The sequence below is a fragment of the Streptomyces sp. NPDC043176 genome (genome assembly GCF_056436715.1).
Map to the genome: position 1 here is coordinate 143,647 of NZ_JBWKCA010000013.1, position 56,820 is coordinate 200,466.

Here is a 56,820-nt window from a genome sequence, read left to right on the forward strand (position 1 = left end):
CGGTGAGCGCCTTCCCGGTGGACCGGCTCGTCACGGTGCTGGTGGGCGACGCGGCGGAGATCGCGGATGCGGTGCGGGAGCTCGGCATCGGCGAAGTGACCGTCGTGACGGGCTGATTCCGGCTCCGGCGTGACAACGAGAGGGCCCTGGCGGCATGTTCGCCGGGGTCCTCCCGTTTGTCCGTATTGGGATCAAGACTGATCATTTGCCCTGTGGCATGTCTTACAAAAAGCGTGTCTGGTTGGTGAATGAAAGACGATCCGCATAGCGTCGGGGCGGCTGTTCGTCAGTTGCACGTGCCGCAGCCGCGGCATCGGACAGTCATCGCCGAGTCCCCGTCAGGCGCGAGCCTGGGGAGCCGGGGACCCACATGAGTCCCTGGGGTGAATCGGACGCCTTCGTCCCGTACGGAGGGGCCCGTAGGAGACCTTCCTGCTCCGAACCCGTCAGCTAACCCGGTAGGCGAGAAGGAAGGAAAGGATCAGCCCCTACATGGCGTTCACCCGTGCCACCGGGAAGCATCGTGGTCCGAGCCGGATGGCGCGCCGCGGCGTGGGCATCGCCGGCGTCGCGACCCTCGCCACCACCGGCGTCATCGGAACCCTCGCCTCCCCGGCGCTCGCCGCCGACACGGACAACCGCTCCGCCGAGGACACCGGCCTCACCAAGGTGATCACCGAGAACTCCCTCGTGGACCGGATCGACGCCCAGGCCGCCGCCCAGGAGCAGGAGGCCGTCGAGGCCGTCGCCCAGGCGAAGGCCAAGGCCGAGGCGAAGCGCAAGGCCGAGGCCCGCGCCAAGGAGATCCGGCAGGAGCGCGAGCGCGCCGCCCGCGAGGCCGAGCGCCGCCGCCTGAACTCCTTCCAGCTTCCCGTCGCCGGCTCGTACGTCTCCACCGGCTACAAGACCGGCGGCTCCCTCTGGTCCTCCGGCAGCCACTCCGGCGTCGACTTCCACGCCGCCTACGGCAGCCGGGTCGTCTCCGTCGGCTCCGGCACCGTCGTCGAGGCCGGCTGGGGCGGCGCGTACGGCAACAACATCGTGATCCGGATGAACGACGGCACGTACACCCAGTACGGGCACCTCTCCTCCATCGGCGTCTACGTCGGCCAGACCGTCGAGCCCGGCCAGCAGATAGGCGTCTCCGGCTCGACCGGCAACTCCACCGGCCCGCACCTCCACTTCGAGGCGCGCACGAGCCCCGACTACGGCTCCGACATCAACCCGGTCGCCTACCTCCGCGCCCGCGGCGTCGAGGTCTGACCCTCCGGCCCGTTCCGCACCGCGTCGCAAAAGCCCCGGCTCGTACTGAGCCGGGGCTTTTCGCTGCCCGGAAGACGGCCGCATAAGGCGATGAATTCCGCCGGGGCTTCGGAAATCCCGGTGCGCTGCCATAGAGTCGATGGTCGGGCGCAGAACAGGCGCCGCTCGAATTGTCTCGCGCGGACCAAAGCGGAGGTCGGACATGCGCATTCCCGCGCATTCGGTATGCACGGCGATCCGGGACGACATCGTCTCCGGCGTCCACGAGCGGGGCGGCCGGCTGACCGAGGAACAACTCGCCCGCCGGTACGGGGTCTCCCGCGTCCCGGTCCGCGAGGCCCTGCGCACCCTGGAGTCCGAGGGGTTCGTCGTCACCCGCCGGCACGCGGGGGCACACGTCGCCGAGCCCACCGACCAGGAGGCGGCCGACCTCCTCGACATGCGGTCGCTGCTCGAACCGCTGGGCGCCGCGCGCGCCGCGCAGCGCCGCACCGACGCCCACCTCAAGGTCTTGCGCGGCCTGGTCAGGCTGGGGCAGGAGCGCGCCAGGCGCGGCCAGGGCGAGGACCTGCGCTCGCTCGGCGGCTGGTTCCACGAGACGCTCGCCCAGGCCTCGGGCAGCCCGGCCCTGACGGCGCTGCTCACCCAGCTGCGGCACAAGATCGCCTGGATGTACGCGGTGGACCTGCCCACGCATCCGGTGGAGGCCTGGGCCGAGCACGGTGCCATCGTGGACGCGGTGGCGCGCGGGGACGCCGAGCGGGCCAGGGCGCTCACCGTGCTGCACGCGGAACGCTCGCTGTCGCTGCACCGGCTGAAAAAGCCGGCCGGTGGCCCTGTGAGGGTTTCGCAACATGCAGTCAACACGGCGAGTGCCCGGAATTAACGAGCGCGCCGTATACAAAGAGCAGGCATTCCGCCGGTTATTCGTGCTGCCTGAAAAGGCGCTGAGAATACCGCCCGAAAGGCACCGCGAAAGGCGAATGGCCGTGTCGCCGGAATTCGGCGACACGACCATTCGTCGTGCGGGGGACCGGCTCAGACGGTCTCGGGGAGTTCGTCCAGACCCTCGGCGACCAGCTTCGCGAGACGGTCCAGCGCGACCTCGGCGCCGTCGGCGTCCGAAGCGAGGACGATCTCCTCGCCGCCCTGCGCGCCCAGGCCGAGCACCGCGAGCATGGACGCGGCGTTCACCGGGGTGCCGTCGGACTTGGCGATCGTCACCGGCACGCCGGAAGCCGTGGCGGCACGGACGAAGATGGACGCGGGGCGGGCGTGCAGGCCCTCGGCCCAGCCGACGTTGACGCGGCGCTCAGCCATGGTGTTGCCCTTCAAGTCTCAAGCGGGTTGTCTAGACCAGTCTCTCATGTGCTGCGTGGTGCTCGCGCCGACCTTCGACCCGGACGGGACCGCCCTTCGGCCCTCCCTACCTTGCACGGCGCGCACCCGCCGCGCGAGCGGTGCCACGTGCGTGTCGCGGCCTTAGGCTGACCCCATGCAGAGCGCGTCGGAGCAGTCGGAAGCGGCGGAACGACCGGCCCCGCCGGCACCCCCGGAGCACGCCTACCCCGACCACTGGGAAGCGGACGTGGTGCTCCGCGACGGCGGCACCGCGCGCATCAGGCCCATCACCGCCGACGACGCGGACCGGCTGGTCAGCTTCTACGAGCAGGTCTCCGACGAGTCGAAGTACTACCGCTTCTTCGCGCCCTACCCGCGCCTCTCCGCCAAGGACGTCCACCGCTTCACCCACCACGACTTCGTGGACCGGGTGGGACTCGCCGCGACCGTGGGCGGCGAGTTCATCGCCACCGTGCGCTACGACCGCATCAACGCGCAGGGGATGCCCGCCTCCGCCCCGGCGGACGAGGCCGAGGTCGCCTTCCTCGTCCAGGACGCCCACCAGGGCCGCGGCGTCGCCTCCGCCCTCCTCGAACACATCGCGGCCGTGGCGCGCGAGCGGGACATCCGGCGCTTCGCCGCCGAGGTGCTCCCCGCCAACAACAAGATGATCAAGGTCTTCACGGACGCCGGCTACACCCAGAAGCGCAGCTTCGAGGACGGCTCCGTCCGGCTCCACCTCGACCTCGAACCCACCGACCGCTCCCTCGCCGTCCAGCGCGCCCGGGAGCAGCGGGCCGAGGCGCGCTCCGTGCAGCGGCTCCTCAACCCCCGGTCCGTCGCCGTCGTCGGCACCGGACGCGCGCCGGGCGGCGTCGGCCGCACCGTCCTGCGCAACCTGATCGGGGCCGGCTTCACCGGACGCGTGTACGCGGTGAACGCCTCGCTCACCGACGGGCCCGCGGAGCTCGACGGCGTCCCCGCCCACTCCTCCGTCGGCGCCATCGGGGAGCCGGTGGACCTGGCGGTCGTCGCCGTCCCCGCCGAGCGGGTGCCGGAGGCCGTCGCGGACTGCGGCGAGCACGGAGTACGCGGCCTCGTCGTGCTCTCCGCCGGATACGCCGAGAGCGGGCCGGCCGGCCGCGACCGCCAGCGCGAGCTCGTACGGCAGGCCCGCTCGTACGGCATGCGGATCATCGGGCCCAACGCGTTCGGGATCATCAACACCGCCGACGACGTGCGGCTCAACGCCTCGCTCGCCCCGCAGATGCCGGCCGCCGGGCGCATCGGGCTCTTCGCCCAGTCCGGCGCGATCGGGATCGCCCTCCTCGCCGGGCTCCACCGGCACGGCGCGGGCCTCTCCTCCTTCATCTCGGCCGGCAACCGCGCCGACGTCTCCGGGAACGACTTCCTCCAGCACTGGTACGACGACCCCGGCACCGACGTCGTCCTCCTCTACCTGGAGTCGATCGGCAACCCCCGCAAGTTCACCCGGCTCGCCCGCCGCACCGCCGCCGTCAAACCGGTCGTCGTCGTCAAGGGCGCCCGGCACAGCGGCAGCGCCCCGCCCGGCCACCGGGTGCCGGTCACCCGCATCCCGCACGCCACGGTCTCCGCGCTGCTCCGCCAGGCCGGCGTGATCCGCGTCGACACCGTCACCGAACTCGTCGACGCCGGACTCCTCCTCGCCGCCCAGCCGCTGCCCGCCGGACCCCGGGTGGCGATCCTCGGCAACTCCGAGTCGCTCGGCCTCCTCACGTACGACGCGTGTCTGACGGAGGGGCTGCGCCCGCTGCGGCCGCTCGACCTGACGACGGCGGCGGAGCCGGCGGACTTCAGGGACGCGCTGGCGGCGGCCCTCGCGGACGAGACCTCCGACGCGGTCGTCGTGACCGCGATCCCGTGGGTCGGCGAGAACGGTGCCACCGAGTTCGGCGACGGCGAGGTCCTCGCCGCCGCCCTCCGCGAGGCCGTCGCCTCCGCACCCGCGCCCAAGCCGGTCGTCGTCGTCCACGTGGAGATGGGCGGCCTCGCGGAGGCCCTCGCCGTCGCGACCAGCACGCGGCCGACCCCGGCGGGCCGCGCCGCCGCGCCCGGCGCCCGCCCCGCCACCCGCCGTACGGACCAGGCCGCGACACCCCCCGACCCCCACGCGGTCACCCCCGGCCCGCTCGCCCCCGACGCCCGGAACCCGGGTGCCCTCGCGCCCGGCTCCCCGGCGTCCGCGGGCCCCGGGACCGCCGCGTCCACCCCACAGACCACCCCCGCCCCTCCCGCCGCACCCGCGACCATCCCCGCCTACCCCGCCGCCGAGCGGGCCGTGCGGGCACTGGCCGAGGCCGTGCGGTACGGGCAGTGGCGGCGTCAGGCGGCCGACCCCGGGCGGGTGCCCGAGTACGAGGACATCGACGAGGCCGGGGCCGCCGCGCTCATCGAGCACGCGCTCGGCGGCAGGGACGGCGACGGCACGGACGCCCGCGGTGTGACCCTCGACACCGACCAGGCCGGCGAGCTGCTCTCCCGCTACGGGATCGACGTGCTGCCGACGCTGCCCGCGCCGACCCCCGACGAGGCGGTCTCGGCCGCCGCCCGGCTCGGCTACCCCGTCGCCCTGAAGACGACCGCCCCGCACCTGCGCCACCGCCCCGACCTCGGCGGCGTCCGCCTGGACCTCGCCTCCGAGGAGCAGCTCCGCACGGCGTACGCCGAGCTGACCGAGGTCCTCGGCAAGCCGGAGGAGCTCCTGCCGGTGGTCCAGGCGATGGTGCCCCGGGGCGTCGACACCGTCGTCCGCTCCGCCATCGACCCGGCCGTCGGCGCCGTCCTCTCCTTCGGCCTGTCCGGCGCCGCCTCCGAACTGCTCGGCGACACGGCCCACCGCCTGGTGCCGGCCACCGACCGGGACGTCGCCGAACTCGTCCGCTCCCTGCGCACCGCACCGCTGCTGTTCGGCTGGCGCGGCTCCGCGCCCGTCGACACCCCGGCCCTCGAGGAGCTGCTGCTCCGCGTCTCGCGGCTCGTCGACGACCACCCCGAGGTGGTCGCCGTCTCCCTGGAGCCGGTCGTCGTGGCACCGCGCGGCCTCTCCGTCCTCGGCGCCACCGTCCGCCTCGCCCCGCCCCCGCCCCGCACCGACCTCGGTCCCCGCAGCCTGCCGAGTTACTGACGGGGCCGGAGGGGGCCCGAGGCCCCGTAGGATGGAGTCCATGGCAAAGAGCGGTACGACGACCCAGGGGCTGCGCGCGGCGATCGAGCGCAGCGGCTACTACCCGGCACTCGTGGCCGAGGCGGTGGAGGCCGCCGTCGGCGGTGAGGCCGTCGCGTCGTACGTGGTCCACCAGGAGACCACCTTCGACGCGAACGAGGTCCGCCGCCACGTGACCGTCCTCGTCCTGACGCCGCACCGCTTCATCGTCAGCCACACCGACGAGCAGGCCGCCGACACGAGCTCGCCGACCCCGTACGCCACGACGTCCACCGAGTCCGTGAAGCTCGACCGGATCTCCTCGGTCGTCGTCAGCCGCGTCGTCGCCAACCCCGAGTCGTACACGCCGGGCACGCTGCCCCGCGAGGTCGTCCTCACCATCGGCTGGGGCGCGGTCTCCCGCATCGACCTGGAGCCGGCCGCCTGCGGCGACTCCAACTGCGACGCCGACCACGGCTACACGGGCAACGCCACCGCCGACGACCTCAGCCTGCGGGTGAGCGAGGCCGGCGACGGCCCGGACACCGTCCGGCAGACCCTGGCGTTCGCGCAGGCGCTCTCCGAAGCCATCGCGGCGACCGCCGCGCCCACCCGCTGATGGCGCAGCCCGCCGCGATGACCCACGGCTGGCCCGACGACCCGGTCCCGCTCGCGCCGGAGAGCGCGCCGGTGCCCGAGTACGCCTCCGGTTCGCTGGGCGACCTGCTGCCGACGCTGGTGGCGGGCCAGGGCGTGCCCGGCTTCGCACCGCGGATCGCGGAGCTGGCGCCGGCCGACCGGAACTGCGTCTTCCTGATCGACGGGCTCGGCTGGGAGCAGATCAAGGCCCACCCGGACGAGGCCCCCTATCTGACCTCGCTCCTCGGCTCCTCGCGCGGCGGCACGGGCCGCCCGGTCACCGCCGGGTTCCCCGCCACCACCGCGACCTCGCTGGCCTCCGTCGGCACGGGGCGCTACCCCGGCACGCACGGACTGCCCGGCTACACGGTGCGCAACCCGGAGACCGGCGAGCTGATGAACCAGCTGCGCTGGAAGCCGTGGACCGCGCCGCACGTCTGGCAGCCGTACCCGACCGTCTTCCAGCTCGCGCACGAGGCCGGGATCCACACCGCCCAGGTGTCCTCGCCGATCTTCGAGCAGACCCCGCTCACGAAGGTCGCGCTCAGCGGCGGAACGTTTCACGGCCGGCTCTCCGGCGAGGAGCGGATGGACTTCGCCGCCGAGCAGCTCGCCGCCGGCGACCGCTCGCTGGTGTACACGTACTACAGCGAACTCGACGGCGCCGGACACCGCTTCGGCATCGACTCGGACGCCTGGCGCGGCCAGCTGATGTTCGTCGACCGGCTCGTCCAGCGGCTCGCCGAGCAGCTGCCGTCCCGCTCGGCCCTGTACGTCACCGCCGACCACGGCATGGTCGACATCCCCTTCGACGAAGAGCACCGCATCGACTTCGACGAGGACTGGGAGCTGCGCGCCGGCGTCGCCCTCCTCGGCGGCGAGGGCCGTGCCCGGCACGTCTACGCGGTACCCGGCGCGCAGGCCGACGTCCTCACCTGCTGGCGGGAGGTCGTCGGCGAGCAGTTCTGGGTCGCGAGCCGCGACGAGGCGATCTCGCTCGGCTGGTTCGGCGACGAGATCGACGAGCGCGTGTACGGCCGGATCGGCGACGTCGTCGTCGCGGCCGAGGGCGACTTCGCGATCACCGCCTCCGTCAACGAACCCCACGAGTCCGCGATGGCCGGCATGCACGGTTCGATGACCCCGGCGGAGCAGTTCGTCCCGCTGCTCGAAGTCCGTTCCTGACCCGCCCGTCCCTCCTCCTTTCCCCCGACCTGAAAGGTCTCCGACCCGTCATGCCCGAGCTGGTCTTCTTCTCCGGAACCATGGACTGCGGGAAGAGCACCCTGGCCCTCCAGATCGGGCACAACCGGTCGGCCCGCGGGCTCCAGGGCGTGATCTTCACCCGTGACGACCGGGCGGGCGAGGGCAAGCTCTCGTCCCGGCTCGGCCTGGTGACGGAGGCCGTGGAGGCGGGGGAGGGCATGGACCTGTACGCCTATCTGGTGGGCCAGCTCTCCCAGGGCGGCAAGGCGGACTACGTGATCGTGGACGAGGCCCAGTTCCTCGCTCCCGACCAGATCGACCAGCTCGCCCGCATCGTCGACGACCTCGGCATGGACGTCTTCGCCTTCGGCATCACGACGGACTTCCGGACGAAGCTCTTCCCCGGCTCGCAGCGGCTGATCGAGCTGGCGGACCGGATCGAGCAGCTCCAGGTCGAGGCGCTGTGCTGGTGCGGCGCGCGGGCCACGCACAACGCCCGCACGGTGGGCGGGGTGATGGTCGTCGAGGGCGAGCAGGTCGTCGTCGGTGACGTGAACCGGCCGTCGGAGGAGATCGGTTACGAGGTCCTCTGCCGCCGGCACCACCGCCGCCACATGACCTCGGCCTCGGTCCGCGCCGGCGCCCTGTCCCCGGACGTCCTCCCGGTCAACCACGCCTGACGCCCGGGGAATCCCGACCGCGCGGCCCCCCGGAAGTCTCCGGGCGGGCCGCTTCGTCGTCCGAGGGTCGTTCTACGGCTCCGAGGGCGGCGCGTCCGGTGCCCGGAGCGCGTCGGTCAGGCGGTCGAGGGCCGCGCCGCCGACGGGGGCGCTGCCCGTGAGGGTGCCGACGAGTGCCTGGGCGAGGACGGTCGCGGGGCCGATCCGGGTGTCCTCCCGTTCGTCGCCGGTGACCTTGCCGATCACGGCGTCGCGGACCGATTCCGAGACGGCGGGGTCCCCGAACAGCTCGGGGAAGGACAGGGCCATCATGCACACGCCCACGTTGGCGGTGAGGATCGTCCGGCCGGCCAGCTCGGGGCTCGTGCGCAGGCGCCCGGCGTCGCGACAGCGCTCCACGGCCTTCAGGAGGATGGCCCCGGCCTCGTGGATCGCCTGGGGCTTGGCGTCGCCCGTGGGCGTGAACATCAGGCGGTAGAGGTGCGGGTTGCGCAGCGCGAAGCCGACGTGGCCGTCCCAGGCGGTACGCAGGTCGGCCACCGGATCGTCGGTGGGCGGGTTGCGCCTCTTGTCGGCGAGGAAACGCTCGAAGCCGATGTCGGCCGCGGCCGTGAGCAGCCCCTGCTTGTCGCCGAACTGACGGTAGATCTCGGGCATGCCGACCTTGGCCCGGTCGCAGATGGCCCGGGTCGAGATGGACAGCGCGTCCTTGGTGGCGAGCAGTTCCCCGGTGGCTTCCAGGATGCGCTCTCGGGCCGTCGACATGGCTCCCACGATAACAGCGCTAACAGTGCGGACCTGGGGGTTCTCCGGGCCCCGGTACGCCGGTGCGGAGTCTTGTTATCAACGATTACGAACTGTGTTAGCGTGTGAAACAGCCCGGGCTTCCGTACGCCCCGAACCGAGAGGAACCGCCATGACCGCCTCCGCCACCCTGCGCGATGTGATCGGCCTGCCCCAGGACCTGCCGCACCTGGGCGAGCCCGCCCTGATCATGATCGACTTCCAGAACACCTACCGCGCCGGCGTCATGGCACTCGACGGGGCCGAGCGGGCCGTCGCCGCCGGCGCCCGGCTGCTCGCCGCCGCCCGCGCGGCCGGGGCGCCCGTCGTGCACGTCGTCAACGACGGCGGCGAGGGCACCCCCTACGACATCCGGGCGGAGGTCGGCGCCATCAGCGACGAAGTCGCCCCGACCGAGGGGGAGAAGGTGGTCGTCAAGCGGTTCCCCGACGCCTTCCACGCCACGGACCTCCAGGAGACCCTCCAGGACCTCGGCGTCAGCGGCGACCTCGTCATCGCCGGCTTCATGACGCACATGTGCGTCCTCTTCACCGCCCAGGGCGCCTTCCACCACGGCTACCGCCCCACCGTGGTCGCCGAGGCCACCGCCACCCGCCCCCTGGCGGCCCCGGACGGCACCGTCCTGTCCTCGGACGCACTCCAGACCGCCGCCCTGACCACCGTCTCCGACCTCTTCGGCACCGTGGCCCGCACCGTCGACGACGTCACCTCCCTGACACCGGCCCGCTGACGACGGGCCGCCACCCGCCCCGGCCCCACGTACGGGAGCCCGCCCCGGCCCCACAAGCCGTACGAAAAGCCGCCCCGGTCCCCCACCGAACGGGAGCCCCCCCGGCCTCGCCCCGCACCGGAGCGCGCCTCGGACCCGCCCCGCACCGGGTGTTCACCCGGGGTGCGCCGGAACCCCGCCTGGTGATCGGCCACGGGTCGCCCGTCTCGGCGGTAATGGCGGTCGGCCCGCGACGACTCCACCCTCCGGGCACCCGCCCCGTGCGCCCCGCCCCCTGGAGGACGTGTGCCCCCCGCCGCCCAGACCGTGCTCGACGAGGACAAGGCCGAGGACAAGGCCGGGGACGCGGCGGGCGGGCGGCCCGGCGGCGGGCGAAGGCGGCTCGGGGCCCCGACCACCGCGGGCCCCCTCGCCGCCGCCGTGCTCACCGCCGTACTCCTCTGCCTCGCCGGCCGGCTCTCCCGCAGCCACCCCTTCGGGCCGGTGACCAGGAACATCGTCGACCTGGGACAGCAGTACCTGCCGTACCACGCCTACTGGCGCGCCCTCCTCCTCGGCGAGACGCACGGGGACGCCTTCCTCAACTGGAACTCCGGCTTCGGCGCGAACTTCCTCGGCGACATCGGCACCTATCTGAGCAGCCCCTTCGACCTGCTCGTCGTGGCCTTCCCGGCCGACCGGATCGAACTCGCCCTCTACGTCGTCACGGCCGCCAAGATCACCGCCGCGGGAGCCGCGATGACGCTGCTGCTCCTGCGGCTGCGCCCCGGCCCCTGGCCGGCCGCCGCCGTGCTCGGCACCGCCTACGCGCTCTGCGGCTGGACGTTCAACTACGGCGCCACCGTGCCGATGTGGCTCGACGGGCTCGTCGCCTTCCCGCTGCTCTGCCTGGTCGGCGAGTGGGCCCGCACCGGCCGCCGCCCCGTCCTGGGCCCCCTGGTCGTCGCCCTCGCCTGGATCGCGAACTTCTACACGGCGTACATGGCGACCCTCGGCGCGGCCGTCGTCCTCACGGTCCGGCTCCTCACCGCCCAGGAGACCGCCACCGCCCGGCAGCGGGTCGCCGGGGCGCTGCGCGCCACCCGGAGCGTGCTCATCGGGACCGGACTCGCCGCCCCGCTCGTGGTGGTCGTCTTCGTCGCCACGAAGGTCGCCGCCCCCACCCCGGAGACCACCTTCGCGCCCGCCGCCTGGACGGAGGCCCTCGCCCGCTTCCTGCCCGCGACGGCGAGCGTGGCCAGCCCCGCCCTGTTCATCGGCACGCCCGCCCTCGCGCTGGCCCTGACGCTGCCCTTCCACCGGGCCGTCGCGCCGCGCGTCCGGGCGGGATGGGCGACCGCGATCGTCCTGGTGGCGCTCTCGCTCCAGTGGGAGCCCACCCACCTGCTGTGGCACGCCGGAGCCTCGCCCAACGGCATCCCCTACCGTCAGAGCTTCGTCCTGTGCGGCCTGTTGATCGTCGCGGCCTGGTTCGCGGTCGCCCACGGCCTGCCCCGGCCGGTCGCGCTGCTCGCCGGCGGCACGCTCCTCGGAGCCCTGGCGTGGGCGGCCCGGGGGAGCGCCGACATCGACCGGTGGACCTTCCCCGCCTTCGGCGCGGCCGCGGTCCTGGCGCTCGGCGCGGTGCTGCTCGCCCGGGTGAGCGCCCGCCGTGCCCACGCGCGCGTACTGCCCGTTCTCGCCGTGCTGCTGCTCGTCGCCGCCCAGGCGGGCGAGGCGGCGGTCACCGGGAAGCGGATCGAGGAGCAGCAGCGGAGCGAGGTCTCCTGGTCGCCGCGGACCGGCCCGTGGCACGAGGACGTGGCCCGTGAGGCGGCGCGCGCGGACGCCTGGCCCCGCCACCGCACGGACCCGGGAGAGGTCCCCGGCGGGAACGACCCCCTGCTCGTCGGCGGGCAGGGCGCCGACTACTACAGCAGCCTGACCGCCGAGACGACCTCCCGCACCCTCGACTCCCTGGGCTTCGGCCACTACGCCAAGGGCCGGCACCCGGTCAGCCTCGACAACCCCGTGACGGACGCCCTGTTCTCCGTCGGCACGCGGATCCGCTCCCGTCCCACGGAGCCGGTCCGGCAGGACGCGCCGCCCCGGGCCGCCGTGACCGCCACCACCACCCCCGTACCGCCGCTGGTCACCGTCCGGCCGCCGGGCCGGCCGGCCACGCACCCCGGGGACTCCGCCTTCGCCCGGCAGGAACGCCTCCTCGGCACCACCGTGTACGAGCTGCCGCCCGCACCGCGCCGTACCGGACACACGCTCGCCGCCCGCTGCCCGGCGGGCTCCCAGGTCTGGTTCTGGGCCCCCGAGTACCGGGGAACCGCCGCCCTCGCCGGCGCGGCGCCGGTGGAGTTCGAGGGCAAGCCCCCGTCCGTACGCGCCCCCATGAGGCCCCTCGGCACCGTTCCGGCCTCCGGCGAGGTCCGGATCGACCTGGGTCCCGAGGCGCGCCTCCGGCTGCCCCGCCAACCCGTCGGCTGCCTGCTCCGCGCCCGGCTCGACTCCGCCGTACGGGAGCTCACCGCGACCGGCGCCACGCGCGTGCGTACCACCGGACACACCGTCACCGCCGAACTGCCGCCGGGCAGCACGGGCGTCGCCGTCCTGGCAGCCCCCCGCGTCCCCGGCTGGAACTGCGCCGCGGGAGACGCGGACCCGCGCCCCGCGCGCGCGTACGAGGGCCTCGTCGCCGTCCCCCTCGACGGGCGGGCCACCACGGTCCACTGCTCCTTCCGGCCCCCGGGGCTCCGGCTCGGCGGCGCCGTCGGCGCGCTCGCGCTGCTCGCCCTCGCCGCGACGGGTATCCGCGGGAGACGGCAAGAGTTCACCCGCCGTGCACGCACGGATCGTTCGTCCGGGAAAACGGACGGCTAGCCTGCCGGCCGTAGCGACGTCCAACTGTTCGAATCAGTGTGGGGATTCCGAGTGCCGAAACTGTCCGTCGTCGTACCGTTCCACAACGTCGGCGCCTATGCGCCCGACACCCTGCGCAGCCTCGCGAACAACGCGGATCCGGAATTCGAGTTCCTGCTCGTCGACGACTGCTCGACGGACGACACCCCGGAAATCCTCGACCGCTGGCGCGACCGGCTCCCGAACGCCACCGTCATCCGGCACGAGACCAACCAGGGCGTCGCCCAGGCCCGCAACACCGGCATCGACGCGGCACGCGGCGACTACCTCACCTTCCTCGACGGCGACGACTGGTACGCGCCCGGCCACCTGCGCGCCGCCGTGACCGGAATCTCCCGGCTGGGCTGCGATTTCGCCCGCACCGACCACGTCCTCTCGGAAGGCCGGAAACGCCGGATCCGCTATGCGCCCGCCAAGCGCCGCGACACCGTGATGGACCCGAGGGACGGAATCTCGCCGGCCTCCATGGTGACGATGGTGGATTATCCGTTCGTCCCGTTCGGCATTTACAGCGGACGTCTCTTCGAGAACGGCGCCGCGCGTTTCGAGACCTCCCTCAGAACCGCCGAGGACCGCCTCTGGATCTGGCGGCTCCACCTCAAGGCCCGCACCTTCGCCGCCCTCTCCCTGCACGGCGTCTTCTACCGCCGGGGCGTCACCACCTCGCTCACCCAGATCACCGACAACCGGCAGCTCGACTTCATCCCCTCGTACGACCTCCTGCTCGACGACGTCTCCCGGGACCCCGAGGCGGAGCGGTTCCTGCCGAAGGCGGTCCGCACGTACTGCGCCATGATCGCCTTCCACATCGGCAAGGAGGCCGCCTACGGACCGGACGTCGCCGCGCGGCTGCGCGCCGACGTCCGCGACGCCCTGCACCGGATGCCACAGCACGTCCTCGACGAGACCCTGGCCACCATGGACACCCCGCGCAGCACCCTCCTCCGGAGCCTGCGCGACACCGGAAGGACCGCCTGAACCATGGCCCCCCACACGGCCTCCGCGAACCCCGCCGGAACCGCGCACGACCCGGCCGCCGACGGCCGCCGGGTCCAGCTCTTCCAGGTGTCCACCCTCTACGGCGCCGCCACGCTCGCCGCCGCCCTGGACGCCGGACGCTTCGGCCCCCGCGAGGACGCCCGCAGGCTCCTGCTGCTCGCGCACAACGCCGAGATCCCCGAGACCGCGCGGCGCCTGGAGACCATGACCGGCTACGGCCGGATCGCCGCCCGCTTCGACGGAACCCTCGACTGGAACGAGGCCGTCCACCCGTACCACCCCGCCGGCTGGGCCCCCCGCCCCGAGGAGGCCCCGCTCTGGCAGCGCGTGTTCCGCACCGCCTGGGACCTCGGCACCGGCCCGGTCGAGCTGATCGTCGAGTCCATCCAGGTCAACCCCGCCAAGGCGCTCGCCGGCGCGTTCCCCGAGAGCGAGCTGCACGTCTACGCCGACGGCCTCATGAGCTACGGCCCCACCCGCTCCGACCTCGCGCAGTCCCTCGCCTGCCGCGTCCGGAGGGTCCTCCACCTCGACCTCGTCCCGGGTCTCAGGCCGCTGCTCCTGAGCGAGTACGGCGTGGAGCCCGAGCTCGTCCCCGACAGCGCCTTCCGCGCCGTCCTCGCCGAGATCGCCGAGGAGGCGGCCGGCGACCCCGGCATCGCGCGGACGACCGCCGCCGGGGCCACGGCCCTCCTCCTCGGCCAGTACCTCGCCGCCCTCCACCTGCTCACCGCGGACGAGGAGGAGGACCTGCACGTCCGGATGCTGCGCGGCGCCGCGGCCGCCGGACACCGCTCCGTCGTCTTCAAGCCCCACCCCACCGCGCCCGCCCGCTACTCCCAGGTCCTCCACGAGGAGGCGGAGCGCTCCGGCGTCCGGCTGACCGTCCTCGACGGACCGCTGCTGGCCGAGACCTTCTACGAGCGGTGCCGGCCCTCGCTGGTCGTCGGCTGCTTCTCCACGGCGATGCTGACCGCCGCCGTGTACTACGGCATCCCCATCGCGCGCGTCGGCACCGCCGAGGTCCTCGAACGCCTCACGCCCTACGAGAACAGCAACCGGATCCCGCTCACCGTCGTCGACCACCTCGTCCCCGACCTGGAGCGGGGCGAGGAGCCCGCCGTCCCCGGCCCGGCCCCGGAGTCGCTCACGCCGCTCGTCCGGGCCGTCGGCTACTGCATGCGGCACACCGTCCACCCGGAGCTCCGCGAGGAGACCACCCGCTTCCTGGCCGAGCACCGCGCCGACCCCCGCACCGCGCACCACTTCACCGCCGAACGGCTCACCCGGCTCGGCCTGCCGGGCGGGGACCCGTCCCCGGCCCGGACCGGCGCCTCCTGGCTGCGGACCCTCGCCCGCACCCTGCGCGGCTGAACCCCACGGGGGACACCACGGCGACCCGCGCGACCGCGTCCCACCGCGCGGCCGGGGCCGGCCCGCGTGAGCACGCCCCACCCGCACGGACCGATCCGCGCGGCGGCGTCACTCCGGAGCGGACCTGACCAGGGTGAACACCGCGCCCTCCGGGTCGGCCACCACCGTGAGCCGCCCGGCCATGCCCTCGCGCGGCGGGCGCAGCACGCGGCCGCCGAGCTCCACGACGAACCGGGCGGCCGCGTCCGTGTCGGCCACCTCGAAGTACGTCATCCAGTGCGGGCCGCGGTCCCGGGGGAGCGCGTTGCCGACGCCGTGCAGGGAGGCCACCGGAAGCCCGTCCACCAGGAGCGTCGCGTAGTCGTGGTCGGCGGACACGACCGGCTCCACCTCGAACCCGAAGACGCTCCGGTAGAACTTGCCGACCGAGGCGGTCTCGTACGTGAGCAGCTCGTTCCAGACCGGCGTCCCCGGCGGTCCGGCCGCGGCCGTCCCGTGGTGCGCCTCCGCCTGCCAGACGCCGAAGACGGCGCCGACCGGGTCGGAGCAGATGACCAGCCGCCCCGCCTCGCCCGCGTCCAGCGGACCCACCGCCACGGTTCCCCCGCAGCAGCGGATGGTCTCGGCCGTCTCGTCGGCGTCGTCCGTGGCCAGATAGGGGGTCCAGGCGATCCGCAGGTGCCGGTCGGGCGGCAGCTGGCCGATGCCCGCCACCTCCTTGCCGCCGGACAGCGCGCGCACGTAAGGCCCGAGGTGCTGCGGACCGGGCACGAACTCCCAGTCGAAGAGCGCGTTGTAGAACTCCTGGGTGGCGTCAAGCCCGTGCACCATCAGGCTCACCCAGCAGGGGGTGCCTGATGTGCGCCGAGTCGCCTCGGTCATCGTCACTCTCTCCTCGGACCATCGTCGTGGCCGTGCCCCCGGTCCGATGGTGACACCGACGGGGCCACGGCGCGCCCCGGCCGCGCCGCGCGTGACGCGATCCGCCGGGAAGGACGCCGGGTTCGTCCCCGGCGGCCGTGCGGCTGCGCGAGGATGGCTCCCATGAAGCCCATCATCTCCGCAAGCGAACTGCTGAGCGAGTCGGCCGGGGTCCGGCCGCCGGTCCTCCTGGACGTCCGCTGGACGCTGGGCGGCCCGCCCGGACGGCCCGCGTACGAGGCCGGCCACCTGCCCGGCGCGGTCTACGTCGACCTCGACGCGGAGCTCGCCGGCCCGCCCGGGAGCGGGGGACGCCACCCGCTGCCCGACCCCGCCGCCTTCGGGGCCGCGATGCGCCGGGCGGGCGTCTCGGCGGGCCGGCCCGTCGTCGTGTACGACGGCGGCCTCGGCTGGGGCGCGGCCCGTGCCTGGTGGCTGCTGCGCTGGGCGGGCCACCCGGACGTCCGGGTCCTGGACGGGGGCCTGGCGGCGTGGACGGGGGAGCTGACGGAGAAGGTCCCCGCGCCGGAGCCGGGCGACTTCCGGCCGGAGCCGGGCGCGCTCGGACTGCTCGACGCCGACGGGGCGGCCGCCCTGGCCGACGCCGGGCTGCTCCTGGACGCCCGCGCGGCCGAGCGCTACCGGGGGGACGTGGAGCCGATCGACCGGGTCGGCGGGCACATCCCCGGCGCGATCTCGGCCCCGACGACCGAGAACGTCGACGCCGACGGACGCTTCCTCGCCGCCGACGCCCTGCGCGAGCGCTTCACGGCCCTGGGCGCGACGGGCGGCATCCCGGTCGCCGTCTACTGCGGCTCCGGCGTCTCCGGCGCCCACGAGGTCCTCGCCCTGGAGATCGCGGGCATCCCCGCGGCCCTCTACGCCGGCTCCTGGTCGGAGTGGTCCGCCGACCCGGCCCGCCCGGTGGCCACGGGCCCGGACCCGCGCTAGGGGGTGCCTCGTCGAGCAGGTCGGATCAGGGCGCGTGCCAGGCCTCGCGAGCCGGCCTGATCGGCAGGACACGCCGAGGCGCGCTCGGGGCCGATCCGGAAAGGGCAGGCCCCCGGTCCGCCGCACCAGGGCATACGAGAGGGGCCCGCGCCGATGTCACGGCGCGGGCCCCTGCCCGTACGGCTGTCCCGTCCACCGCTCGCGTACGACTGCGCGTACGGAAGCGGCGCTGGGGTCACTCCTGCTTCTTGCGCCGGGTGCCGAAGACGATCTCGTCCCAGCTGGGGACCGCCGCGCGGCGGCCCGGGCGGACGCCGTCCGCTTCGGCCTGGCGGTCGGTGGTGCCGGTGAGCCGGTCCCGGTGGCCCGAGACGGCGCGCGGCATCAGGACGTCGGCGTACGCGGAGCCGGCGCCCGCCGACGCGGCCGGGGCGGGCGGTTCCTCCGCCTCGGCCTCTTCCGACGGCTCGGTGTCCGGGGGCTCGGGCACGACCATGTCGCCGCGGAAGCTGGGCACGGCCTCCAGGAGGCTCGTCAGCGAGTCCCGCTCCTCCTCCGGCTCGACGGACGCGGACGCCCGCTCCAGCTGGCGGTCCGACCGGTCGATCTGGCGGTCGAGGGCCCGGTCGAGCGGCCTGTCCCGGGGCAGCCTGGCGATCCGGGGCACGAACGGGAAGCTCGGCTCCGGCGCGGCGGCGATCGTGTCGTCCGTCTCGCCGATCAGGGCCCGCGCCTCGTCGTCGACGGCCTGGACGAGCCGTCGGGGCGGGTCGTACGTCCAGCTGGCCGTGTGGACCTCGCCGGCGACCCGGTAGACGAGCAGCACCTCCCAGGTGCCGTCGTCGCGCCGCCACGAGTCCCACTGCACGGTGTCCTTGTCGGCGCCGCGCAGCAGCAGTCGCTCCTGCACCGCCTCGCCGAGCTGCGGGCCGGTGTTCTCGCCGGGCCTGCGGACCGGGGTCTTGCGGGCCCGCTCCGCCATGAAGGCGCGCTCGGCGAGCACGGGGCCCTCGAAGCGCCGCACGCGGTCGACGGGGATGCCGGCGAGCTGTGCGACCTCCTCGGCGGAGGCACCGGCTCGTATCCGCGCCTGGATGTCACGGGGGCGGAGGTGGCTCTCCACCTCGATCTCGATCTGGCCGAGGCGCGCGCGGTCGTTGCGCACGGCGGCACGGAGCCGCTCGTCGATCGGAAGCGTGTACTCCGTGCTGTCAGCAGCCTTCAGCACCAGTCGTGTGCCGTCGTTGGAGACGGCCACGACACGCAGTTCGGGCATGGGGACCTCCCGGGTGGTGCCTGCCGACGTCACGTGCGTCGCTGCTTCCGCTAGTCGAGTGTGGCCTGCCCGGGTGCAGCCTGCCACTACCTTGCCGAGTTGCCCGGCGTGTCGGGCATGGACCCTGGAACGCCGTTATGACACGGTGACCTGATGGCTACCCGGAGTGACTGGAGGTCACTCTGTGCAGCCGATTTCCGTGTGGTGCCGTGGCGTCACCGGTTCGAGTGCCGCTTTCGGCTCCCTCCCCTTGATCCCGGGCACCCGAAGGCGTCCGGACCCAGGGTTCGTCAATGTACTCCATTCGGGCCACCTGGGTGGACCGGCGCGCCGCCCAACTTCTCGGGCGGTACGGGAGTTGAGTGTCCGCGATCTTCCCCCATACGTGTCGCTGTTCACAGAAACAGCAGAAACGGAACTATTCGCTTCGCCCATTTGTCCCTTCTGGGTGCAAGGCGAACGGATGAACCGTCAGGGGTTGGAGATGCGTCACAGGCCGGACACCGACACGGGTGAGGCGGACGAGGAGGAGGGCGGCAGGAGAAGGATCGACCTGAGCGTGGCTCAGGTCTCGGGCAGCGCCCTGGCCGCGGTCATCGCCGCCAAACTCGCCTCCACCCTCGGCGTGTACGGGACGATCCTGGGCGCCGGTGTGATCAGTGTCATCGCCACCTGCGGCGGTCCCCTGTTCCAGCACCTCTTCAGGCGCACCGGCGAGCAGGTCCGCGACGCGACCGCGGCCGCCAAGCCGAAGGTCCGTCAGGTCCCGGTCACGGCCGGACCGCAGGACGACCGCACCCTGATGCTCGGCACGGTCCGGGCCGCCCCCTCCCCGTACGGCGAGGAGTTCGGCGACGCGACCACCCACGGCACCCGCGTGCGGGGCTGGAAGCGCCCGGCGATCGCCGCCGCGCTGGTCTTCGGCGTCACCATGGGCGGGATCACCGCCTACGAACTGGTGTCCGGCCAGGACTTCAGCGGCACGCACGGGACCACCACCTTCGGCTCCGCCGTCCGCGGCGGGAACGCCGGGCAGGATGCGCCCGACCGCGACGAGCGGCCCGCGCCCACGCCGTCCGGCTCCTCCGACGGCGGCACGCGGCCGGAGGACGGCGGCGCCCCCACTCCCGGCTCCACGGCGACGCCGGGCGGCAAGGGCTCCGGCGAGAAGGGAAGCGCCACGGCGACCCCCTCCGCGGAGCCCACCCCGTCCGGATCCGCCGGCGGCGAGACGACCGCCCCGACGCCGACGGACCCCACGACCGAGCCGACGCCCACCGCGCCGACCCAGGAGCCGACCACGGGCACCACCGTGCCGGAGGCCCCGGCGCCGACCGGCGGCGACGCGGGCACCGGGTGACGGCGACGCGGGCACCGGGTGACGGTCAGTCGCCCAGGACCCGCCGCAGGTAGTCGTTGGCGAACAGACGGTCGGGGTCGAGCCGGTCGCGCAGCGCCGTGAACTCGGCGAAGCGCGGGTAGACCTCGGAGAAGTACGCGGCGTCGCGGGTGTGGACCTTGCCCCAGTGCGGCCGACCGCCGTGCGCCGTCATGATGCGCTCCACCGCGGTGAAGTACGCCTGGTGGGGCGTGCCCTTGTACAGGTGGACGGCGATGTACGCGGTCTCCCGCCCCGACGCCGTGGAGAGCGTGATGTCGTCCGCCGGAGCCGTCCTGACCTCCACCGGGAAGCTCACCTTCAGCGGCGAGCGCTCGACCATCGCCTTCAGCTCGCGCAGCGCGGCGACCGCGGCCTCGCGCGGCAGCGCGTACTCCATCTCCAGGAAGCGCACGCGACGGGGCGAGGTGAAGACCTTGTACGGGATGTCGGTGTACGTACGGGCCGACAGGGCCCGGCTGGAGACCTTCGCGATCGAGGGGATCACCGGCGGGACCGCGCGGCCCACCGAGCAGGCGAGCTGGAAGATCCCGTTGGAGAGGAGCTCGTCCTCGATCCAGCCGCTGATCCGCCCGGGAGGGGCCGCGGGGCCCGCGCTGCGGTTGTTGCGCTTGGTGTTGCAGTTGTCCGTGTGGGGGAACCAGTAGAACTCGAAGTGCTCGTTCTCCGCGTGCAGCGCGTCGAAGTCGGAGGTGACCCGGTCGAAGGTCATCGGCTCCTCGCGCGCGGTGAGCAGGAAGACCGGCTCCACCGCGAAGGTGATCGCGGTGACCACGCCGAGCGCGCCGAGACCGATCCGGGCGGCCGCGAAGACCTCCGGGTTCTCCTTCTCCGAACAGGTGAGCAGTTCGCCCGAGGCCGTCACCAGTTCCAGCTCGCGGATCTGCGCGGCTATCGAGGCGGACTCGCGGCCCGTGCCGTGGGTGCCCGTGGAGGTGGCCCCGGCGACGGTCTGCTCCATGATGTCGCCCATGTTCGTGAGCGACAGGCCCTCCCGGGCCAGCGCCACGTTGAGCCGCTTCAGCGGGGTGCCCGACTCGACCGTCACGGTCATCGACCCGCGGTCGATCCGCCGGATCCCGGTCAGCAGCCCCGGGCGGATCAGGACGCCGTCGGTGGCCGCGATCGAGGTGAAGGAGTGGCCGGTCCCGACCGTCTTCACCCGCAGCCCGTCCGCGGCCGCCCGGCGCACCGCGTCGGCGAGCTCCTCGGCCGAGGCCGGGCTCACCTCCCGCACCGGACGGGAGGTGACGTTCCCCGCCCAGTTACGCCACGGGCTGTTCGCCGTCCTGGCGCTCCCCGACCCCGCTGTCGTCGTCCCGCTCACGCTGCCCCTCCCGGTTCGGTGCCGGCCTGCTCAGCCGGCGGTGTCCGAGGAGACCCACCGCGACCGCGAGCGCGCCCGAGACGACGGGCACCACGTACCCCGCCTCGGCCCCCGACGCGTCGACCACCCAGCCGGCGGCCGACGAGCCCAGCGCCACGCCGATCGCGAGGCCGGTACCCGTCCAGGTCATGCCCTCGGTCAGCTTGGTGCGCGGTACGTGCGCTTCGACGAGGGCCATGGTGGTCACCATCGTCGGTGCGATGGACAGGCCCGCGACAAAGAGCGCCACGGCCAGCAACGGCAGGTTCCCGGCCAGTAGGAGGGGGATCATACTCACGGCCATCGCGCAGACGCCCAGCAGCCAGCGGCGGGAGGGCTCGCCCTTGAGGTGCAGCAGTCCGAAGACCGCGCCGGCCAGGCAGGAACCCAGCGCGTAGACGGCCAGGACCAGGCTGGCGGCGGCCTTGTGGCCCTGTTCCTCGGCGAAGGCCACGGTCACCACGTCCACGGAGCCGAAGATGGCGCCGGTGGCGACGAAGGCGAGAGTCAGCACCTGGAGGCCGGGGGAGCGGAGCGCGGAAGCGCTCTTCGCGCCCTCCTCCCGCGGGTGCGGCACCGGTTCCGTGGCGCGCTGGGAGGTCAGCCAGAAGACGCCGACGGTCAGGAACACCCCGGCGAACAGCGGCCCGGCCTCGGGGAACCACGTCGTCGACAGACCGATCGAGATGATCGGTCCGAAGATGAAGCACACCTCGTCGACGATCGACTCCCACGAGTACGCCGTGTGCAGGCGCCGCCCGTCGCCCCGGTAGATCTCCGCCCAGCGCGCCCTGGTCATCGCGCCCAGGCTGGGCACGACGCCGATGACGGCCGTGAAGACGAAGAGCGTCCAGTCCGGGGCCCCCTGCTGCACGCAGAGGAGGAGCCCGGCGGCCGCGGCGAGCGAGATCAGCGTCACCGGCCGGAGCACCTTGCGCTGCCCGTGCCGGTCGACGAGGCGCGACACCCGGGGGCCGAGGGCCGCCGCGGACATGGCGAGGGTCGCGGAGAGCGCTCCGGCGAGCCCGTACCTGCCGGTGACCTGCGAGATCATGGTCACGATGCCGATGCCCATCATGGACAGCGGCATCCGGCCGAAGAAGCCGGCGAAGGAGAACGAGGCGGTGCCGGGCGCCTCGAAGATCGCGCGGTAGGGACTGGGCAAGAGGCGTCCTTGGTCAACACGTGTAATTAATAGCTAAAGCCTACGGTGTTGAAGTCGATCGGTCATCCCCCTTCTTCGGACGAGTCCCCACGGACGGGCCGCGCCTTCCGGGGTCTGACGCGGGTGGGAGGATCGGTGCCATGTCCGATCAGCACGATCCCGCCCCGTACGACGCCCTGCTGCTGCTCTCCTTCGGCGGCCCCGAGGGCCCGGACGACGTGGTCCCGTTCCTGGAGAACGTGACGCGCGGCCGCGGCATCCCGAAGGAACGGCTCAGGGAAGTGGGGCAGCACTACTTCCTCTTCGGCGGCGTCTCCCCGATCAACGACCAGAACCGCGCGCTCCTCGACGCGCTGCGGACGGACTTCGCGGAGGCCGGCCTCGACCTCCCGGTCTACTGGGGAAACCGGAACTGGGCGCCGTACCTCACCGACACCCTCCGCGAGATGGTCACCGACGGCAGGCGCCACATCGCCGTCCTCACCACCAGCGCGTACGCCTCCTACTCCGGCTGCCGCCAGTACCGCGAGAACCTCGCCGACGCGCTCGCGGCGCTGGAAGGGGAAGGCCTGCCGCTGCCCCGCGTCGACAAGCTCCGGCACTACTTCAACCACCCCGGCTTCGTCGAGCCCATGATCGAGGGCGTCCTCGCCTCCCTCGCCGAGCTCGACCCGTCCGTGCGGGACAAGGCCCACCTCGCCTTCACCACCCACTCCATCCCCGACTCCGCCGCCGACAGCTCCGGCCCGGTCACCGAGCACGGCGACGGCGGGGCCTACGTCCGCCAGCACCTCGACGTGGCCCGGGTGATCGCCGACGCGGTCCGCGAACGGACCGGTGCCGACCACCCCTGGAAGCTCGTCTACCAGTCCCGCAGCGGCGCCCCCCACATCCCGTGGCTCGAGCCCGACATCTGCGACCACCTGGAGGAGCTGCACGGCGCGGGGGTCCCCGCGGCCGTCATGGTCCCCATCGGCTTCGTCTCCGACCACATGGAGGTCCTGTACGACCTCGACACCGAGGCCACCGCGAAGGCGGCCGAGCTCGGACTGCCCGTCCGCCGCTCCGCCACCGTCGGCGCCGACCCGCGCTTCGCCGCGGCCGTCCGCGACCTGCTCCTGGAGCGCGCGGCGCACGAGCGGGGCGCCCGCGCGGAGCGGTGCGCCCTCGGCGCCCTCGGCGCCTCCCACGACCTGTGCCCGATCGGCTGCTGCCCGGCCAGGGCCGAGCGTCCGGCGGCGGCCGGCGCCGACAGCCCGTACGCGTAAGGAGTCAGCGTGACCGACCCTCTGCTCACCGAACTGCTCGACATCGCCCTGGAGGCCGCACGGCGGGCCGGAGCCCTCCTCCGCGACGGTCGCCCGGACGACCTCGCGGTGGCGACGACCAAGTCCAGCCCCATCGACGTGGTCACCGAGATGGACATCGCCGCCGAGAAGCTGATCACCGGCTTCCTCGCCGAGCACCGGCCCCAGGACGGCCTCCTCGGCGAGGAGGGCGCCGCCACACCCGGCACCAGCGGGATCCGCTGGGTCATCGACCCGCTCGACGGCACCGTGAACTACCTCTACGGCCTGCCCACCTGGGCCGTCTCGATCGCCGCGGAACGGAACGGCGAGGCCGTGGTCGGCGTGGTCGAGGCGCCGATGCGCGGCGAGACCTACCGGGCGGTCCTCGGCGGCGGGGCGTACGCGGGGGACCGGCGGCTCGCCGTCCGCCCCTCGCCCTCCCTCGACCAGACCCTCCTGGGCACCGGCTTCGGATACGTCCAGACCCGCCGCGCCCACCAGGCGGACGTGGCACAGCGGGTGATCCCGCTGGTCCGCGACATCCGGCGCGCCGGCTCGGCGGCGATCGACCTCTGCGACGTCGCGGCCGGCCGCCTCGACGCGTACTACGAGCGCGGGCTCAACCCCTGGGACCTCGCCGCCGGGGCCCTCGTCGCCCGCGAGGCGGGCGCGCTGACCGGCGGCCGTCCCGGGGAGCCCGCGTCGGGCGAACTGGCCCTGGCGGCCTCCCCAGGGCTCTTCCAGCCCCTCCAGGAGCTCCTGGAGGAGCTGGGGGCCTGGCACGACTAGGACGGCGCCGGCGGGGCCGTGAGGCGGACGCACGAGGGCCCCGGAGCCGGGAGCGGCTCCGGGGCCCTCGTGCGTACGGGCGGGTCGTCGGTCGGTCGGTCGGAGGGAGACGGGTCAGACGCCCGGCGCGGCGACCTCCACGCCGTGCTCGGCGGCCAGGCGGTGCAGGTCGTCCAGCTCCGCCTGCTCGACATCCGCCAGGTAGTCGTCGCCCGTCTCACGAGCTCGCGTGAGGTCGGTCTGCGTGGTCCTGATGCGGTGCAGCAGTCCTGCGGTGAAAGCGTCCATCGTGCGCCCCCTCGTCGTGGGTCCGGTGGCACGGGGGTGTGCCGAGGGTGGGTGGATCACACACTGCGGCCTCTGGGGACAGCGAGCGGTAGGCGGCGCGCCTCGTACAGGGCGTGATCACGGGGTGTGCAGTCGTCCTCCCCAGCCCCTTCCTCAAGGAAACCTCAACTGGCCCGCGAATCAGGTGAATTCTTCGCGCCCCGCCGCACGCCCCCTCCTCACCACCCGCCCGCCCCCGGGCTCGCACCCCCGCCTTACAGCCGGTTTACGCGCGTACGGGGCAGGATGGACACGCACAGTCAGTGCTCGGAATCCAGCCGGTCCCCACCCCGGACAGCGGCTCGACGGGAAGGAACGAACGACGTGCGCGTACTCGTCGTCGAGGACGAGCAGCTGCTCGCCGATGCGGTGGCCACCGGACTGCGCCGGGAGGCCATGGCCGTCGACGTCGTGTACGACGGCGCCGCGGCCCTGGAGCGGGTGGGGGTCAACGACTACGACGTCGTCGTCCTCGACCGCGACCTCCCGCTCGTCCACGGGGACGACGTCTGCCGCAAGATCGTCGAGCTCGGCATGCCCACCCGCGTCCTGATGCTCACCGCCTCCGGCGACGTCAGCGACCGCGTGGAGGGCCTGGAGCTCGGCGCGGACGACTACCTCCCCAAGCCCTTCGCCTTCACCGAGCTCACCGCGCGCGTGCGCGCCCTCGGCCGGCGCACCACCGTGCCCCTGCCGCCCGTCCTGGAGCGGGCCGGCATCAAGCTCGACCCCAACCGCCGCGAGGTCTTCCGCGAGGGCAAGGAGGTCCAGCTCGCGCCGAAGGAGTTCGCCGTCCTGGAGGTCCTCATGCGCAGCGAGGGCGCCGTCGTCTCGGCCGAGCAGCTCCTGGAGAAGGCCTGGGACGAGAACACCGACCCCTTCACCAACGTCGTGCGCGTCACGGTCATGACCCTGCGCCGCAAGCTCGGCGAGCCGCCGGTCATCGTCACCGTGCCCGGTTCCGGGTACCGGATCTGACGTGATGGCCACGACACCGGCACCCCACCTCCAGGCGCCGCCGAAGCCGACCTGGGACCCGCGGGACCCGGTCCGCCCGCTGCTGCGCCCGACCATCCGGATACGTCTCACGCTGCTCTACGGCGGGATGTTCCTCATCGCGGGCATCCTGCTGCTCTCGATCATCTACCTCTTCACGGCGCAGGCCCTCGGCGACAGCGCGGCCCAGCTGCCGTTCAAGATCGTCAAGGGCGAGGTGCAACCGACCACGTCCTGGTGCCGGCTGCCCAACACGGGCACCGGCGACCAGTTCAACGACGCCGTCTCGGTCTGCCTGCGGCACCAGAGCGACCTGGCCCTCGACGACCTCCTGCGCCGCTCCCTCTTCGCCCTGCTCGGGCTGAGCATCATCGCCTTCGCCTTCGGCTACGCCATGGCCGGACGCGTGCTCTCGCCGCTCGGCCGGATCACCCGCACCGCCCGCCAGGTGGCCGGTTCCGACCTGGCCCGGCGGATCGAGCTGGACGGCCCCGACGACGAGCTCAAGGAGCTCGCCGACACCTTCGACGAGATGCTGGAGCGGCTCGAGCGGGCCTTCACCGCCCAGCAGCGGTTCGTCGCGAACGCCTCGCACGAGCTGCGCACCCCGCTCGCGATCAACCGGACCCTGCTGGAGATCCACGTCTCGGACCCCGAGGCTCCGCTGGCCCTCCAGCAGCTCGGCAAGACCCTGCTCGCCACCAACGAACGCAGCGAGCAGCTCGTCGAGGGCCTGCTGCTGCTCGCCCGGAGCGACAACCAGATCATCGAGCGCAAGGCCGTCGACCTCGCCGAGGTCGCCTCCCGGGCGATCGACCAGACGCACGCCGAGGCCGTGGCCAAGGGCGTCGAGATCCGGCGCGAGCTGGGTCCCGCGGTCGTCCAGGGCAACGGCGTCCTGCTGGAGCGGATCGCGCTGAACCTGCTCCAGAACGCCGTGCGGTACAACGTTCCGGAAGACGGGTGGGTGGAGGTCACGACGGACACCGAGCACGGCCAGGCGGTCCTGGTCATCTCGAACACGGGTCCGGTCGTTCCCGCGTACGAGATCGACAACCTCTTCGAGCCGTTCCGGAGGCTCCGCCAGGAGCGGACCGGCAGCGACAAGGGGGTCGGTCTCGGCCTGTCGATCGCCCGGTCCGTGGCCCGCGCCCACGGCGGCCGTATCATCGCGGAGCCCCGCGAGGGCGGTGGTCTCGTGATGCGCGTCACTCTGCCGATCTGACACACTGCACGAGCCGACCGGTTCCGTTCGCTTTGCGCGGAATTCCGGGACCCTGATTCTGAGACACGCATGTGTGATCGATCACAGGACAGGGTGTTCGGACCTCCACTCTCCGTGACCGAGAAATCCCTCGGAAAACCAGGAAAAGTCCGGGTTTCCAGGGCCCGGAATGACGGGAAGTACACGGGGTGGCGCCTGTGTAGGACGCCCGCCGGACCGTGTACGGTCCGGTTCGCCACCCGAAGCCGATCACTCGCGAGAGCGTGCGACGGGTGTCGATTGAGTAACAGACCTTGATGTGAGGCAAAATCTCCGCCTCAGGTCGGGCACAAGTCCGACCTCTCACGCGTTACGTGCGCTGGAGACACCGCAACCACCCAGAGGGGGAGAGCGACATGGCAACGGATTACGACACCCCACGCAAGACCGACGACGACGTCGACTCGGACAGCCTTGAAGAACTGAAGGCCCGCCGGAACGACAAGTCGACCTCGACCGTCGACGTCGACGAGTTCGAGGCCGCCGAAGGCCTGGAGCTTCCCGGCGCCGACCTCTCGAACGAGGAGCTGGCCGTCCGGGTCCTGCCCAAGCAGGCCGATGAGTTCACCTGCATGAGCTGCTTCCTCGTCCACCACCGCAGCCAGCTGGCCAGGGAGAAGAACGGTCAGCCGATCTGCCGCGACTGCGACTGAGGTCGCTCGTCGTGGCAGGCGACACACCGTCCCGGAAGCGGCGTCTGCGGCTCCCCGGGAGCCCGGGGACGCGCAAAGGCGGCTCAGGCCCGGCAGAGGGTGCCCAGGAGGCCCCCGAAGCCGTGCACACCGCCCCCCTGCCCTCTCCCGGCGCGCGTGACGACGAGCGGGGCCTCGCGGCCTCGCTCGAGGCGGTCACCGAGCCGGACCCGGCGGACGGTGAGCCGGGACGGACCGGCGGGAGTGACGTGGCGCGGCAGGACGGCCGTTTCGGCGCCGTCAGGCGGCTCGCCAACCCCGCGCGGGCCCAGCTCGACAAGATCAAGATCGACTCCGAGCGGATCGACGCCGTGCGACGCGGCGTCGCGCAGGGCGTTCGGCGCGGCGGCGACAGCGCCAAGGCCGGCATCGGCCACCTCGCCGACCGCCTGATCGACCTCGCCCCGCGGATCCCCGTCCGCGACCTGGCGGCCCTCCGGAGACAGTTCCCCGGGCTCGGCCCCGAGGAGCTCGCGGACAAGCTCGTCGCGGGCGCCGCAAACGCGAGCTCGACCGTCGGCGCGGGCGTCGGCGCCGCGGCCATGCTGCCGGTCCCCCCGGCCCTGCCGGCCGAACTGGCGGCCGAGATCACCGGCGTCGCCGCCGTGGAACTCAAACTCATCGCCGAACTGCACGAGGTGTACGGCCTGCGGCCCCCCGGCCGGCTCACCCAGCGCTCGGCGGCCTATCTGACGTCCTGGGCCGAGGAGCGGGGCATCGACCCCACCAAGCCCACCACGGTCAACGCGGCCCTCGGCGGCCAGCTCAAGCGCGAGCTGCGCCAGCAGATCATGAAACGCATGGTCCGCAACCTGCCGAACCTCATGCCCTTCATGGTGGGCGCCGCCGTCGGCGCGGTCATGAACCGCCGCGACACCAAGAAACTCGCCACGCGCATCCGCAAGGACCTGCGCGACCGCCAGATCCCCTGGGACGCCCTCCGCGACCTGCCTCCGCTGGAGCAGCCCGAGAACCCCAAGGAACTCGGCTTCTAGCCCGGCCACCCGGGTACCTTCCGCCGGATACGGCTCAGGGGCCCCGTGGGGCCCCTGAGATCGAGTCGGCGCGGGCCACTCGTCCGGCTTTCCCCGCGCGCTGCCCGGCGTGCTTCCGGGGCGGGCCGCCGTCCGGCTTCCCCGCGCGACCACCGGGCGTGCTTCCGGCGAGGGCCGGTGGCCGGCTTACCGCGCGGGCACCGGGTTCAGCTCCCGGCGGCGGTCCGTTCGGCCTCCAGCGCCGCCACCAGGGCCGCCGGCTCGCGGCTCGACAGGTACACGTACGGCGTCGGGTCCGCCGGGTCCGTCACCTCGACCCGCACCGCCCCCGGCACGTAGCTGCGCATCAGCATGAACGCGCGCGGATCGGCCTTGAAAGTGCGCCAGGCGCGCGCCTCCTCCGCGTCGAGCGCCTCGGCCGCCCCCAGCGCCGAGACCGGGATCCGGGCGTCCCCCGCCACCAGCGAACCGGCCACCACCCGGATCCGGGCGGAGCCGTACGAGGAGACCGCCATGCCCGCCAGCACCGCCGCCACGATCACACCGCCCAGCATCGGGACCGTGCCCAGCGGGAACATGACCAGACCGCCGGAGAGGCCCAGCAGGCCCACGATGACCCACCAGGAACGGGGCGCCGTCAGCCGCTCGTCGAAGTGCGGGCCGGCGGAGGGCGCGGGGGAGGGGGCCGGGGACGGTGCGGAAGGCTGCATGCGTCCAAGCTTGGCACGGCGCGACCCGCGCCCATCCGCGCGGGTAAGGTCTGCGCCTGTGACTGCAACATCTGCCGCCCTCACCCCGCCGGCCGACGCCATACCGCCGGTACGCCACCCCGACGCGCCGGCCCCCGGCGAGCTGCTCGGTTCCCACTACGAGTACTGCTTCGGGTGCGGCGGCGGCCAGCCCCACGGCCTCCACCTGGAAGCACGGGCGGGCGAGGGCGTGACCGTCACCGCCGAGTTCACGGTGACCCCCGACCACCAGGGCGCCCCCGGCCTCGCGCACGGCGGCGTGCTCGCCACCGCGCTCGACGAGACCCTCGGCTCCCTGAACTGGCTGCTGCGGGTCATCGCCGTGACCGGACGTCTGGAGACCGACTTCGTCCGGCCCGTCCCCGTCGGCACCGTCCTCCACCTGGAGGCCGCGGTCACCGCCGTGCACGGCCGCAAGATCTTCTCGACCGCGGTCGGCCGGATCGGCGGGCCCGAGGGCCCCGTCGCCGTCCGCGCCGACGCCCTCTTCGTCGAGGTCAAGGTCGACCACTTCATCGACAACGGCCGCCCGGAGGAGATCCAGGCCGCCATGTCCGACCCCGACCAGGTCCGGCGCGCCCGCGCCTTCGAGGTGAACCCCTGATGCGCAACCCTGTCGACGTACTCATCCGCCGCGTGGACCCCGAGGTGCCGATCCCGGCCTACGGGCACCCCGGCGACGCCGGGGCGGACCTGGTGACCACCGAGGCCGCCGTGCTCGCCCCCGGCGAGCGCGCCGTGCTGCCCACCGGGGTCTCCATCGCCCTGCCCGACGGGTACGCGGCCTTCGTGCACCCGCGCTCCGGTCTCGCGGCCCGCTGCGGAGTGGCGCTGGTGAATGCCCCGGGGACGGTCGATGCCGGGTACCGTGGAGAGATCAAGGTGATCGTGGTCAACCTCGACCCGCGCGAGAGCGTGCGGTTCGAGCGATTCGACAGGATCGCCCAACTTGTCGTCCAACAGGTCGAGAAGGTGCGCTTCCACGAGGTGGCGGAACTTCCCGGCTCGGCGCGGGCCGAGGGGGGCTTCGGGTCCACCGGCGGTCATGCCGCCGTGGACGGCACTACGGGTGGGAATCGATACGCTTCGGTCGTATCCGACCGGGAAGGACAGTGACGTGTTCGGACGTCGCAAGAAGAGCGGTGCCGCCGAGGACGCGGCGGGCGAGGCCGAGCAGGTCGTCGACGCGGTGGACGGCGAGGACGCGGACGACGCGGCCCCGCGCCGTGTGAACCTTCCGCCGGCGCCCCGGCCCGACGGGCCCTGGGACATCTCCGAGGTGGCCAAGCCCGACGAGGGCCGCGTGGACCTCGGCGGCGTCTTCGTGCCCGGAGTCGAGGGCATGGAGCTCCGCGTGGAGGTGGCCGGTGACGCGATCGTCGCCGCCACCGTCGTGCTGCGCGACAGCGCCGTACAACTGCAGGCCTTCGCCGCCCCCAAGAACGAGGGCATCTGGGGCGAGGTCCGCGACGAGATCGCCACGGGGATCATCCAGCAGGGCGGCGCCATCGACGAGGTCGAGGGCCCGCTGGGCTGGGAGCTGCGGGCCCAGGTCCCGGTGCAGCTGCCGGACGGCAACCGCGGCGTACAGACGGTCCGCTTCGTGGGCGTCGACGGCCCCCGCTGGTTCCTGCGCGGAGTGATCTCCGGGCAGGGCGCGGTCCAGCCCGAGGCGGCCGGACTCCTGGAGCAGATCGTCCGGGACACCGTCGTCGTCCGCGGCGACGGCCCGATGGCCCCCCGCGACCCGATCGTGCTCAAGCTGCCGAACGACGCGCAGATGGTGCCGGACGGCGTGCAGCAGGAGGAGCAGGAGAACTCCCGCTTCTCCGGCGGCATGGGCCAGCTCCAGCGCGGTCCGGAGATCTCCGAGCTCCGCTGAACCACCTCGTTTCGGCCGGTGGGCCGCTTCCCGTGCGCCTCGTACGGGAAGCGGCCCACCGGCCGTTCGCGCATCCCCCGTCTTCCACAGGCACAGGTCCCCGGCTCTGGCCGCGGGCGGCGGCCGCGGACCATACTGGCGGGCGCACATGTTCGAGGAGGGGGAACTCAGGTGAGTGAGAGCAGCACGGGGTCCGCGACGGCACTGGCCGAGGACCCGGCCGCCCTGCCGATGGTCCGCGTCGAGGACCTGCGCCGTTCGTACGGCACGGGCGAGGCGGCCGTCCACGCCCTGCGCGGGGTCTCCTTCGACATCCCGCGCGGCGAGCTCGTCGCGCTCAAGGGCCGCTCGGGCTCCGGCAAGACGACGCTCCTCAACCTCGTGGGCGGCCTCGACAGCGCCGACGGCGGCCGGATCGTCATCGACGGCACCGACCTCTCCACGCTCGGAGAGAACGGGCTCCTGGAACTGCGCCGCGACCGGATCGGCTTCATCTTCCAGTCCTTCGGACTGCTCCCGATCCTCTCCGCCGCCGAGAACGTCGGCGTCCCCATGCGCCTGCGCAAGGCGGACCCCAAGGAGCGCGACGAGCGGGTCGCCCTGCTGCTCGGCCTGGTCGGCCTCGCCGACCACGCGGAGCAGCGGCCCGGTGAGCTCTCCGGCGGCCAGCAGCAGCGGGTCGCCATCGCCCGCGCCCTCGCCAACAAGCCCGCCCTGCTCATAGCCGACGAACCCACGGGCCAGCTGGACGCGGAGACGGGCCTCGCCGTCATGCAGCTGCTCCGCGCGGTGGTCCGCAGCGAGGGCTGCACGGCTCTGGTCGCCACGCACGACCCCCAGCTCCTGGGCCTGGCGGACCGGGTCCTGGAGCTGAGCGACGGCGAGATCATCGAGCACTGAGGGGCGGCGGGCCGGGCCGGAGACCGGTCGACGGTCCCGCCCCGGCCCTGTTCAGTTCTCCGCGCCCGGTTCCGCCGGGGGCTCGGACATGACCTCGCGGACCTCGATCGGCATGTTGACGGGGGCGCCGCCGGGGCCGGGCGCCGCCGACACCTCGGCGGCGATCGCCACGGCACGCTCGACCGAGGGGACCTCGACGATCCACCAGCCGGCCAGGAACTCCTTGGTCTCGGCGAAGGGCCCGTCGGTCACCAGCGCCGAGCCGTCCGCCGCCGCCCGGACGATCCGAGCCGTCTCCGGCATCGCGAGCCCCTGCGCGTCGACCAGCTCTCCCGCCGCCGCCAGCTTCTCGTTCGTGGTCCGCATGAAGGCGATGTGCGCGCGGATCTCCTCGGGCCGCCACTCCGTGAGGGAGGGGACGTCGAGGCTCTGCGCGTTGAACTGCATCAGCAGCATGTACTTCACGGGGTGCTCCTCGGGTGTGCGTCACGTCCCGGGCGGTGCCCGGGGCCACTGTCACGGTGAGGTCGGAGCCGGTCCGGCGTTCTCGACACCGGGAGCCGGAGGAATCGACATCAGAATCACGTCAATACCGCACCGGGGCCTCTCGCCGTGCGCGTAATGTCCGTTTGGCTGGACGTATGGTCGAGCCATGGGACGCGGCAAGCTTCGGATCTACCTCGGCGCTGCGCCGGGCGTCGGCAAGACCTACGCGATGCTCTCCGAGGGGCGCCGGCGGGTCGGGCGCGGCACGGACTGCGTGGTGGCCTTCGTGGAACACCACGGACGGCCGCGCACGGAGGCCATGCTGCACGGCCTGGAACAGGTCCCGCGCCGCACCCTGGACCACCGCGGGACGGCCTTCACCGAGATGGACGTCGACGCGGTCCTGGCCCGCCGCCCCGCCGTCGCCCTCGTCGACGAGCTCGCCCACACGAACGTGCCCGGGTCCAGGAACCCCAAGCGGTGGCAGGACGTCGCCGAGCTCCTCGCCGCGGGCATCGACGTCGTGTCGACGGTCAACATCCAGCACCTGGAGTCCCTGGGCGACGTCGTCGAGTCGATCACGGGGGTGCGGCAGCGGGAGACCGTCCCCGACGAGATCGTGCGCCGGGCGGACCAGATCGAACTCGTCGACATGAGCCCGGAGGCCCTCCGGCGCCGGATGGCCCACGGCAACGTCTACACCTCGGACAAGGTCGACGCGGCCCTCTCCAACTACTTCCGCCCCGGCAACCTCACCGCGCTGCGCGAGCTGGCCCTGCTGTGGACCGCCGACCGGGTCGACGAGTACCTCCGGCAGTACCGGGGCGAGCACAACATCCGCTCCACCTGGCAGGCCAGGGAGCGGATCGTCGTCGGCCTGACCGGAGGCCCCGAGGGACGCACGCTGATACGGCGCGCCACCCGGCTCGCCGAGAAGGGCGCGGGAGGCGAGGTCCTCGCCGTCTACATAGCCCGCAGCGACGGGCTCACCGCCGCCTCGCCCAAGGAGCTGGCCGTCCAGCGCACCCTGGTCGAGGACCTCGGCGGAACCTTTCACCACGTCATCGGCGACGACGTCCCCTCCGCGCTCCTCGAGTTCGCCCGAGGGGTCAACGCCACCCAGATCGTCCTGGGCTCCAGCCGCCGCCGCTCCTGGCAGTACGTGTTCGGTCCCGGCGTCGGACAGACCGTCGCCCGGGACTCCGGGACCGACCTGGACGTCCACATCGTGACCCACGGCGAGGTCGCGAAGGGGCGGGGCCTGCCGGTCGCGCGCGGCGCCCGGCTGGGCCGCTCCCGCATCCTCGGCGGCTGGCTCGTCGGTGTCGGCGGACCCGTCGCCCTCGCCCTCCTCCTCACCCATGTCGACGCCGACCTAGGCCTCGCCAACGACATGCTGCTCTTCCTCGCCCTGACGGTCTCCGCGGCCCTCCTCGGCGGCTTCGTGCCGGCGCTCGCCTCGGCCGCCGCCGGCTCCCTGCTCCTCAACTGGTTCTTCACCCCGCCCGTCCACCGGCTCACCGTCGCCGACCCCAAGAACATCGTCGCCATCGCCGTCTTCCTCGGCGTCGCGATGTCGGTCGCCTCGGTGGTCGACCTGGCCGCCCGCCGTACCCACCAGGCCGCCCGGCTGCGCGCCGAGTCCGAGGTCCTCTCCTATCTCGCGGGCAGCGTGCTGCGCGGCGAGACCAGCCTGGAGGCCCTCCTCGAACGGGTCCGCGAGACCTTCTCCATGGAGTCGGTGGCCCTCCTGGAGCGCGCCGACGGCGCCGAGCCGTGGACGCGGGCGGCGAACGTGGGCCCGCACCCGGCGGCACGGCCCGAGGACGCCGACGTCGACATGCCGGTCGGCGACCATCTCGCCCTCGCCCTGACGGGCCGTGTGCTGCCGGCGGAGGACCGGCGGGTGCTGGGCGCCTTCGCCGCCCAGGCCGCCGTCGTCCTCGAACGGCAGCGCCTGGTCGGCGAGGCCGAGGAGGCCAGGAAGCAGGCCGAGGGCAACAAGATCCGTACGTCCCTGCTCGCGGCGGTCAGCCACGACCTGCGGACGCCCCTGGCGAGCATCAAGGCCTCCGTGTCCTCGCTCCGCTCCGACGACGTCGAATGGTCCGAGGAGGACCGTGCCGAGTTCCTGGCGGGCATCGAGGCCGGCGCCGACCGCCTCGACCACCTCGTCGGCAACCTCCTCGACATGTCCCGGCTCCAGACCGGCACCGTCACTCCTCTGATCCGGACCGTCGACCTCGACGAGGTCGTGCCCATGGCCCTCGGGGGAGTGCCGGACGGCAGCGCCGAGCTCGACATCCCCGAGTGGCTGCCGATGGTCGACGTCGACAAGGGACTCCTGGAGCGCGCCGTCGCCAACATCGTGGAGAACGCCGTGAAGTACAGCCCCGGGGGCACGCCCGTCGCCGTCTCCGCCAGCGCGCTGGGGGACCGGGTCGAACTGCGGGTCGTGGACCGCGGGCCCGGCGTCCCCGACCACGCCAAGGACCGGATCTTCGAGCCCTTCCAGCGCTTCGGCGACGCCCCGCGCGGCTCCGGCGTCGGCCTCGGGCTCGCCGTGGCCCGCGGTTTCGTGGAGTCCATGGGCGGGACCATCGGCGCCGAGGACACCCCGGGCGGCGGCCTGACGATGGTCCTCACCCTCCGGGCCGCGCCGGGCGGGCCCCAGGCGCCCCCCGCCGCCCTCCCGGCCCACGCCGTGACCTGATGCGCACCGACGTGAACGGCACCCCGGCCGTGCGGCCCGACGGGTCCGCTGTGACCGCCGCCGCCGTGGTCGTGGCCGTGACGCTTCGGCGTGACCGCAGCCCCCGGCGTGGTCGTGACGCCCCACCGTGACCGCAGCCCCGGGCATGGTCGTGACGCCCCGCCGTGACCGCCTCCGCGACCGTGGGCCTGACGGCCTCGTCGTGACCGCCGGCCCGGGCGTGGTCCTGACGGCCGTCGTGACCGCCGGCCCCGGCCGTGGCCCGACAGCGGCCACCGCGCCCGTACGAGATCCGGGAGCGAACCAGGACCCGTACCGCGCCCGTCCTCTTCCCCGTACAGCAATTTCCAGCAGAAGGTAGGCCCCCTCCATGACCCGGGTCCTCGTGGTCGACGACGAGCCGCAGATCGTCCGTGCCCTGGTGATCAACCTCAAGGCGCGGAAGTACGAGGTCGACGCCGCGGCCGACGGTGCCGCCGCCCTCCGGCTGGCCGCCGAACGCCACCCCGACGTCGTCGTCCTCGACCTCGGCCTGCCCGACATGGACGGCGTCGAGGTCATCAAGGGCCTCCGCGGCTGGACCAGGGTGCCGATCCTGGTCCTCTCGGCCCGGCAGACCTCCGACGAGAAGGTCGAGGCGCTCGACGCGGGCGCCGACGACTACGTCACCAAGCCCTTCGGCATGGACGAGCTGCTCGCCCGGCTGCGCGCGGCCGTGCGCAGGGCCGAGCCGGTCGGCGGCGCCGAGGACGGGGTCGTCGTGGTGGAGGCCGCGGGCTTCACCGTCGACCTGGCCGCGAAGAAGGTCCACCGCGACGGCCGGGACGTCCGGCTCACCCCCACCGAGTGGCACCTCCTGGAGGTCCTCGTCCGCAACAGCGGCCGGCTGGTCAGCCAGAAGCAGTTGCTCCAGGAGGTCTGGGGACCGTCGTACGGCACCGAGACCAACTACCTCCGCGTGTACATGGCGCAGCTCCGCCGGAAGCTGGAGGCCGACCCCTCGCACCCGCGCCACTTCGTCACCGAACCGGGCATGGGGTACCGCTTCGAACGGTGAACGGACGACGAGCGGACGACGAGCGGACGACGAGAGGACCTCGGACGGACCGCGGACGGGCCTCGAACGGCCCGCGGACGACCTGCGGACGGCCCGCGGACGGACCGCGAACCGGACGGTCGTCCGGGGCCGGTCTCGGTGACAGCGGCGGCCGGTACGCTTTCTGTATGAGTGCTGCACCACGTACAGAGAAGCCGGCCGGTCGGTTCCGCCGGATGCTCGACCGGCTCTCCTCCTCCCCGGAGGACCTGGAGTCGGAGGAGCTCCAGGAGGACGCCGAAGCGTCGGGGTGCACTCGTATCTGCGACTGCTCCGACCGCCAGATAGTCAAGGTGACTGGTACCTTGCGCACGGTCACGCTGCGTCCCCGGGCCGGTGTACCCGCGCTGGAGGCCGAACTCTTCGACGGCACGGCACCGCTCGACGTCGTCTGGCTCGGCCGCCGCTCCATCGTGGGCATCGAGCCGGGCCGCAAGCTGATCGCCTCCGGCCGGATCTCGATGAGCCACGGCCGGCGGGTCCTCTTCAACCCCAAATACGAGCTCCGACCGCTCGGACAGGAGTAGCCGGTGACGTCCCTCGACAAGCCGACGGCGGCCCAGTCGACCCCGGACCAGAAGACCCAGGCCGACAAGGCGGTGACCGAGGCCGCGCTCTCCGAGGCCTTCGGCGGTGTGCGCGGCATGGTCGAGACGGTCGTGCCCGGCCTGCTGTTCGTCACGATCTTCACGGTCAACAAGAACCTGCACGTCTCGGCGATCGCCGCACTCGCGGTCTCGCTGGTCCTGGTCGCCGTCCGGCTGATCCGCCGGGACACCGTCAAGCACGCCTTCAGCGGCGTCTTCGGGGTCGCCTTCGGCGTCGTCTTCGCGATGATGACGGGCAACGCCAAGGACTTCTACCTGCCGGGCATGCTGTACACCCTGGGCCTCGCCCTCGCGTACATCATCACGGCGCTCGCCGGCGTTCCCCTGATCGGCCTGATCCTCGGCCCGGTCTTCAAGGAGAACCTCTCCTGGCGCACCCGCAACCCGGGCCGCAAGAAGGCCTACACGAAGGCCAGCTGGGCCTGGGGCCTGATCCTGCTCGGCAAGTGCGCGATCCTCTTCCCGATGTACTGGTGGGCCGACACGACCAAGTTCGGCTGGGTCCTGGTCGCCCTGAAGATCCCGCCGTTCCTCCTCGCGGTCTACCTCACCTGGCTGTTCCTCGCGAAGGCCCCGGCGCCGATCGACGTGTTCGCCGAGATGGAGGCCGAGGAGCGCGCCGAGAAGGAGCGCAAGGCCGCCGCCTCGCAGAGCCACCCGGAGTCCTGAGGCGGTGCGCGCCGGCCGCGCTGAGGCGGCACACGCCGGCCGCGCGGAGCCACCCGGAGTCCTGAGACGGCATACGGAAGGGCCCGGACCTGTTCGCCAGGTCCGGGCCCTTCCGTATGCCGGTACCGATCAGGACTCGGTGGTCTCGCGGCGGACCTGCAGCAGGTCCTCCAACTGCTCCTCACGGGCCTGGGCGGCCACGAACAGCAGCTCGTCACCGGCCTCCAGGGTCTCCTCGGCGCTCGGCGTCAGCACCCGCGAACCGCGGATGATCGTCACCAGCGAGGTGTCCTGCGGCCAGGCCACGTCCCCGACGGCGGTACCGGCGACGGCCGACTCCGGCGGGAGCGTCAGCTCGACCAGGTTCGCGTCGCCGTGGCTGAAGCGGAGCAGCCGGACCAGGTCGCCGACGCTCACCGCCTCCTCCACCAGGGCCGACATCAGACGCGGCGTCGAGACGGCGACGTCCACGCCCCAGGCCTCGTTGAACAGCCACTCGTTCTTCGGGTTGTTCACGCGGGCCACCACCCGCGGCACGCCGTACTCGGTCTTGGCGAGCAGCGAGACGACCAGGTTCACCTTGTCGTCGCCGGTCGCCGCGATCACCACGTTGCAGCGCTGCAGCGCCGCCTCGTCGAGCGACGTGATCTCACAGGCGTCGGCGAGCAGCCACTCCGCCTGCGGCACCCGCTCCACCGAGATGGCGGTCGGCGCCTTGTCGATGAGCAGGACGTCGTGCCCGTTCTCCAGGAGCTCGCCCGCGATGGACCGGCCCACCGCACCCGCGCCCGCAATAGCGACACGCATCAGTGACCGCCCTCCTCGGGACCCTCGGCGAAGGCCTCCTCGACCTTCGCGATCTCGTCCGTACGCATCATCACGTGCACCAGGTCACCTTCCTGGAGCACCGTCTGAGAGGTCGGCAGAATCGCTTCGCCCAGCCGGGTGAGGAAGGCGACGCGGACGCCGGTCTCCTCCTGGAGCCGGCTCACCTTGTGTCCGATCCACGCGGGGGAGGTGTGCACCTCGGCGAGCTGCACGCCGCCGCTCGGGTCGCGCCACAGCGGCTCGGCGCCGGACGGCAGCAGCCGCCGCAGCATCTGGTCGGCGGTCCACCGGACCGTCGCGACCGTCGGGATCCCCAGGCGCTGGTAGACCTCGGCGCGACGCGGGTCGTAGATCCGCGCCGCCACGTTCTCGATGCCGAACATCTCGCGGGCGACCCGCGCGGCGATGATGTTCGAGTTGTCGCCGCTGCTCACCGCGGCGAAGGCACCGGCCTCCTCGATGCCGGCCTCACGCAGCGTGTCCTGGTCGAACCCCACGCCCGTGACGCGCCGACCGCCGAAACCCGACCCCAGACGACGGAAAGCCGTCGGGTCCTGGTCCACGACCGCGACGGTGTGCCCCTGCTGTTCGAGGGTCTGCGCGAGAGCGGCTCCCACTCGCCCGCAGCCCATGATGACGATGTGCACGTCCCCTTACCCCGCACTCCTGATCGCCTTGCTGACCTGCGAAAACACCCTGCTCACAACTTTCCTCGCCCGATGCGCCCGGGCCGCGGCGGGCAACGCCCTGCCGGGTTGCCCGGTCCGAGCTTATGCGGCAACGCTGGCCGGGACCGCATCCGAGGTGGTACTCAGGGAGATTCGGTGCCGATCGGGGGTGCCGGTGCGCGTGGCTCTTTTCGAACGCTTACGATCCTCTCCGTGTCCAAACTGACCGACGTGCCCAAACGGATCCTGATCGGGCGGGCCCTGCGCAGCGACAAGCTCGGGGAGACCCTTCTCTCCAAGCGCATCGCCCTCCCCGTCTTCGCCTCCGACCCGCTGTCCTCGGTTGCGTACGCACCCGGCGAGGTGCTGCTCGTCCTCTCCGTCGCCGGCCTGTCGGCCTACCACTTCAGCCCGTGGATCGCGCTCGCGGTCGTCGTCCTGATGTTCACGGTCGTCGCGTCCTACCGGCAGAACGTGCACGCGTACCCCAGCGGCGGCGGCGACTACGAGGTCGCGAACACCAACCTCGGGCCGAAGGCCGGACTCACCGTCGCGAGCGCCCTGCTCGTCGACTACGTCCTCACCGTCGCGGTGTCGATCTCCTCGGGCATCGAGAACCTCGGCTCGGCGGTCCCCTTCGTCGTCGAGCACAAGGTGGCCTGCGCGGTCGGCGTGATCGTGCTGCTCACCGTCATGAACCTGCGCGGTGTGAAGGAGTCGGGCTCCCTCTTCGCGATCCCGACGTACGTCTTCGTCGCCGGCGTCTTCATCATGATCCTCTGGGGCGCGTACCGGGGCATCGTCCTCGACGACACCATGAAGGCGCCCACCGCCGACTTCGAGATCAAGCCCGAGCACCAGGGACTGGCCGGCTTCGCGCTCGTCTTCCTGCTGCTGCGCGCGTTCTCCTCCGGCTGTGCCGCGCTCACCGGCGTCGAGGCCATCTCCAACGGCGTCCCGGCCTTCCGCAAGCCGAAGTCGAAGAACGCCGCCACCACCCTCGCCCTCATGGGCGGCCTGGCCGTCACCATGTTCTGCGGGATCATCTTCCTCGCCATGGCCACCGACGTGCGCATGGCCGAGAAGCCCGCCGAGGACCTCCTGAACAACGGCGTCCCGGTCGGCCCGGGGTACGTCCAGGACCCCGTCATCTCCCAGGTGGCCGCCGCCGTCTTCGGCGACGGGACGTTCTTCTTCGTCGTCCTCGCCGCCGCGACCGCGCTCGTCCTCTTCCTGGCCGCCAACACCGCGTACAACGGCTTCCCGCTCCTCGGCTCCATCCTCGCCCAGGACCGCTACCTGCCGCGCCAGCTGCACACCCGCGGCGACCGCCTCGCCTTCTCCAACGGCATCGTGCTCCTCGCCGGCGCCGCCGCCCTCCTCGTATGGGTCTACGGAGCCGACTCGACCCGGCTGATCCAGCTGTACATCGTCGGCGTCTTCGTCTCCTTCACCCTCAGCCAGATCGGCATGGTCCGGCACTGGAACCGGCACCTGAAGACGGAGCGCGCACCCGCCAAGCGCCGCCACATGATCCGCTCCCGCGCGATCAACGCCTTCGGCGCCTTCTTCACCGGCCTCGTCCTCGTCGTCGTCCTCGCCACCAAGTTCACCCACGGCGCCTGGGTCGCCCTGCTCGGCATGGTGATCTTCTACGGCACGATGACCGCGATCCGCCGGCACTACGACTCCGTCGCCGCGGAGATCGCCGCCGCCGAGGAACGCCCCGACGAGTACGTGCGCCCCTCCCGGGTCCGCTCCATCGTCCTCGTCTCCAAGCTCCACAAGCCCACCCTGCGCGCCCTGGCCTACGCCAAGCTCATGCACGCCGGCGAGCTGGAGGCGCTCACCGTCAACGTCGACCCGGCCGAGACGAAGGCGCTCAAGGAGGAGTGGGAACGCCGCAACATCAACGTCCCGCTCAAGATCCTCGACTCCCCGTACCGAGAGATCACCCGCCCGGTGATCGAGTACGTCAAGAACATGCGCCGCGAGAGCCCGCGCGACGCCGTCTCCGTCTACATCCCGGAGTACGTCGTCGGCCACTGGTACGAGCACCTGCTCCACAACCAGAGCGCCCTGCGGCTCAAGGGACGCCTCCTCTTCACCCCGGGCGTCATGGTGACCTCGGTCCCCTACCAGCTCCAGTCCTCCGAGGCCGCGAAGAAGCGGGCCCGCAAGCGCCAGGAGTGGAACGCGCCCGGCTCGGTCCGCCGCGGGCCGGTGGAGAAGCGCCAGAAGGAACCGACCTCAAAGAACAACTAGACTGGTGGGCTGCCGTCCAAACGGCAGCCCACGGTCACCTCCCCCAGTTCCTCCCCCTTGGAGTCTCCCCGCCATGCAGAACACCCCTGTTTCGTCGTTGGTCGGGGAAGAGTACGAGGTCGAGGTCGGGCCGGTCGCCCACGGCGGCCACTGCATCGCCCGCACCGAAGCGGGCCGCGTCCTCTTCGTCCGCCACGCGCTGCCCGGCGAGAAGGTCGTCGCCCGCGTCACCGAGGGCGAGGAGACGTCCCGCTTCCTGCGTGCGGACGCGATCACGATCCTCGACCCGTCCAAGGACCGCGTCGAGGCCCCCTGCCCCTTCGCGGGCCCGGGCAAGTGCGGCGGCTGCGACTGGCAGCACGCCAAGCCCGGCGCCCAGCGCCGCCTCAAGGGCGAGGTCATCGCCGAGCAGCTCCTGCGGCTCGCCGGACTGACCCCCGAGGAGGCCGGCTGGGACGGCACGGTCATGCCCGCCGAGGGCGACAAGCTCCCCGCCGGCCAGGTCCCGCAGTGGCGCACCCGCGTCCAGTACGCCGTCGACGCCGAGGGCCACGCGGGCCTGCGCAAGCACCGCTCCCACGAGGTCGAGATCATCGACCACTGCATGATCGCCGCCGAGGGCGTCTCGGAACTCGGCATCGAGAAGCGCACCTGGGAAGGCATGGCCGCCGTCGAGGCCATCGCCGCCTCCGGCTCCCACGACCGCCAGGTCATCCTGACCCCCAAGCCCGGCGGCCGCCTCCCGCTGGTGGAACTGGACAAGCCGGTCTCCGTCCTCCGCGTCGACGAGAAGGACGGCGGCGTCCACCGCGTCCACGGCCGCGCCTTCGTCCGCGAGCGTGCCGACGAGCGCACCTACCGCGTCGGCAACGGCGGCTTCTGGCAGGTCCACCCGAAGGCCGCGCATACCCTGATGCTCGCCGTCATGCAGGGCCTGACCCCCCGCAAGGGCGAGACGGCCCTCGACCTCTACTGCGGCGTCGGCCTCTTCGCGGGCGCCCTCGCCGACCGCGTCGGCGACCAGGGCGCGGTCCTCGGCATCGAGTCCGGCAAGCGCGCGGTGGAGGACGCCCGCCACAACCTCGCCGACTTCCCGCGCGTCCGCATCGAACAGGGCAAGGTCGAGTCGGTCCTCCCGCGCACGGGCATCACGGAGGTCGACCTCATCGTCCTGGACCCCCCGCGCGCCGGCGCCGGAAAGCAGACGGTCAACCACCTCGCGGGCCTGGGCGCCCGCCGCATCGCCTACGTCGCCTGCGACCCGGCAGCCCTGGCCCGAGACATCGCCTACTTCGCGGACCGCGGCTACAAGGTCCGCACCCTGCGCGCCTTCGACCTCTTCCCGATGACCCACCACGTGGAGTGCGTGGCGATCCTGGAGCCGGTGAAGAAGGACGCCTGACCTGGGGTTTTGTGCGTGCGCGGTAGGTGCGGTGTGGGCGTTACGGGCGATGTCTTGACGCTGAGATGACGCTCATTTGACGCTCGTTCTGATGGGGCGTCAGTCGATTGTCGGGGAGCGCCGGGCCGCGGCGCGCACCGATGAACAGACGCGCTGCGGCGAAAGCGACGGAGCACGGCGAGCGAGTCTCGTCGGCTCCGTTTCGCTCTTGTGTGCTCGATGAGGAAGCGTTGCCGACCATTGCCTGAGAAGGCAGTGCCTATCGCCTCGACGCGCAGCTAATATCCAGCTCTCAGGTACCGGCATGCGTCCGGCCTTTGGCCTGCTGCACGTCTGAAGGAGATCGGAAGCCCGGTGAGCAGTGCTCGTTCTGGGGGGCGGGTGCTGGCTGCCCACCCCGGTGACCCCAAGGGCGTCGGCCCCTACCGGATCATCGGTCGCCTCGGCTCAGGGGGCATGGGCACGGTGTTCGCCGGCCTCGACGCCGCCGGTCTGCGGGTCGCGGTCAAGGTCGTCCACCCGGCCCAGGCGGACGACGCGGAGTTCCGGGCGCGCTTCCGCCGAGAAGTCCAGCTCTCCGCCCGTGTCCAGGGCCCCTGCCTCGTACCCCTGATCGCGGCTGACACCGAAGCACCGTCACCGTGGCTGGCCACTGCCTATGCCCCAGGGCTCACCCTCGATCGGTACATCGCCGAGCACGGGCCGCTGGCTGGTGGAACCCTCTACGCCTTTGCTACGGGCACAGCCCAGGCTCTCGCGGCCATTCACGCCGCGGGTGTCGTCCACAGGGACGTCAAGCCGCAGAACGTCATCCTGACCCCGGTCGGTCCCCGAGTCCTGGACTTCGGCATCGCTCATGCCGCCGACGGCACATCCGTGACGCGCACCGGCATTCTGACCGGAACCCCAGGATGGATCAGCCCCGAGCACTACCGCACCGGTACAACGGGTCCCGAGGGCGACATGTTCGTCTGGGGCGCCCTCATAGCCTTCGCCGCCACCGGTCGCGCGCCCTTCGGCGGGGGAGCCCCCGACGCGGTCGCCTACCGGGTCATGTCCGAGGATCCTGATCTGCGTGGTCTTCCTGGCGAACTCCACGCCATCGTGCGCAGCGCTCTCGCCAAGGAGCCGGGGGATCGAGCCACCGCGTGGGACGCTGCCGAGACATGTGCCGTCCTCCTCGCAGCACAGGCCACACAGGTTGCGCCGACGGGTGCGGAGCCGACATTGGTGGGCGATCTCGTCGCTGCCCAGTGGGCCGTCCCCACTCTGGACGACCCGAACTGGAGACGTCCTGCCCGCTCCAGCAGACGACTCGTCGGCATCGCGGCGGTGGTGGGCACTGTCATAGGTGGCCTGGCGGGTGGAGCGCTGGCCCTGCAGCCCGACAAGACGGAAACGGCTTCGACGAGTTCCCGTCCTCCCGCCAGCGCATCCCCCAGCAAGACTGCCACCATGCCGGCTTCCGCTTCGCCCGCAAGCTCCCAGGCTGTGGTGGGAGCCGCGTCATCCCCTACTCCTGCGAACGCGGACGAGGCGACGATCGCCACGTGGCGTGCAGCTCGTCGTGCCAAAGGAGAAGCGGAGATCGAGACCGAGGCCGCACTCGGGCACGACCTCAGCTACGGCATGGGCGAGGACTACAACTACAGCGGTCAGTACGACGTGGGCTACGCCCCGGCCCGGAGAGAGCTCTACATAACCATTAGCGGCCCGGCCGTGGAGTCACGCGTCGTGCAGGGAGTGGCCAAGAACGCCTGCCTCACCTTGCGCATGATGGCAGACATCTACAAGTCCCTTCCGTATGACGAGTACGTCCTGGTCGACAACACCACATCCACGGCGCCGGCGATTGTGTGGGAGGACGACTTCCGCGCCAACACCGGCTGTATCACGCAGACCATCGACCGCACTGCCGCCGACCCCGGGCAGGCCCCGAGCTGGTACCCCACTGAAGGAGGACTGGCCGCGGCCCAGATCCCCAGCGTCGACAAACGCGAAATCAGGGTGGCAACCGAGGCGGTCCACCAGCTCTTTGCCGACTGGAACGCCAACTCCCGTCTGTTCGAAGACCCCCGGTATATCAGCGACGAGAACACCAGCATCGGCTTCGCTCCGCACGAAGGCGCGATGTACGTGTGGGCCACGAAACCCGAGTGGGACCAGAGCACGCGAGAGGAGTGGGCAGAGGCCGCCGCCGGCGTGGCCTGCCGGACAGTTCTCGCGGAATCTCGCGCGGGGCAGGGATGGGGCTACGCCCAGTACGCGGTGGCGGTCCTCGGTGGCGCTGGAGGTACGGAGTTCCTTCGTTGGGGCACGGCCGGCAGCTGTACGAGCTGACCTCCCCTCAAGCCGTTGTTGCACCTGGCAGAGGTCAACCGAACGCGACGTTTGTCGATCTGATCGGAGGACCTTGGGCCTGCCAGCCCAGCGAGTGCACCCCGCTGGGCTGGCATCGAGGTTCGGTGAGGCGTGGTCTGGCGGAGGCTCGGGGAGTAGGTTGGCTCCCCGTTGGACGGGGTGCTCAGCGAGGCGGATAGGTGGCCGACGTGGTGGCTATCGGGTCCGGGGATGTGGCGAGGACGCGCTGCGGGTGATTGCCGCCGTGGAGATCATGAGGTTGGTGGTGATTCCTGCGGTGAGCTGTCGACGGTTTGATGGCCTGGGTCGCTGTCATGTGCCTCTGCGGAATGGCTTCGTCCAGCTTGCCTGATCAGGTTTCGGCCAATCCATCTGTCTCGCGACCTGTTACACGCAATGTCGCCTTTGTGGTCTGGCGGCTTCCGCCGTTCGTCGTGAAGATGCCCGCCGTACGAGCGAACGGGGAAGCGGCATGGGAATCGCCTGGGGCACCAAAGCTGGGGAGAAGAAGCAGGAGGAGGCATGCACGGACGGGTGGCCCGGTGTGCCCGTCCAGCGGGCTGCCCGGACGGCCGACACACCTCGTCCCGCGGAGGTGGATCCGACTGCCACCGAGGTGACGCGGTTACTGTGCCAGGCGGTCTATGCGCGGCCGGATCGAGTGAAGGAGCTTAAGGCGTGGTGGCGCAAGTTTCGGGGGAAGAGCGCGGCTCCGAAGAAGCCGCGGCGTAGTACACGCAGGCCCATCTACCTGGAGGGCAGTGACGATTGCCCTCCGCTGGGCGAGCCGACGGCACAATGGGTTGTCGACCATGTGTTGAACGGTCCGCTGGTGCCTGTGCCGTCGTATGGGTTCGATCTTGTCCCGATGGTGGCGCACAGCTTGCGTGCACGTCGCGGGCGGTGGTTACGGCGTCTTTGCTTCCTGTTGCTCCTGACGGCGGCCGGGTATGTCTCTCCGTGGGCGACGGCGATCTGGGTGACCGCGGTCGTGGTCGCCCTCACCATGAGGTGGGCGGCGTTTCGAGCGCAGCGCAAGAAGAATCTCAACAGTCGGCTGGCCCGCCGCCCATGGTTGGCGTGTCTGCCTCTCGTCGCTCCGTGGATGCTGGCGCTGGTGCCGTACGAACCGGTGCCGGAGGTGAGACTTGGGCTGGTCGCGGTGCCGGTCGGCCTACTTGCTGGGATGGCAGTGGTGTACGTCGGGGACCGGTTGGTGGCGAGGGCCGCTCTGTCTGTGCTGAGTCGCAAGCGGGTCTCCCGCGACGCGCTGCCGTGGACGTCGCCGAGGGCTACCCGGAGGCTCGCGAAGATCGGGGAGGAGCAGGAGGGGCGCCAGCTGCCCTATGACGCCTCGCAGCACTTCATCGGCGCCGGGCGCGATCTCTGGGGAGCCGCCCACATCAACATCCCTCTGAAACCCATGGACCCCGAGGAGTCGGTCAAGCCCTTCGGCGAGGCGGAACTGCTGCGGCGCGTGGGTGCGGCACTCGACGAACTGGGACGGGGTGCACGGGAGATCACGGACCCGCTGCCAGGGTTCTCTATGGAGCGAGTTCTCGGGTTGCCGGCCCACCTCTGGCTACAGCGGACCCGGGAGGCGAACGGGGAAGCGCCGGATCTGACTGGCCGGGGTCGTAAGTCGCCCTCCAGTGAGCCGACGCGACTCTATCTGCGCGCGCAGTGCATCACCTGGGACGGCCAGGTTGTGGTCAGCGTGTTCGTTCACGCTGCCCTGGAGGCAGGCGAGTTGCGTCTGACCGTACGGCCGCACGTCATGACCCCGCTCTACAACGAGCTGAAGGTGACAGCGGTCCCCGTCGGCAAGCGTGGTGCGCGGCTGCTCAGGTGGGTGACGGTCCAAGCCCTCCTGGACGCGGCTGTCGGCCCCTTGACGTTGTGGCGCCTGGTCGCCCGGATCGCGCTCGGAGAGAGCATCGAGGGTCGGGCCGAGGAAGAGGACCCTGTGAGCCTGCGGGACCGCTACTCGACCGAGGAAGTCACTGACATGCATCAGAGTGATGACGCCAAGCGGCATGTCGTCCTCATAGAGACCTGCGTGTTCCGCACCGTCGCTGCCTACTTGCGGGACCTGGGCATCGACACAACCGCCTACGACCAGCAGGTGGCTGCTGTGACCAACAACATCCAGATCTATGGCGACAACAACGCGCCGATCCAGAATGTCGTCGGTAACGGCAACAGCAACATCGGTCAAGGCTCTACCAGCCAAGGAGGAAAATGATGGCCATTGGACGACGTCGACCTGACCCCACACCCGAGTCGGGACACGGCACGGGCATCAGCATCGGCGGCAACAACAACGCTCCACTCCAGAACGTCGTCGGGCAGAACATCTCTCATGTGCACCAGGCTGCATCGGCCCACGGGGTCACCGACGTCGACGCCGTACGAGCCCTCCTCGTCGCGTTCCGGGTGGATCTGGAGCGCAACGCGGCGGGTCTGCCGCACATGGAAGCTCTGAGATCCATGGCGGGCACCGCGGACGACTCACTTGCGGCTCCGGCCGAGCAGGCGCACACGCTGAGGGGGATCGCACAGGCACTGCCCGCACTTGTCCTCGGGACCGCTGTCCAGCAGAGCGGACAAGCTCTCGCCACGGCCATCGGCGGGCTACTGACCTGAAGCTGGGGAGCGCATCCATTGCCCGATCAGGAGGCATGTGGAGCCGGGGCTGGAGGAGGATCTCGCACTCGGCTCCCAAACGGCCCCAGAGACCACTCAGGGACCCGACCCGCTCTCGCGGATAGGGCCCCTGACCTGGTCTTTCACCCGTTGCCGATGCGGCCTCGCCACGCTGGTTCGGGCTGGTTCGGGCTGGATGGCTGCGGGCTGTTCGAGCCGAAGCCCCCTGGAAACGTGCAGACTGTGTGAATGAGCCAGCAGGACAAAATGGATGCGATCTTCGGTTCCATCGCTAGGCGCATGCAGGACGACTTTGAGACGACGCGCGCCTTGGTGAAACACAAAGGGCTGAGGGGAAAAGCCGCCGAGAACAACCTGGTCACCGAATTCCTCCGTAGGTACCTCCCTGCCACCGTGCTGGTACGTCAGAACGTGGAGATCATCAGCAGCGTAGGCGACCACTCCACCGAGTGCGACGTACTCATCTGTGATCCCTCGACGCCACCGATGTGGTCTGCACATGGCGTTGATGTTGTTCCCGTTGAGTGCGTGCACGGCCTGATTGAAGTGAAGTCCGTCCTGACGGAAGGCGAGCTGTGGAAGGCGTGGAAGGACGCCGCCGCCATCAAGCGATACGCGAAGACAGCTTGGATCCTCAGGGCGACCGAGCCGATCTTCAAACCGGTGCTCCAGCGGTATGGCAAGGAGTACGACTACTTCCCGACTTTGGGCTTCGTCTTTGCCTTCCCCACGCCAACGTCGTTGCAGAGACTGAGCGAAGTCATGTGGGAGCTTGCCCAGAACACGGATCCTGAGCATCGTCTGGATGGGGTGTGGATCCTCGACAAGGGATCGCTCACGTGGCTCTCGGCGGCCGGCGAGTGGTTGACTGCGCAGGCTGGCGACCCGTGGCTGCGGCGGATTTCGCCGCCGCCAGGAGGATCTCCGCTGCCGCTCATGACCATGCAGTTGCAGGCTGTCTTCCAGCCGACGCTCATGCGGCCGTTCCGAGTCGGCGATTACATGGGGAACCTACCGTTCGGCACGGGTGACATCATCGGGCCAGAGGTGCCGGCGACGGCTCCGTCGTGGCTTGGGAAAGACGTGTAGCCGTTGGATCTTCATGTTGCTCTCGGGCGCGGGCTTGGTCCTTGTGTCGGTCGGTGTGCGGGCCGACCACGAGGGATGGTCTTGGCGCCGTCCATCGCACCCCAGCACGCCCCTGCACTCGGCGCCCGCACCGGCTCGCCCGCTCCTGGTGATTGCGGTTGAGCACAGACAAGGTGATCACCCCGTGGTTGCCCTCGCGAGAGCACAACGCACTGGGGCGGGAGTTAGAGCGTGGATCATCGACCGGTCTGTGCCCGTCCCAGCAGGGCACCGTCTGCGAAGACGGTCTCGCGGTAGGAGTTGCGTACGGCGGTGAGCGGTTCGCGGTCGCGGGTGAAGTAGAGCTTGTTGGTGAGGAGGATTGCCCAGCGCTGCTGCTTCGGGCTGATCCACATACCTGTGCCGGTGAAGCCGTAGTGGATCCAGATGTCCTCGCGTAGTTCGGTGTCAGGAGCGGGGTGCCAGAAGAGGCCGCGTGCAGGGGTGAGTTCGCCGGTGCGGATGCGTAGGGAGTCCGCGATCCAGGTCGGGCCGAAGGCGGCCTGCGTCGGGGCGAGCATGTGCTGGAGAAAGCGGCTGAGGTCGGTGAGGGTGGAGAAGGCGCCGGCGATGCCGCAGGTGCCGCCGAGGAGGCGGGCGGAGAAGTCGTGGGCGGTGCCTTTGAGGTGAGCGCCGGTTTCCTCGTCGAGTTCTGTGGGGGCGCAGCGGGCGATCGTGGCTGCAGGCAGGGGGCCGAAGCGGGTCTCGGTCATGCCGAGGGGGTCCCAGATTCGGCTTGCGGCCAGGCGGCCGAGGGGTTGGTCGGCGAGATACTCGGCCAGGTAACCGAGGGTCAGGGCAGCTCGGTCGGTGTACTCGACGGCCTCGCTGGGGGCGCGATGGAGGCTCTCATGGAGGACGCCGTCGCGGATGTCCTGGGGATCGGTGCCGTAGAGGTTCTTGAGGTTGGCACGTAGAGGCAGGCCGGCCGTGTGGGTCAGGAGCTCGTGGGTGGTGACCTGGGCGAGCGGGTGGCCGGTGACCTCGGGCCAGAAGGTGCCGAGCGGGGTGTGGAGCTGGAGCTTGCCCTCTTCGACGAGGGTGCCGATGACGGCCCACACGGCGACGATCTTGGTGAGGCTGGCGATGTCGAAGACGGTGTCGAGCCGCGTCGGCTCGTCGGGACGAGTCGGGTCGAGGAGGCCGACCGCCCCGCTCGCCGTCGTGCCAGAGGCGTTGCCGACGGCCCAGACGGCTCCCGGGTAGACCCGGTCGCGGACACCGTCCTGGAGGAGCTGCTCAATGCGCGGGATGTCGAGCGTCATGGTGTTCCGATCGTAGTGAGAGGGCCGGTCATGGTGGGGGTGCGCCACGGGTGATCAGGCGAGTCGCCTGCCGAGCTCGGCGAGGGCTTTGGCGGTGGCGCTCAGAGGGAACCGGGCTGCGTTGGTGGCGCCGGCCGCGCGGAGCGCCGGCAGGAGGCCGGGGCTGGTGCGGAGGCGGTCGAGTTCGCGGGCGACGGCGTGCGGGTCGGCGAAGTCGGTGGCGAGGCTGGTGCCTCCCAGTGCCTCGGTGAGGCCGGGGACGGGTTGGTGGAGGACAGGGAGGCCGCATGCCTGGGCTTCGAGCGCGACGAGGCCCATGGCCTCCAGCGTCGTGGAGGGCATCACCAGGACGTCGTGGTCGGCGAAGGTCCTCCAGAGCTGTGGCCAGCGTAGCCAGCCGAGGTAGTGGACGTGTACCCCGCGCTCGTGAAGGCGGGGGCGAAGGGCATGGAATTCGGCTCGGGGTGCGGCGATGGACAGCTCGGCGGACTGAGTGAGCGGGAGGGCTGAGAGGAGGGTGTCGAAGCCCTTCTCGGGGGTGAGGCGGCCGGCGTACAGGATCCGCAGGTGGCTGGAGGGCTGGTTCCGGCGTCGTGGGGGAGGGGTGGCGATGAGGTGGTCGGGGATGCCCCAGGGGATCTTCTCGATCTTGCGGCGTCTGGTGTCGGGGACGAGGAGGAGCAGTCGGTCCGCCATTGCGCCGGTCGGCACCACGATCGCGTCGGCGGCCCAGGCTGCCTCGCGCAGGGTGGCCAACTGTTCGGGATACGTTTCGGCGAAGAGGAGGTCGGTCCCGTGGACCAGGGCGATCCGAGGGAGCTTCGGGAAGGCTCTGAGCAGAGCTGGTGTGGCGCCGAAGGCCAGATGCTGCAGATGCAGGACTCCGGCGTCGCCCCTATCCACCGCCTCGGCCAGTGCCTGCTGGAGGGCGACGACATAGCGGCAGAAGGCGTACCCCGTCAGGCACTTTCCTGGCGCATGCACCAGCTCCAGACCCGGCGGCATGGACGGCTGCAGTCCCCTGTGCTCGGGTGCGAGCATGAAGGCCCGGGCGGGGAGGAGGGGAGCGCGGCCGGTGTACAGATCGAGGAAGAGCTCGACGCTTCCGCCGGGGCTCGGGAACGGCAGGTCGAGGGCCGTGACGACGGTGGGGTTCACGCGGGGCCTCCCGGGTTCTCCTCGTAGAGGCGGGACGTTTCGATGCCCTGGCTGGCCCGGTATTTGAGGCCGTGGTTCTGGTAGCTGGCCGTGGCGCCGAGGGCCTGGAGGAAGACCAACTTGCCGAACTTCATGCGCGGGTAGACCCGGACCGGTCGGCTCGCCCGGATCTCCAGCGTCCATCGGATGGCGTGGCCCTGGTGCCCGAAGGGAGCGGAGACGTGGACCCAGATGCCGAGCGCCCCGATCGTCCGGTCGCCGTTGAGGAACTGCGCGTACGCCTCCGAGCCGGTCCGCTCGTACGTCGTCCCCAGGTAGAGGACCTCCGGCCGCAGCACGTACCCGGACTCGGGGATCGGCACTTCCTGGAAGTCGGTCGGCCTCGCGGCGTCCAGGGAGCCGTCGTGGAAGCGCAGGGTGTCGCCGAGACGCCAGTCGTAGGCGTTGGGGGAGATCCTCCGCGGCTCGTACGGTTCGATGGTGATCTCGCCGGCGGCCCTGGCGGCGGCGATGGCGGGGCCGGTGAGGATCACGAGGCCACCGCCCCGAGGGCGGCGAGGTCGCGCCAGTACGCGGAGGGCTGGGGGCCGGCGGACGACTGGTACTTGCCCGCGTAGAGGGCCACCGGGCCGACCGACACGAAGAACATGATCTGGCCGATCCGCATACCCGGGTACACGCGGAGCGGTCGGATCGGGGAGAGCATGAGCGTCCACTGGCCGTGGAAGCCGATGTCCCCGATGGGAGCGGTGATCTCCACGAACAGGCCGAGGCGGCCGATTGAGGAACGTCCGAAGAGCAGGGGTACGAAGGTGTCCGAACCGACCTCCTCGATCGTGTGGCCGAGGTAGAGCTGGCCGGGCTGAAGCTCGAAGCCGTCCGGACCGATCTCGATCGACTCGGTGGCGTTTGGCCGGTGGGCGTCCAGGGCGTGTCCGGTGTACGTGAGCAGGGTCCCGCCGAGACGGACGTTATAGCTGTTCGGGTTCACCTGCGTCGGCTCGAACGGGGAGATACGGATGCGGCCGTCGGCCGTGGCCTGGGTGATCTCGGGGCCGGTGAGGATCATCGGGATTCTCCATCGGTGAGCGTGCGCTGCACGGCCTGGCTGAGACGGACGCCGGCCTGCCGGGTACGGCCTCCGAGGTACGCGTCGGCGAGATAGCCGGTGGTCAGTACGGTCGGCAGGCGGTCGGGCAGGGGGCGGGGCGCGGACACGACCGGGCCCGCCTGCTCGGTGAGGTGGGCGAGGAGGGCCGCAGGATCTGCGAGGAAGCGCTCCGGCACGAGGGCGTGTACGAGCTTGTTGTTGAAGGGCTCGATGGCCAGGAGGTCGCCCTGCGTGAGTACGGTCCCCAATCTGGGATACCGAAGTGCGGTCTCGTTCAGCAGGACGGCTTCGACGCCCAGACCGTTGTGGAGGCGGCCGGCGACGTCGGTGAGCAGGGCGCGACGGTCGAGCAGGCCGTTCGCGTACGGGGCCCGGAGCGGACCAAGCGGCGTGCGCAGCTCCTCTCGGATGGCGTCGATGGCCTCCCTTACGGGGGCGAGTTCTCGGGGGAGGTCGGCTGTGGGCGGGAAGGAGTCCACCCGGGCTGCCCAGCCGGCGCCCACGGGCTCGGCCAGCGCATACCCGGCCGCGAGTTCACGCCCCTTGAGAACGAGCGTGTCTCCCACGGGCACCGGCCCCGGCCGCTCGCTGTGACAGTGCCCGGCGAAGACGACATCCAGGAACGGGCAGGCAGCAGCCAGCTTGAGATCCTCGTCGACCCGGAGTGGCTGAGCACCACCCAGGAGTCGGCCTGGTGGTGATGGGTCAGCATCAGCTCGCGCAGTGCCTGGACCGGTTCGGTGACACGGTGTCCGGCGCGCTGGTCGGCGGGGATGGCGTTGAACGCCTGGGGACCGATGACGCCCGTGACGGCGACGCGGCGGGTGCCGACATTCACGAGGCGGGCCGGACGGAAGAGCGGATTGCCGGTCTCGGCGTCCACGGCGTTCGCGCACACCGTGATGCCATGGAGGTCGGACTCGAAGTGGTGGACCCAGCCATGGTTGTCAGGGGCGACGGCGTCGTAGAGGCGGACCAGGACGTCCCGCTCGATGCGGCCCTGTCCGAGCCGGTAGTAGCCCGTGCCCTCGAAGAAGTCCCCGCAGTCGACGACGAGGCTGTCGTACCTTCTGGCGTGCAGGTGCGTGAGCATCGGTACGGCGTCGTCGAAGGCCGAGTGGAAGTCGGTGGTGGCGATGATCCGGCGGAGGTGTCTGGCTGCGGTCATGGGGTGATCTCGCAGATGTCGGCGCCGAGGACGAGGAGCTTGCCGGACAGGTCGGCGTGGCCGCGGCGGATCTGATCCACCCCGCCGAGCGTGGTGACGCCACGGGCAGTGAGGCCGGCGACCATCAGCGCAGAACCCGTGCGGATGTCGGTCGCCTCCACTCCGGCACCCGTCAGCCTCTGGGGGCCGGTGAACCGGCATTCGGTCGAGGACAGTTCGGTGATCTCCCCGCCCATGCGGACGAGCTGGGGGATGAGGTTGCTGTGGCGCCCGGGGTTGATCGGGTCCGAGAACAGGTGCGTGCCGGGGAAGCCCAGGGCGAGCCCGAGCAGCGGCGGTTCAAAGTCGGCGTCGAGGCCAGTGGGGGCGAGGGTGGCCATGGCCCGGAGGGGCCGACCGGTCGGCTGAGTGTCCCGACCGTTGACGACCAGCGCTTCGGGCTCTTCGGCCGTGGGGATGCCCATCCGGTTCAGCGCCGCGATCAGCGGACCGACGTCAGATCCTCGGACGCCCTCGATCCGCGCGGTGCCGCCGGTGGCGGCCACGGCACAGGCCAGGGTTCCGGCCTCGATCTTGTCTCCCGGCACTTTCCAGACGGGCGCGTCCCCTGAGACCGAAGATGGCGGGGCGAGCGTGAGGACGCGCTCGCCCGCACGGTACGCGTACCCCTCGGCTGTCAGAGCGTCCAGAACGCAGAGGACCTCCGGGGAGAGGTTCGGCTGCCCGAGCCGCAGCGGCGCACCTGCGACCACGGCGCGCAGCACCGCGGCGATCGTCGCCCCGCGCGAGCGAAATGGCAGGGCCAGCGACACCGTGCCAGGGACCGCCTTGCCGGCTTCGACCACGTACCCGCGATCATCCACTCGGACGCGGTCGCCGAAGGCTTCGTACACCTTGAAGTGCTGCTCCATCCCGCGGTCGCCGATCCGGCAACCGCCGGGCCAGGGGAGCCCGGCTCGACCGCACAGGGCGATCAGGGCGGGGACGAGGTAGTACGAGGCGCGGATGCTGGAAGCGTCCTCGCCGAGCCCGTTGGCCTTCGGGGCCGCCTCGCCGGGGAGGACGAGGACGGTGCGGCTGTCACCGACCGAATGGGCGGTGTTCCATCCCGCCTGCCGCAGCAGGCCGAGCAGCGTCTGGACGTCGGAGCTGGCGGGAACGTTGTCGAGACGTACGGGGCGCAGGAGGGTGGCCGCAGCCGCGATGAGCGGGAGCGCGGCGTTCTTCGAACCGTCGACCGTCACGGCACCGGCTAGGGGCCGGCCGGGCCAGATCGCGATCACCTGGGACGTAACGGCGGGGACGTGGGTACTCACGTACAACTCCTCTGCGTGGGAACGGATAAGGCGGAGACGGATCTGGCCGGGGATGCGCCGGCGACGTCGATCTCGGCCCAGCAGCACTTGCCAGAGCCCGCCGGCGCCGTACCGAAGCGGTCCGCGAGCACGCCGACCAGGAAGAGCCCGCGTCCGCCCTCGCTGTCCTCGTCCGGCAGCACGGCCGTCGGCAGAGTGGGGCTCGCGTCGCTGACCTCCACTCGCAGAACCGCGTCGGAGAGCTGGGCTACGACACTGATCGGCTGATGACCGGCGTAACGAACCGCGTTCGTGACGAGCTCGCTGACGACCAGCTCGGCCGTGTGGACGGCTTCCGACGCCGCGGGCACCGCCGGCCAGGCGGCTATGGCCTCCCGTACCTGGCGTCGTGCCACGGGCACGGCGGCCGGACTCGGCGGGAGGGAGAAGATGAGCTGGTGCGCTTCCACGAGCGGCCTCCAGAAGTCGGATCGACCACCCCAAGGAACAGCGCCGCCAGCGCACTTCGCGACGGCCTGTGCCCGTACTGCATCGTTCATGCAGAAGCTGCATGAAGCCTTCGTACGACTCGCCTACGCTGCGTCCGGAGGGGCATGCTCGACGCGGACGGAAGGGCATGGATGGCAGACGTGAAGACCGAAGCCGAGAAGATCGGCGAGACGATCAAACGCGCTCGCCTGCGTACCAGTCGCTCGCAGGCGGACGTCGCCACCGCGCTCGGCTACCACCAGTCGAAGATCAGCCGCCTGGAGAGCGGACGGGGCACGGAGGACACCCGGGTCTTACGCGCCGTCGCCGCCGAACTCGGCATCCCACTCCACCTCCTCGGCCTGAGCGGCCCCGGCCCGTCCGCAGAACCGACAGACGATCCCGAGACAGAAGACATGCGCCGCCGCACCTTCCTCGCCGCGAGCATCGCGTCCCTCGCGGCCCCCACCGCACCCGCCACGGCTGCCCACGACGACCTCGTCCGCGCACTCCTCCCCGGCCCACGCACGGCTTCCGCCCGAGTGGACGGCATGGACAAGGAGTCCCTGGAATCACGGATCGCCGTGGCTCGGCGCCTCTTCTACACCTGCGACTACGCAGCGCTGGAGGCCACCCTTCCCAGCCTCATCGCCGACCTGCGCGAAGCTGCAGGCGATCACCACGGTGACGCAGCGATGGCCGGGCTCCTCGCTACCGCTTACCAGACCTCCACAAGCCTGCTGCTCAAGCAGGGAGACCACGGCAACGCCTGGCTCGCCGTGGGCCGTGCCATGGCCGAAGCAGAACGCTGTGGTGACCCCGTCGTTCTCGCCTCCAGCGTCCGCGTCCACGCCCACGTCCTGACCCGTGAGAAGCACACCGCCCAGGCCGTCACTCTGGTTCGGCACACCGCGGGCCAGCTCGCAGGCTCATACGACCAGCGCTCCCCGCGCTACCTCGCGGCAGTAGGACTCCTTCTCCTGCGAGGCGTGACTGCCGCCAGCACGGCTGGCAACCGTGCCGCCACCCGCGAATTCCTCGACGAGGCCCGGGACATCGCCCACTACGTCGCACTCGACCGCCCCGACGCCTGGGCCAACTTCAGCCCCACGAACGTCGCCCTCCACGCGGTGAGCGCCTCCGTGGCCTTCGGCGACGCCGGCATCGCCCTGAACACCGCCGCGCCCCTCATGCGCCGCCACATCCCCGTCCCCGAACGCCGGGCGGCGCTGTGGGTCGAGGCCGCCCGCGCCTACAACCAGCAGGGCCGTCTCGCCGAGGGCTACCAGGCCCTCCGCATCGCCGAGACCTGTGCCGCCCAGGACGTACGCCGTCCCGCCGTCCGCGACCTG

51 protein-coding genes, 1 pseudogene and 1 riboswitch (2 of these 53 cut by a window edge) are annotated in these 56,820 nt (G+C 71.8%); of the genes and pseudogenes, 34 read left to right on the forward strand and 18 right to left on the reverse strand.

Going from position 1 to position 56,820, the window contains the following annotated elements; translation table 11 throughout:
* The 3 genes from AC067A_RS22355 to AC067A_RS22365 form a co-directional block, all read left to right on the forward strand.
* A protein-coding gene (locus AC067A_RS22355) for a M16 family metallopeptidase (RefSeq protein ID WP_479244244.1) crosses the window boundary here: on the forward strand, positions 1–116 show its 3' end. It extends 1,282 nt beyond the left edge of the window; the window shows 116 of its 1,398 coding nt (coding positions 1,283–1,398); its start codon lies off the left edge, out of view; the stop codon is at positions 114–116.
* A gap of 199 nt (positions 117–315) precedes the next feature.
* A riboswitch (cyclic di-AMP (ydaO/yuaA leader) is annotated at positions 316–480 on the forward strand.
* A gap of 12 nt (positions 481–492) precedes the next feature.
* Complete coding sequence (locus tag AC067A_RS22360; protein WP_479244245.1) at positions 493–1,263, forward strand: M23 family metallopeptidase; 771 nt, start codon at positions 493–495, stop codon at positions 1,261–1,263.
* A 202-nt stretch (positions 1,264–1,465) separates the two neighbouring features.
* On the forward strand, positions 1,466–2,149 hold the full coding sequence (locus AC067A_RS22365) for a GntR family transcriptional regulator (RefSeq protein WP_479244246.1): 684 nt from the start codon (positions 1,466–1,468) through the stop codon (positions 2,147–2,149).
* Positions 2,150–2,301: 152 nt separating this feature from the next.
* On the opposite strand, the gene AC067A_RS22370 is transcribed toward AC067A_RS22365, so the two are convergent.
* On the reverse strand, positions 2,302–2,583 hold the full coding sequence (locus tag AC067A_RS22370; RefSeq protein ID WP_479244247.1) for an HPr family phosphocarrier protein: 282 nt from the start codon (positions 2,581–2,583) through the stop codon (positions 2,302–2,304).
* 175 nt (positions 2,584–2,758) lie between these two features.
* Between AC067A_RS22370 and AC067A_RS22375 the strand changes: the two genes are divergently transcribed.
* From AC067A_RS22375 to AC067A_RS22390, 4 genes are read left to right on the forward strand one after another with little or no spacing between them, the layout of a single operon-like run.
* Positions 2,759–5,770: a bifunctional acetate--CoA ligase family protein/GNAT family N-acetyltransferase gene (locus AC067A_RS22375; protein ID WP_479244248.1), complete on the forward strand. Its 3,012-nt coding sequence runs from the start codon at positions 2,759–2,761 to the stop codon at positions 5,768–5,770.
* 40 nt (positions 5,771–5,810) lie between these two features.
* Positions 5,811–6,407, forward strand: coding sequence for a DUF5998 family protein (locus AC067A_RS22380; protein WP_366305555.1), 597 nt, complete (start codon positions 5,811–5,813; stop codon positions 6,405–6,407).
* A complete protein-coding gene (locus tag AC067A_RS22385) occupies positions 6,407–7,612 on the forward strand; it encodes an alkaline phosphatase family protein (RefSeq protein ID WP_479244249.1) in 1,206 nt (401 codons plus the stop codon). The genes AC067A_RS22380 and AC067A_RS22385 overlap by 1 nt, the downstream gene beginning before the upstream one ends.
* A 50-nt stretch (positions 7,613–7,662) precedes the next feature.
* A complete protein-coding gene (locus AC067A_RS22390) occupies positions 7,663–8,313 on the forward strand; it encodes a thymidine kinase (protein ID WP_479244250.1) in 651 nt (216 codons plus the stop codon).
* Between the two features lie 72 nt (positions 8,314–8,385).
* Here AC067A_RS22390 and AC067A_RS22395 read toward each other — a convergent pair whose 3' ends face one another.
* Positions 8,386–9,078: a TetR/AcrR family transcriptional regulator gene (locus AC067A_RS22395; protein ID WP_479244251.1), complete on the reverse strand. Its 693-nt coding sequence runs from the start codon at positions 9,076–9,078 to the stop codon at positions 8,386–8,388.
* Positions 9,079–9,229: 151 nt separating this feature from the next.
* Here AC067A_RS22395 and AC067A_RS22400 point away from each other — a divergent pair, with 151 nt between their 5' ends.
* The 4 genes from AC067A_RS22400 (at position 9,230) to AC067A_RS22415 (ending at position 15,130) form a co-directional block, all read left to right on the forward strand.
* Positions 9,230–9,847 carry an isochorismatase family protein gene (locus AC067A_RS22400; RefSeq protein WP_479244252.1) on the forward strand — a complete coding sequence of 206 codons (618 nt, stop codon included), beginning with the start codon at positions 9,230–9,232 and terminating at the stop codon, positions 9,845–9,847.
* Between the two features lie 285 nt (positions 9,848–10,132).
* The gene (locus tag AC067A_RS22405; RefSeq protein ID WP_479244253.1) at positions 10,133–12,718 is read left to right on the forward strand and encodes a YfhO family protein; all 2,586 of its coding nucleotides are present in this window, start codon (positions 10,133–10,135) and stop codon (positions 12,716–12,718) included.
* Between the two features lie 51 nt (positions 12,719–12,769).
* Positions 12,770–13,735: a glycosyltransferase family 2 protein gene (locus AC067A_RS22410; protein WP_479244254.1), complete on the forward strand. Its 966-nt coding sequence runs from the start codon at positions 12,770–12,772 to the stop codon at positions 13,733–13,735.
* A gap of 3 nt (positions 13,736–13,738) precedes the next feature.
* Positions 13,739–15,130 carry a polysialyltransferase family glycosyltransferase gene (locus tag AC067A_RS22415; protein WP_479244255.1) on the forward strand — a complete coding sequence of 464 codons (1,392 nt, stop codon included), beginning with the start codon at positions 13,739–13,741 and terminating at the stop codon, positions 15,128–15,130.
* Positions 15,131–15,238: 108 nt separating this feature from the next.
* Here the strand turns inward: AC067A_RS22415 and AC067A_RS22420 are convergent, their stop codons facing one another.
* A complete protein-coding gene (locus tag AC067A_RS22420; RefSeq protein ID WP_479244256.1) occupies positions 15,239–16,012 on the reverse strand; it encodes a VOC family protein in 774 nt (257 codons plus the stop codon).
* Positions 16,013–16,174: 162 nt separating this feature from the next.
* Between AC067A_RS22420 and AC067A_RS22425 the strand changes: the two genes are divergently transcribed.
* Positions 16,175–17,002: a sulfurtransferase gene (locus tag AC067A_RS22425; RefSeq protein WP_479244257.1), complete on the forward strand. Its 828-nt coding sequence runs from the start codon at positions 16,175–16,177 to the stop codon at positions 17,000–17,002.
* Positions 17,003–17,237: 235 nt separating this feature from the next.
* Here the strand turns inward: AC067A_RS22425 and sepH are convergent, their stop codons facing one another.
* On the reverse strand, positions 17,238–18,278 hold the full coding sequence (gene sepH, locus AC067A_RS22430; protein ID WP_479244258.1) for a septation protein SepH: 1,041 nt from the start codon (positions 18,276–18,278) through the stop codon (positions 17,238–17,240).
* A gap of 484 nt (positions 18,279–18,762) precedes the next feature.
* Here sepH and AC067A_RS22435 point away from each other — a divergent pair, with 484 nt between their 5' ends.
* Positions 18,763–19,638: a hypothetical protein gene (locus tag AC067A_RS22435; RefSeq protein WP_479244259.1), complete on the forward strand. Its 876-nt coding sequence runs from the start codon at positions 18,763–18,765 to the stop codon at positions 19,636–19,638.
* Between the two features lie 25 nt (positions 19,639–19,663).
* On the opposite strand, the gene AC067A_RS22440 is transcribed toward AC067A_RS22435, so the two are convergent.
* Positions 19,664–21,004, reverse strand: coding sequence for a D-arabinono-1,4-lactone oxidase (locus AC067A_RS22440; protein ID WP_479244260.1), 1,341 nt, complete (start codon positions 21,002–21,004; stop codon positions 19,664–19,666).
* Positions 20,943–22,208: an MFS transporter gene (locus tag AC067A_RS22445; protein WP_479244261.1), complete on the reverse strand. Its 1,266-nt coding sequence runs from the start codon at positions 22,206–22,208 to the stop codon at positions 20,943–20,945. Before AC067A_RS22445 ends, AC067A_RS22440 begins: the two co-directional genes overlap by 62 nt.
* A gap of 140 nt (positions 22,209–22,348) precedes the next feature.
* Here AC067A_RS22445 and AC067A_RS22450 point away from each other — a divergent pair, with 140 nt between their 5' ends.
* Both AC067A_RS22450 and AC067A_RS22455 read left to right on the forward strand, forming a co-directional pair.
* On the forward strand, positions 22,349–23,476 hold the full coding sequence (locus tag AC067A_RS22450) for a ferrochelatase (RefSeq protein ID WP_479244262.1): 1,128 nt from the start codon (positions 22,349–22,351) through the stop codon (positions 23,474–23,476).
* A gap of 9 nt (positions 23,477–23,485) precedes the next feature.
* Positions 23,486–24,286 carry an inositol monophosphatase family protein gene (locus AC067A_RS22455; protein WP_479244263.1) on the forward strand — a complete coding sequence of 267 codons (801 nt, stop codon included), beginning with the start codon at positions 23,486–23,488 and terminating at the stop codon, positions 24,284–24,286.
* A gap of 114 nt (positions 24,287–24,400) precedes the next feature.
* Here the strand turns inward: AC067A_RS22455 and AC067A_RS22460 are convergent, their stop codons facing one another.
* The gene (locus AC067A_RS22460; protein ID WP_017237673.1) at positions 24,401–24,574 is read right to left on the reverse strand and encodes a hypothetical protein; all 174 of its coding nucleotides are present in this window, start codon (positions 24,572–24,574) and stop codon (positions 24,401–24,403) included.
* 363 nt (positions 24,575–24,937) lie between these two features.
* On the opposite strand from AC067A_RS22460, the gene AC067A_RS22465 reads away from it, so the two are divergent.
* The 4 genes from AC067A_RS22465 (at position 24,938) to AC067A_RS22480 (ending at position 28,560) form a co-directional block, all read left to right on the forward strand.
* Positions 24,938–25,591, forward strand: a complete 654-nt coding sequence (locus AC067A_RS22465) for a response regulator transcription factor (RefSeq protein ID WP_017237674.1) — start codon at positions 24,938–24,940, stop codon at positions 25,589–25,591.
* 4 nt (positions 25,592–25,595) lie between these two features.
* Positions 25,596–26,834 (forward strand): sensor histidine kinase, encoded by a 1,239-nt coding sequence (locus AC067A_RS22470; protein WP_479244264.1) that lies wholly within the window; start codon positions 25,596–25,598, stop codon positions 26,832–26,834.
* A gap of 395 nt (positions 26,835–27,229) precedes the next feature.
* Complete coding sequence (locus AC067A_RS22475) at positions 27,230–27,526, forward strand: DUF4193 domain-containing protein (protein WP_003955561.1); 297 nt, start codon at positions 27,230–27,232, stop codon at positions 27,524–27,526.
* 11 nt (positions 27,527–27,537) lie between these two features.
* The gene (locus tag AC067A_RS22480; RefSeq protein WP_479244265.1) at positions 27,538–28,560 is read left to right on the forward strand and encodes a hypothetical protein; all 1,023 of its coding nucleotides are present in this window, start codon (positions 27,538–27,540) and stop codon (positions 28,558–28,560) included.
* 206 nt (positions 28,561–28,766) lie between these two features.
* Here AC067A_RS22480 and AC067A_RS22485 read toward each other — a convergent pair whose 3' ends face one another.
* On the reverse strand, positions 28,767–29,270 hold the full coding sequence (locus AC067A_RS22485) for a DUF3093 domain-containing protein (RefSeq protein WP_479244266.1): 504 nt from the start codon (positions 29,268–29,270) through the stop codon (positions 28,767–28,769).
* A gap of 58 nt (positions 29,271–29,328) precedes the next feature.
* Here AC067A_RS22485 and AC067A_RS22490 point away from each other — a divergent pair, with 58 nt between their 5' ends.
* The 4 genes from AC067A_RS22490 to AC067A_RS22505 all read left to right on the forward strand — a co-directional run bounded on the left by AC067A_RS22490 (position 29,329) and on the right by AC067A_RS22505 (position 32,091).
* Positions 29,329–29,913, forward strand: coding sequence for a PaaI family thioesterase (locus tag AC067A_RS22490; protein WP_386303401.1), 585 nt, complete (start codon positions 29,329–29,331; stop codon positions 29,911–29,913).
* Positions 29,913–30,425 carry a dUTP diphosphatase gene (dut, locus tag AC067A_RS22495; RefSeq protein ID WP_017237679.1) on the forward strand — a complete coding sequence of 171 codons (513 nt, stop codon included), beginning with the start codon at positions 29,913–29,915 and terminating at the stop codon, positions 30,423–30,425. Before AC067A_RS22490 ends, dut begins: the two co-directional genes overlap by 1 nt.
* 1 nt (position 30,426) lies before the next feature.
* Positions 30,427–31,191 (forward strand): DUF3710 domain-containing protein, encoded by a 765-nt coding sequence (locus AC067A_RS22500; RefSeq protein WP_479244267.1) that lies wholly within the window; start codon positions 30,427–30,429, stop codon positions 31,189–31,191.
* A gap of 171 nt (positions 31,192–31,362) precedes the next feature.
* A complete protein-coding gene (locus tag AC067A_RS22505) occupies positions 31,363–32,091 on the forward strand; it encodes an ABC transporter ATP-binding protein (protein ID WP_479244268.1) in 729 nt (242 codons plus the stop codon).
* A gap of 51 nt (positions 32,092–32,142) precedes the next feature.
* On the opposite strand, the gene AC067A_RS22510 is transcribed toward AC067A_RS22505, so the two are convergent.
* Complete coding sequence (locus AC067A_RS22510; RefSeq protein WP_479244313.1) at positions 32,143–32,547, reverse strand: YciI family protein; 405 nt, start codon at positions 32,545–32,547, stop codon at positions 32,143–32,145.
* 196 nt (positions 32,548–32,743) lie between these two features.
* Here AC067A_RS22510 and AC067A_RS22515 point away from each other — a divergent pair, with 196 nt between their 5' ends.
* The 4 genes from AC067A_RS22515 to AC067A_RS22530 all read left to right on the forward strand — a co-directional run bounded on the left by AC067A_RS22515 (position 32,744) and on the right by AC067A_RS22530 (position 37,663).
* Positions 32,744–35,290: an ATP-binding protein gene (locus tag AC067A_RS22515; protein ID WP_479244269.1), complete on the forward strand. Its 2,547-nt coding sequence runs from the start codon at positions 32,744–32,746 to the stop codon at positions 35,288–35,290.
* A 370-nt stretch (positions 35,291–35,660) separates the two neighbouring features.
* Entirely contained in the window at positions 35,661–36,347 is a 687-nt protein-coding gene (locus AC067A_RS22520) for a response regulator (protein WP_479244270.1), read from the forward strand.
* A 167-nt stretch (positions 36,348–36,514) separates the two neighbouring features.
* Positions 36,515–36,913 carry an OB-fold nucleic acid binding domain-containing protein gene (locus AC067A_RS22525; protein ID WP_073906407.1) on the forward strand — a complete coding sequence of 133 codons (399 nt, stop codon included), beginning with the start codon at positions 36,515–36,517 and terminating at the stop codon, positions 36,911–36,913.
* A gap of 3 nt (positions 36,914–36,916) precedes the next feature.
* Positions 36,917–37,663, forward strand: a complete 747-nt coding sequence (locus tag AC067A_RS22530; protein WP_479244271.1) for a DUF3159 domain-containing protein — start codon at positions 36,917–36,919, stop codon at positions 37,661–37,663.
* Between the two features lie 129 nt (positions 37,664–37,792).
* Here AC067A_RS22530 and AC067A_RS22535 read toward each other — a convergent pair whose 3' ends face one another.
* Positions 37,793–38,470: a potassium channel family protein gene (locus AC067A_RS22535; protein WP_479244272.1), complete on the reverse strand. Its 678-nt coding sequence runs from the start codon at positions 38,468–38,470 to the stop codon at positions 37,793–37,795.
* The gene (locus tag AC067A_RS22540; protein ID WP_017237685.1) at positions 38,470–39,138 is read right to left on the reverse strand and encodes a potassium channel family protein; all 669 of its coding nucleotides are present in this window, start codon (positions 39,136–39,138) and stop codon (positions 38,470–38,472) included. Before AC067A_RS22540 ends, AC067A_RS22535 begins: the two co-directional genes overlap by 1 nt.
* Positions 39,139–39,372: 234 nt before the next feature.
* Here AC067A_RS22540 and AC067A_RS22545 point away from each other — a divergent pair, with 234 nt between their 5' ends.
* From AC067A_RS22545 to AC067A_RS22570, 6 genes are all read left to right on the forward strand, one after another.
* Entirely contained in the window at positions 39,373–41,424 is a 2,052-nt protein-coding gene (locus AC067A_RS22545) for an APC family permease (protein WP_479244273.1), read from the forward strand.
* A 73-nt stretch (positions 41,425–41,497) separates the two neighbouring features.
* Complete coding sequence (locus AC067A_RS22550) at positions 41,498–42,826, forward strand: class I SAM-dependent RNA methyltransferase (RefSeq protein ID WP_479244274.1); 1,329 nt, start codon at positions 41,498–41,500, stop codon at positions 42,824–42,826.
* A 354-nt stretch (positions 42,827–43,180) separates the two neighbouring features.
* On the forward strand, positions 43,181–45,166 hold the full coding sequence (locus AC067A_RS22555; RefSeq protein ID WP_479244275.1) for a serine/threonine-protein kinase: 1,986 nt from the start codon (positions 43,181–43,183) through the stop codon (positions 45,164–45,166).
* A 493-nt stretch (positions 45,167–45,659) separates the two neighbouring features.
* A complete protein-coding gene (locus AC067A_RS22560; protein ID WP_389645522.1) occupies positions 45,660–47,432 on the forward strand; it encodes a hypothetical protein in 1,773 nt (590 codons plus the stop codon).
* Positions 47,432–47,833 (forward strand): hypothetical protein, encoded by a 402-nt coding sequence (locus tag AC067A_RS22565; protein WP_479244276.1) that lies wholly within the window; start codon positions 47,432–47,434, stop codon positions 47,831–47,833. The genes AC067A_RS22560 and AC067A_RS22565 overlap by 1 nt, the downstream gene beginning before the upstream one ends.
* A 249-nt stretch (positions 47,834–48,082) precedes the next feature.
* Positions 48,083–48,943, forward strand: coding sequence for a DUF6602 domain-containing protein (locus AC067A_RS22570; RefSeq protein WP_479244277.1), 861 nt, complete (start codon positions 48,083–48,085; stop codon positions 48,941–48,943).
* A 236-nt stretch (positions 48,944–49,179) separates the two neighbouring features.
* Here AC067A_RS22570 and AC067A_RS22575 read toward each other — a convergent pair whose 3' ends face one another.
* From AC067A_RS22575 to AC067A_RS22605, 7 genes and pseudogenes are all read right to left on the reverse strand, one after another.
* Positions 49,180–50,247, reverse strand: a complete 1,068-nt coding sequence (locus AC067A_RS22575) for a serine hydrolase domain-containing protein (RefSeq protein WP_389645516.1) — start codon at positions 50,245–50,247, stop codon at positions 49,180–49,182.
* A 54-nt stretch (positions 50,248–50,301) separates the two neighbouring features.
* Positions 50,302–51,405, reverse strand: a complete 1,104-nt coding sequence (locus tag AC067A_RS22580; RefSeq protein ID WP_479244278.1) for a glycosyltransferase family 4 protein — start codon at positions 51,403–51,405, stop codon at positions 50,302–50,304.
* Positions 51,402–51,938: a dCTP deaminase gene (locus AC067A_RS22585; protein WP_479244279.1), complete on the reverse strand. Its 537-nt coding sequence runs from the start codon at positions 51,936–51,938 to the stop codon at positions 51,402–51,404. Before AC067A_RS22585 ends, AC067A_RS22580 begins: the two co-directional genes overlap by 4 nt.
* Entirely contained in the window at positions 51,935–52,474 is a 540-nt protein-coding gene (gene dcd / locus AC067A_RS22590) for a dCTP deaminase (RefSeq protein ID WP_389645508.1), read from the reverse strand. Before dcd ends, AC067A_RS22585 begins: the two co-directional genes overlap by 4 nt.
* A pseudogene (locus AC067A_RS22595) lies at positions 52,471–53,684 on the reverse strand (bifunctional UDP-sugar hydrolase/5'-nucleotidase). Before AC067A_RS22595 ends, dcd begins: the two are co-directional and overlap by 4 nt.
* Positions 53,681–55,000, reverse strand: coding sequence for a UDP-N-acetylglucosamine 1-carboxyvinyltransferase (locus tag AC067A_RS22600; RefSeq protein WP_479244280.1), 1,320 nt, complete (start codon positions 54,998–55,000; stop codon positions 53,681–53,683). The pseudogene AC067A_RS22595 and the gene AC067A_RS22600 overlap by 4 nt, the downstream one beginning before the upstream one ends.
* Positions 54,997–55,449, reverse strand: coding sequence for an ATP-binding protein (locus AC067A_RS22605; protein ID WP_479244281.1), 453 nt, complete (start codon positions 55,447–55,449; stop codon positions 54,997–54,999). The genes AC067A_RS22600 and AC067A_RS22605 overlap by 4 nt, the downstream gene beginning before the upstream one ends.
* A gap of 171 nt (positions 55,450–55,620) precedes the next feature.
* Between AC067A_RS22605 and AC067A_RS22610 the strand changes: the two genes are divergently transcribed.
* Positions 55,621–56,820 carry the 5' portion of a helix-turn-helix domain-containing protein gene (locus AC067A_RS22610; RefSeq protein ID WP_479244282.1) on the forward strand. It continues 84 nt past the right edge of the window, so 1,200 of the gene's 1,284 nt are visible here — the first part of the coding sequence; the start codon lies at positions 55,621–55,623; its stop codon lies off the right edge, out of view.

Bases quoted from the DNA above. Each gene is read 5' to 3' on its own strand.
- AC067A_RS22435 (WP_479244259.1), top strand. From the start codon at position 18,763: ATGCGTCACAGGCCGGACACCGACACGGGTGAGGCGGACGAGGAGGAG.
- sepH (WP_479244258.1), bottom strand. From the start codon at position 18,278: ATGCCCGAACTGCGTGTCGTGGCCGTCTCCAACGACGGCACACGACTG.
- AC067A_RS22470 (WP_479244264.1), top strand. From the start codon at position 25,596: ATGGCCACGACACCGGCACCCCACCTCCAGGCGCCGCCGAAGCCGACC.
- AC067A_RS22485 (WP_479244266.1), bottom strand. From the start codon at position 29,270: ATGCAGCCTTCCGCACCGTCCCCGGCCCCCTCCCCCGCGCCCTCCGCC.
- AC067A_RS22460 (WP_017237673.1), bottom strand. From the start codon at position 24,574: ATGGACGCTTTCACCGCAGGACTGCTGCACCGCATCAGGACCACGCAG.
- AC067A_RS22565 (WP_479244276.1), top strand. From the start codon at position 47,432: ATGGCCATTGGACGACGTCGACCTGACCCCACACCCGAGTCGGGACAC.
- AC067A_RS22380 (WP_366305555.1), top strand. From the start codon at position 5,811: ATGGCAAAGAGCGGTACGACGACCCAGGGGCTGCGCGCGGCGATCGAG.
- AC067A_RS22525 (WP_073906407.1), top strand. From the start codon at position 36,515: ATGAGTGCTGCACCACGTACAGAGAAGCCGGCCGGTCGGTTCCGCCGG.
- AC067A_RS22365 (WP_479244246.1), top strand. From the start codon at position 1,466: ATGCGCATTCCCGCGCATTCGGTATGCACGGCGATCCGGGACGACATC.
- AC067A_RS22415 (WP_479244255.1), top strand. From the start codon at position 13,739: ATGGCCCCCCACACGGCCTCCGCGAACCCCGCCGGAACCGCGCACGAC.
- AC067A_RS22370 (WP_479244247.1), bottom strand. From the start codon at position 2,583: ATGGCTGAGCGCCGCGTCAACGTCGGCTGGGCCGAGGGCCTGCACGCC.
- AC067A_RS22385 (WP_479244249.1), top strand. From the start codon at position 6,407: ATGGCGCAGCCCGCCGCGATGACCCACGGCTGGCCCGACGACCCGGTC.
- AC067A_RS22425 (WP_479244257.1), top strand. From the start codon at position 16,175: ATGAAGCCCATCATCTCCGCAAGCGAACTGCTGAGCGAGTCGGCCGGG.
- AC067A_RS22550 (WP_479244274.1), top strand. From the start codon at position 41,498: ATGCAGAACACCCCTGTTTCGTCGTTGGTCGGGGAAGAGTACGAGGTC.
- AC067A_RS22450 (WP_479244262.1), top strand. From the start codon at position 22,349: ATGTCCGATCAGCACGATCCCGCCCCGTACGACGCCCTGCTGCTGCTC.
- AC067A_RS22520 (WP_479244270.1), top strand. From the start codon at position 35,661: ATGACCCGGGTCCTCGTGGTCGACGACGAGCCGCAGATCGTCCGTGCC.
- AC067A_RS22395 (WP_479244251.1), bottom strand. From the start codon at position 9,078: ATGTCGACGGCCCGAGAGCGCATCCTGGAAGCCACCGGGGAACTGCTC.
- AC067A_RS22400 (WP_479244252.1), top strand. From the start codon at position 9,230: ATGACCGCCTCCGCCACCCTGCGCGATGTGATCGGCCTGCCCCAGGAC.
- AC067A_RS22510 (WP_479244313.1), bottom strand. From the start codon at position 32,547: ATGCTGCTGATGCAGTTCAACGCGCAGAGCCTCGACGTCCCCTCCCTC.
- AC067A_RS22375 (WP_479244248.1), top strand. From the start codon at position 2,759: ATGCAGAGCGCGTCGGAGCAGTCGGAAGCGGCGGAACGACCGGCCCCG.
- AC067A_RS22570 (WP_479244277.1), top strand. From the start codon at position 48,083: ATGAGCCAGCAGGACAAAATGGATGCGATCTTCGGTTCCATCGCTAGG.
- AC067A_RS22575 (WP_389645516.1), bottom strand. From the start codon at position 50,247: ATGACGCTCGACATCCCGCGCATTGAGCAGCTCCTCCAGGACGGTGTC.
- AC067A_RS22535 (WP_479244272.1), bottom strand. From the start codon at position 38,470: ATGCGTGTCGCTATTGCGGGCGCGGGTGCGGTGGGCCGGTCCATCGCG.
- AC067A_RS22475 (WP_003955561.1), top strand. From the start codon at position 27,230: ATGGCAACGGATTACGACACCCCACGCAAGACCGACGACGACGTCGAC.
- AC067A_RS22390 (WP_479244250.1), top strand. From the start codon at position 7,663: ATGCCCGAGCTGGTCTTCTTCTCCGGAACCATGGACTGCGGGAAGAGC.
- dcd (WP_389645508.1), bottom strand. From the start codon at position 52,474: ATGATCCTCACCGGCCCCGAGATCACCCAGGCCACGGCCGACGGCCGC.
- AC067A_RS22360 (WP_479244245.1), top strand. From the start codon at position 493: ATGGCGTTCACCCGTGCCACCGGGAAGCATCGTGGTCCGAGCCGGATG.
- AC067A_RS22420 (WP_479244256.1), bottom strand. From the start codon at position 16,012: ATGACCGAGGCGACTCGGCGCACATCAGGCACCCCCTGCTGGGTGAGC.
- dut (WP_017237679.1), top strand. From the start codon at position 29,913: ATGCGCAACCCTGTCGACGTACTCATCCGCCGCGTGGACCCCGAGGTG.
- AC067A_RS22515 (WP_479244269.1), top strand. From the start codon at position 32,744: ATGGGACGCGGCAAGCTTCGGATCTACCTCGGCGCTGCGCCGGGCGTC.
- AC067A_RS22560 (WP_389645522.1), top strand. From the start codon at position 45,660: ATGGGAATCGCCTGGGGCACCAAAGCTGGGGAGAAGAAGCAGGAGGAG.